The sequence below is a fragment of the Streptomyces sp. NPDC018947 genome, from assembly GCF_044390505.1.
Taxonomy (GTDB): Bacteria; Actinomycetota; Actinomycetes; order Streptomycetales; family Streptomycetaceae; genus Streptomyces.
Genome location: NZ_JBIRZD010000021.1, coordinates 1 through 57,671 on the forward strand (window position 1 = coordinate 1; position 57,671 = coordinate 57,671).

The 57,671-nt window shown below is 74.4% G+C and carries 31 protein-coding genes (1 of these 31 running past the window's edge); 13 read left to right on the plus strand and 18 right to left on the minus strand.

Annotated features, from left to right (window positions below):
• From ACH499_RS31055 to ACH499_RS31075, 5 genes are all read right to left on the minus strand, one after another.
• On the minus strand, positions 1–5,756 hold a 5,756-nt coding region (locus ACH499_RS31055), incomplete at its 3' end, for an SDR family NAD(P)-dependent oxidoreductase (protein WP_399020039.1).
• 11 nt (positions 5,757–5,767) lie between these two features.
• Positions 5,768–21,559: a type I polyketide synthase gene (locus ACH499_RS31060; protein WP_399020042.1), complete on the minus strand. Its 15,792-nt coding sequence runs from the start codon at positions 21,557–21,559 to the stop codon at positions 5,768–5,770.
• Positions 21,556–30,336, minus strand: coding sequence for an SDR family NAD(P)-dependent oxidoreductase (locus ACH499_RS31065; RefSeq protein WP_399020045.1), 8,781 nt, complete (start codon positions 30,334–30,336; stop codon positions 21,556–21,558). Before ACH499_RS31065 ends, ACH499_RS31060 begins: the two co-directional genes overlap by 4 nt.
• On the minus strand, positions 30,278–32,020 hold the full coding sequence (locus tag ACH499_RS31070; protein WP_399020046.1) for a pyruvate dehydrogenase: 1,743 nt from the start codon (positions 32,018–32,020) through the stop codon (positions 30,278–30,280). Before ACH499_RS31070 ends, ACH499_RS31065 begins: the two co-directional genes overlap by 59 nt.
• Before the next feature lie 27 nt (positions 32,021–32,047).
• Positions 32,048–33,100: a protein phosphatase 2C domain-containing protein gene (locus ACH499_RS31075; protein WP_399020049.1), complete on the minus strand. Its 1,053-nt coding sequence runs from the start codon at positions 33,098–33,100 to the stop codon at positions 32,048–32,050.
• Between the two features lie 970 nt (positions 33,101–34,070).
• Between ACH499_RS31075 and ACH499_RS31080 the strand changes: the two genes are divergently transcribed.
• Positions 34,071–35,054, plus strand: coding sequence for a helix-turn-helix domain-containing protein (locus tag ACH499_RS31080; RefSeq protein ID WP_356202299.1), 984 nt, complete (start codon positions 34,071–34,073; stop codon positions 35,052–35,054).
• A gap of 48 nt (positions 35,055–35,102) precedes the next feature.
• On the plus strand, positions 35,103–35,585 hold the full coding sequence (locus ACH499_RS31085) for a DUF456 domain-containing protein (RefSeq protein ID WP_356202300.1): 483 nt from the start codon (positions 35,103–35,105) through the stop codon (positions 35,583–35,585).
• Here ACH499_RS31085 and ACH499_RS31090 read toward each other — a convergent pair.
• The 4 genes from ACH499_RS31090 to ACH499_RS31105 form a co-directional block, all read right to left on the minus strand.
• Positions 35,574–36,074, minus strand: a complete 501-nt coding sequence (locus ACH499_RS31090) for a methylated-DNA--[protein]-cysteine S-methyltransferase (RefSeq protein ID WP_356202301.1) — start codon at positions 36,072–36,074, stop codon at positions 35,574–35,576. The two genes, ACH499_RS31085 and ACH499_RS31090, sit on opposite strands and share 12 nt — an antisense overlap.
• The gene (locus ACH499_RS31095) at positions 36,071–37,465 is read right to left on the minus strand and encodes an AlkA N-terminal domain-containing protein (RefSeq protein ID WP_356202447.1); all 1,395 of its coding nucleotides are present in this window, start codon (positions 37,463–37,465) and stop codon (positions 36,071–36,073) included. The genes ACH499_RS31090 and ACH499_RS31095 overlap by 4 nt, the downstream gene beginning before the upstream one ends.
• A 90-nt stretch (positions 37,466–37,555) precedes the next feature.
• A complete protein-coding gene (gene rsgA / locus ACH499_RS31100; protein WP_356202303.1) occupies positions 37,556–38,647 on the minus strand; it encodes a ribosome small subunit-dependent GTPase A in 1,092 nt (363 codons plus the stop codon).
• Positions 38,648–39,015: 368 nt separating this feature from the next.
• Entirely contained in the window at positions 39,016–40,335 is a 1,320-nt protein-coding gene (locus ACH499_RS31105) for a radical SAM protein (protein WP_356202305.1), read from the minus strand.
• Between the two features lie 153 nt (positions 40,336–40,488).
• Between ACH499_RS31105 and ACH499_RS31110 the strand changes: the two genes are divergently transcribed.
• Positions 40,489–41,061: a TetR-like C-terminal domain-containing protein gene (locus ACH499_RS31110; protein ID WP_356202307.1), complete on the plus strand. Its 573-nt coding sequence runs from the start codon at positions 40,489–40,491 to the stop codon at positions 41,059–41,061.
• A 43-nt stretch (positions 41,062–41,104) separates the two neighbouring features.
• Here ACH499_RS31110 and ACH499_RS31115 read toward each other — a convergent pair whose 3' ends face one another.
• The 3 genes from ACH499_RS31115 to ACH499_RS31125 are packed head-to-tail and all read right to left on the minus strand — an operon-like array spanning position 41,105 to position 42,872.
• Positions 41,105–41,902, minus strand: a complete 798-nt coding sequence (locus tag ACH499_RS31115; protein WP_399020056.1) for an SAM-dependent methyltransferase — start codon at positions 41,900–41,902, stop codon at positions 41,105–41,107.
• Positions 41,903–41,937: 35 nt separating this feature from the next.
• Positions 41,938–42,684 (minus strand): isocitrate lyase/phosphoenolpyruvate mutase family protein, encoded by a 747-nt coding sequence (locus ACH499_RS31120; RefSeq protein ID WP_399020058.1) that lies wholly within the window; start codon positions 42,682–42,684, stop codon positions 41,938–41,940.
• Positions 42,681–42,872: a hypothetical protein gene (locus ACH499_RS31125; protein ID WP_399020060.1), complete on the minus strand. Its 192-nt coding sequence runs from the start codon at positions 42,870–42,872 to the stop codon at positions 42,681–42,683. The genes ACH499_RS31120 and ACH499_RS31125 overlap by 4 nt, the downstream gene beginning before the upstream one ends.
• A 118-nt stretch (positions 42,873–42,990) precedes the next feature.
• On the opposite strand from ACH499_RS31125, the gene ACH499_RS31130 reads away from it, so the two are divergent.
• Together ACH499_RS31130 and mmuM are read left to right on the plus strand one after the other, a co-directional pair.
• On the plus strand, positions 42,991–43,527 hold the full coding sequence (locus ACH499_RS31130) for a hypothetical protein (RefSeq protein WP_399020063.1): 537 nt from the start codon (positions 42,991–42,993) through the stop codon (positions 43,525–43,527).
• 29 nt (positions 43,528–43,556) lie between these two features.
• Positions 43,557–44,462, plus strand: coding sequence for a homocysteine S-methyltransferase (gene mmuM, locus ACH499_RS31135; protein WP_399020065.1), 906 nt, complete (start codon positions 43,557–43,559; stop codon positions 44,460–44,462).
• A gap of 12 nt (positions 44,463–44,474) precedes the next feature.
• Here mmuM and ACH499_RS31140 read toward each other — a convergent pair whose 3' ends face one another.
• From ACH499_RS31140 to ACH499_RS31155, 4 genes are all read right to left on the minus strand, one after another.
• Complete coding sequence (locus ACH499_RS31140) at positions 44,475–45,989, minus strand: carboxylesterase/lipase family protein (protein WP_399020067.1); 1,515 nt, start codon at positions 45,987–45,989, stop codon at positions 44,475–44,477.
• 171 nt (positions 45,990–46,160) lie between these two features.
• Entirely contained in the window at positions 46,161–47,300 is a 1,140-nt protein-coding gene (locus ACH499_RS31145; protein ID WP_356202449.1) for a DUF6596 domain-containing protein, read from the minus strand.
• Between the two features lie 8 nt (positions 47,301–47,308).
• A complete protein-coding gene (locus ACH499_RS31150) occupies positions 47,309–47,716 on the minus strand; it encodes a YciI family protein (protein WP_356202318.1) in 408 nt (135 codons plus the stop codon).
• Between the two features lie 157 nt (positions 47,717–47,873).
• Positions 47,874–48,545: a hypothetical protein gene (locus tag ACH499_RS31155; protein WP_399020070.1), complete on the minus strand. Its 672-nt coding sequence runs from the start codon at positions 48,543–48,545 to the stop codon at positions 47,874–47,876.
• Positions 48,546–48,659: 114 nt separating this feature from the next.
• Here ACH499_RS31155 and ACH499_RS31160 point away from each other — a divergent pair, with 114 nt between their 5' ends.
• Entirely contained in the window at positions 48,660–49,058 is a 399-nt protein-coding gene (locus tag ACH499_RS31160) for a VOC family protein (RefSeq protein ID WP_356202321.1), read from the plus strand.
• On the opposite strand, the gene ACH499_RS31165 is transcribed toward ACH499_RS31160, so the two are convergent.
• Both ACH499_RS31165 and ACH499_RS31170 read right to left on the minus strand, forming a co-directional pair.
• Positions 49,047–49,727, minus strand: a complete 681-nt coding sequence (locus ACH499_RS31165) for a helix-turn-helix domain-containing protein (protein ID WP_399020073.1) — start codon at positions 49,725–49,727, stop codon at positions 49,047–49,049. The genes ACH499_RS31160 and ACH499_RS31165 overlap by 12 nt on opposite strands.
• A gap of 199 nt (positions 49,728–49,926) precedes the next feature.
• Complete coding sequence (locus ACH499_RS31170) at positions 49,927–51,063, minus strand: YihY/virulence factor BrkB family protein (protein ID WP_356202325.1); 1,137 nt, start codon at positions 51,061–51,063, stop codon at positions 49,927–49,929.
• 87 nt (positions 51,064–51,150) lie between these two features.
• Here ACH499_RS31170 and ACH499_RS31175 point away from each other — a divergent pair, with 87 nt between their 5' ends.
• From ACH499_RS31175 to ACH499_RS31205, 7 genes are all read left to right on the plus strand, one after another.
• Complete coding sequence (locus tag ACH499_RS31175) at positions 51,151–52,794, plus strand: acyl-CoA dehydrogenase family protein (protein ID WP_356202326.1); 1,644 nt, start codon at positions 51,151–51,153, stop codon at positions 52,792–52,794.
• 523 nt (positions 52,795–53,317) lie between these two features.
• Positions 53,318–54,622 (plus strand): hypothetical protein, encoded by a 1,305-nt coding sequence (locus ACH499_RS31180; protein ID WP_356202328.1) that lies wholly within the window; start codon positions 53,318–53,320, stop codon positions 54,620–54,622.
• Positions 54,623–54,673: 51 nt separating this feature from the next.
• Complete coding sequence (locus ACH499_RS31185; RefSeq protein ID WP_356202330.1) at positions 54,674–55,246, plus strand: GNAT family N-acetyltransferase; 573 nt, start codon at positions 54,674–54,676, stop codon at positions 55,244–55,246.
• Positions 55,247–55,373: 127 nt separating this feature from the next.
• Entirely contained in the window at positions 55,374–55,457 is an 84-nt protein-coding gene (locus tag ACH499_RS31190) for a putative leader peptide (RefSeq protein WP_310591794.1), read from the plus strand.
• Positions 55,458–55,583: 126 nt separating this feature from the next.
• Positions 55,584–57,281 (plus strand): sulfite reductase SirA, encoded by a 1,698-nt coding sequence (gene sirA, locus ACH499_RS31195; protein WP_356202332.1) that lies wholly within the window; start codon positions 55,584–55,586, stop codon positions 57,279–57,281.
• Positions 57,278–57,457 carry a hypothetical protein gene (locus tag ACH499_RS31200; RefSeq protein ID WP_356202333.1) on the plus strand — a complete coding sequence of 60 codons (180 nt, stop codon included), beginning with the start codon at positions 57,278–57,280 and terminating at the stop codon, positions 57,455–57,457. The genes sirA and ACH499_RS31200 overlap by 4 nt, the downstream gene beginning before the upstream one ends.
• Positions 57,454–57,671, plus strand: partial view of a phosphoadenylyl-sulfate reductase gene (locus tag ACH499_RS31205; RefSeq protein ID WP_356202335.1) — the 5' end (the start) only. Its footprint extends 493 nt past the window's final position; only the first 218 of its 711 coding nucleotides appear in the window; its start codon is at positions 57,454–57,456; its stop codon lies beyond the right edge, outside the window. Before ACH499_RS31200 ends, ACH499_RS31205 begins: the two co-directional genes overlap by 4 nt.

The following is a 57,671-nucleotide window of genomic DNA, read 5'->3' on the forward strand; positions in this document are numbered from 1 at the left end:
GCATCAACCCCCGCATCCTCCAACGCCTCCCACACCACCTCCAACAACAACCGCTGCTGCGGATCCATCGCCAACGCCTCACGCGGACTGATCCCGAAAAACCCCGCATCGAACAACGCCGCACCATGAACAAACCCACCCCCCACCGGCACAACATCCCCCACCCCCTCCAACACCGAGACATCCCAGCCACGATCCACCGGGAAACCACCCACCGCGTCCCCACCCGACACCACCAAATCCCACAAACCCTCACCCGAGACCACCCCACCCGGATAACGGCAACCCACCCCCACAATCACCACCGGATCACCCGCATCAGCAACCGAAACCCCGGCACCGACACCGACACCAACCCGGTCAACACCCCCACCCACATCCCCCTCAACACCCGCACCCAGCAAACCGCACACATACTCGGCCAGCACACCCACCGACGGATAATCGAAAACCACCGTCGCCGAAAGCCGCACCCCCAACAACACACCCAGCCGATTACGCAACTCCACCGCCGTCAGCGAATCAAAACCCATCTCCCGAAACGCCGACCCCACCGGCACATCCCCCACAGAACCAAAACCGAGAACAGACGCCACCTCGGCGCGTACTGCCTCCACCACGGCCTTGGTCCTCTGGGCTTCCGACAGGCCGGTCAGCCGTTCCACCAGGCCGCCGGCGGCCTGGGGACGGGTGCGGGTCTGTCCACGTCCGCCGCGTACCAGTCCGCGCAGCATCGGCGGCACGAACCGGGCATCGCGCCAGACCCTCATGTCCCAGCGCGCCGCCACGAGCAGGGAATCCGGCAGGTTCCACGCGGTCGCCAGGAGTCCGAGTCCCTCGTCGGCGGACAGTCCGGTGATCCCGCCGCGGGACATGCGGGCCACGTCGCGCTCGCTCAGTCCGCCGGCCAGCCCCTCGGTGACGTCCCACAGGCCCCACGCCACCGACTGGCCCACGAGTCCACGCGCCCGTCGCGCCTGCATCAGCGCGTCGACGAACCCGTTCGCCGCCGCGTAGTTCGCCTGGCCCGGGGAGCCCATGACACCGGCCACCGACGAGAACACCAGGAAGAACGACAACTCCGTGTGCCGCGTCAGAAGGTGCAGCCACCACGCGCCGCCCGCCTTGCCCTCCATCACCGTGCCGACCTGCTCCGGCGAGAGGGAGCCCACCACGCCGTCGTCCACCACTCCGGCCGCGTGCACCACACCCGTCAACGGGTGACCTGCCCCGACGGCGGCGAGCGCCTTCTCCGCACCGGCCCGGGACGACACATCCGCCGCCACCACCCGGACCTCGGCACCCAGCCCCCTCAACCGCTCCACACGCTCCACCGCCGGGCCGACGAGGCCCGCGAGACCACGACGGCCCACCAGAACCAGATGCCGCACACCACACACCGACACCAGCCACTCGGCCACCAACCCACCCAGCACACCCGTGCCACCGGTCACCAGCACCGTCCCGTCCGGATCGGTCGGGCGCTGTTCGGCGGGGGCGGCCGGGACGGGGACGAGGGCGGGGGTGTGCAGGGAGCCGCCGCGCACGGCGATTTGGTCGTCGCCGGTGGCGAGGGCCGCGCGCAGCAGGTCTGAGGCGAGGTCGGTGTCGTCGACGTCCAACAGGACGAACCGGCCGGGGTGTTCGGACTGGGCGGACCGCACCAGGCCCCACACCGCGGCGTGCGCCAGGTCGGTGACGCCCTCGCCCGGCAGCACCTCGACGGCGCCTCGGGTGACCAGGACCAGCCGGGATTCCGCGAGCCGCTCGTCGCCGATCCAGTCCTGGACCAGGCGCAGCGCGCGGACGACGGCCGCGCGGGCGGTCTCGGCGGCGTCGCCGTCCGGCTCCGTCGGCCCGGTGGCGCACAGCAGGACGACGTCCGTCGGCGCGGGGTCGGGCAGCATGTCCCACAGGGGTCGCTGTTCCTCGGGGCCGGGGAGCGGGGGCAGCCGGTCGGCGGTGGGCCAGCCGGGGAGGTCGTCGCCGAGTACGACCGTCCGGCCGGGGGTGGGCGCCGTCGGGCGGGGGCGTACGGGCCATTCGACGCGGCACAGCAGTCCGTCCCCGGTGCGGGACTCCCTGGCGGTGCGGATCAGTTCCGGCGAGACGGGGCGCAGCACGAGGGAGCCGGCCGTGAGGACCGGCGCGCCGGTCGTGTCGGTGGCGTGCAGGGAGACGGTGTCCGTCTCCTCGTCCTGGGAGATCCGCACGCGCAGCCGGTCGGTGCCCGGCCGGTGCAGTCGGACGTCGCCCCAGGAGAACGGCAGCCGTCCGCCGTCGTTGCCCTCCTCCGCGGAGGGGGCGAGTCCGAGGGCGTGCAGGGCGCTGTCGAGCAGCGCGGGGTGCAGGCCGAAGCGGGCGGCGTCCGTCTCGTGCCCGGCGGGCAGCCGCACCTCGGCGAAGAGGTCCTGGCCGTGCCGCCAGGCCGCGCGCAGCCCGCGGAAGGCGTCGCCGTAGTGGAGGTCGGCGTCGGCCAGGCGTGTGTAGAGGCCGTCGGTGGGGACGGGGGTCGCTCCGGGGGGCGGCCAGGCGTCGGACGGCGCTGGGGGCTCGGGCGCGTCGGTTCCGGTGGTGAGGAAGCCGCGGGCGTGGCGGTGCCAGGGCGCGTCGTCCGGGGCTTTCGCGGTGCGGGAGTGGATGGTCAGCGGGCGCCAGCCGCCGTCGTCCGGCTGTGCCACGAGGACCTGCACCTCGACCGCGCCCTCGTCGGGGACGATCAGCGGTGATTCCAGGGTGAGTTCGGCGACGCCGTCGGCGCCGGTGAGCCGGGCGGCGTGGGTCGCCACCTCCAGCAGGGCGGTTCCCGGCACCAGTACCGCGTCGAGGACGCGGTGGTCGGCGAGCCAGGGGTGCGAGTCCAGGGCGAGCCGTCCGGTCAGGAGCAGTCCGTCGGCGCCGGCGACGGTCACGGCCGCGCCGAGCAGCGGGTGTTCGGCGCTGTGCAGTCCCGCCGCGTCGAGCCCGTGGCCGCTGCCCGGTGTCGGGGTGAGCCAGTGGCGTCGGCGCTCGAAAGCGTAGGTCGGCAGTTCGATCCAGGCGCCGTCGGGTCCGGGCAGGGCGGACCAGTCCACCGGTACGCCGTGCGCGTGGGCCTCGGCCAGGCTGGTGAGGAAGCGGCTCCGGCCGCCGTCGTCGCGGCGCAGCGAGCCGACGGCCGCTGCGGGCACCTCGGCCGCGGCGGCCGTGTCGGCCAGGGCGGCGAGCAGGGCCGGGTGCGGGCTGCACTCGACGAACTGGCGGTGGTCGTGGTCGAGGAGCAGGCGGACGGCCTCCTCGAAGCGCACGGTCTGCCGCAGGTTGCGGTACCAGTAGGCGGCGTCCAGTCCGGCGGTGTCCATCACGTCCGCGGTGACCGTGGAGTAGAACGGGGTGTCGCCCGTGCGGGCGGTGACGTCGGCGAGGGTGTCGAGGAGGTCCTGCCGGATCTCCTCCATCTGCGCGGAGTGGGAGGCGTAGTCGACGGGCAGGCGGCGGGTCTGGAAGCCTTCCGCGGCGGCCTGGTGGAGGAAGCCGTCGACGGCGTCGGGGGCGCCGGCGACGACCGTGGAGGCGGGTCCGTTGACGGCCGCGACGGACAGGTCGCCGTCGGTGTTCCCGATACGCCGGGCGGCCTCGTCGGCGGGCATGGAGACGGCGGCCATCGCGCCCCGGCCGGACAGGCCGCGCAGCGCCCGGCTGCGCAGCGCGACGATGCGGGCGGCGTCGTCCAGGGAGAGGGCGCCGGCCACGTGGGCCGCGGCGATCTCACCCTGGCTGTGGCCGATGACGGCGGCCGGCCGTACGCCCAGGGAGCGCCACAGGTGTGCCAGCGACACCATCACCGCGAACAGGGCGGGCTGGACGACGTCGACGCGGTCCAGTGGGGGTGCGCCGGGTTCGCCGCGCAGCACCGGCAGCAGCGACCAGTCGACGTGCGGGGCCAGCGCCTCGGCGCACGCCCGCAGGTGCTCGGCGAAGGCCGGGTGGGTGTCGTACAGGTCGAGGCCCATGCCGATCCACTGGGAGCCCTGGCCGGGGAAGACGAAGACGGCGTCGCCGCGGACGGCCCGGCCGGTCACGGCGTGCGGGGAGCGCTCGTCGCGGGCGAGCGCGGCCAGCGCGCGGGCACGGGTTCCGCGGTCGTCGCCGGTGATCACGGCGCGGTGGTCGAACGGGGTGCGGCCGGTGCGCAGGGAGAGTTCGATGTCGGCGTCGCGCAGTTCGGGGCGGGCGGAGACGAGGTCGTGGAGCCGCTGGGCCTGTCCGCGCAGTGCGGCGGGGGTCCGGGCGGCCAGCAGCCACGGCCGGGGCGCGGCGGTCGACGCCGCGGCGGCGACGACGGATCCGGCGCCGTCGGCCGGCGGGGTCCCGTCGGGGGTGTCCGGCGCCTCGAGGATGACGTGGGCGTTGGTGCCGCTGACCCCGAACGAGGAGACGGCGGCGCGGGCCGGGCGGTCGCGTTCCGGCCAGGGCAGTCGCTCGGTGAGCAGGGCCATGGTGCCCGACGACCAGTCGATCGCTGTGGTGGCCGTCTGGGCGTGCAGGGTGGGCGGCAGGGTCCGGTGCCGCATCGCCGTGATCATCTTGATCATGCCGCCGACCCCGGCCGCGGCCTGGGTGTGTCCGATGTTCGACTTGAGCGAACCGATCCGTACGGGGTCGCCCGCCGGTCGGCCGGTGCCGTAGGTGGCCAGCAGCGACTGCGCCTCGATGAGGTCGCCGAGCCGGGTGCCGGTGCCGTGCGCCTCCACCGCGTCCACGTCGGCGGCGGTGAGCCCGGTCGACGTCAGCGCCTCGCGGATCACCGCCTCCTGGGCGGGGCCGCTGGGGGCGGTCAGTCCGTTGCTGGCGCCGTCCTGGTTGACCGCGCTGCCCCGGACGACCGCCAGGACGGGGTGCCCTTCGCGCCGGGCGTCCGACAGTTTCTCCAGCAGCAGGACGCCGACGCCCTCGCCCCAGCCGGTGCCGTCGGCGTCGGCGGAGAACGCCTTGCAGCGGCCGTCCGGGGCCAGGCCGCGCTGGCGGGAGAACTCCACGAAGGTGTCCGGGGTGGACATCACGGTGACCCCGCCGGCCAGCGCCATGGAGCACTCCCCGCGGCGCAGGGCGTGCGCGGCCAGGTGCACGGCCACCAGCGAGGAGGAGCAGGCGGTGTCGATGGTGATGGCGGGGCCTTCGAGGCCGAGCGCGTACGCGACCCGGCCGGAGGCGACGCTCGCGGTGTTGCCCGTGCCGATGTACCCCTCGACCTCCGGCGGGATGTCCGGCAGGCGCCAGGCGTACCCCTGGCCCATCAGCCCGGAGAAGACGCCGACCCTGCCGCCGCGCAGCGTCGCGGGGTCGATGCCCGCGCGTTCGACGGCCTCCCAGCTCGTCTCCAGCAGCAGCCGCTGCTGCGGGTCCATCGCCAGCGCCTCGCGCGGGCTGATCCCGAAGAACTCGGCGTCGAATTCGGCGGCGTCGTGCAGGAATCCGCCGCGCTGGACGTAGGAGGTGCCGGAATCGTCGGCGTCGGCGCCGTGCAGCTCGTCGAGGTTCCAGCCCCGGTCGCGCGGGAACGGGGTGATCGCGTCACCGCCCCGCGCGACGAGCTGCCACAGCTCCTCGGGTGACGTCACGCCTCCCGGGTAGCGGCAGGCCATGCCGACGACGGCGATCGGTTCCCGCGCGGCCCGGGCCAGTTCGCGGTGCTCTCGCCGGAGCCGGTCGTTGTCCTTCAGCGCCGCGCGCAGCGCCTGGACGAGCTGATCGGCCGAGGATTGCATGGTCGTCACTCCTGGAAGCGTCAGTCTTCGAACGTGTCGAGGGCGATGCGGACCAGATCGTCGGCATCCATGGCGTCGATCTCCGCCGGCCGCTGCCGCGGCCCGGACGGCGGACGGTCGTCGCCGCGGGCGAGCCGCAGCAGCGGGCCGGTGAGACCGGCCTCGCGGAGGGTCCGGAACGGGATGGCGGCCAGCATCCGGCGGAAGTCGGCCTCGGTGAGGTCGTCCTCGGACGCGTCCGCGCCACCGGTGGCGGGTGCCGCCCTCCCGGCGGTGACCTGCCGGTCGAGGTGCTCGGCGAGCAGCCGCGGTGTGGGGTGGTCGAAGACCAGGGTGGGCCGCAGCGACACCCCGGTGGCGGCGTTGAGCCGGTTGCGCAGCTCGATGCCGGTCAGCGAGTCGAACCCCAGGTCCTTGAAGGCGCGTTCGTCCTCCACCGTCTCCCCGGAGGCGTGCCCCAGGGCGGCGGCGGCGTGCTCGCGGACCAGGCCGAGGAGCACCCGGCGCCGCTCGTCGTCCGGCAGCGCGGCCAGCCGGCCGCGGGCCTCGGCGGGTCCGACGGCCGCCGCGCCGCGCGCCCTGGGGATGCGCTCGGGTGCGGCCGGTCCGGCCAGCAGCGGATGGGTGGGGCGGCGCCTCGGGTCCAGTCGGAGCAGCACCAGATGGGGCCGGTCCGCCCGTTCTCCGGCCCGGTCCCACAGGCGCAGGCCGGCCTCGGTGCTCAGCGGCACCATTCCGGAGGCGGTGATACGTGCCAGATCGCCCTCGGTGAGGTGCCCGCTGATCCCGCTGCGCCGGGCCCACAGGCCCCAGGAGTGCGACTGCGCGGGCAGGCCACGGGCGCGGCGGTGTTCGGCGAGCGCGTCGAGGAACGTGTTCGCGGCGGCGTAGTTGCCCTGGCCGGGTGCGCCGAGAACGCCCGCGGCCGAGGAGAACAGGGTGAACATCGCCAGGTCGGCGCCGCGGGTCAGCTCGTGCAGGTGCCAGGCCGAGTCCGCCTTGGCGGCGAGCACCGCGGCGAGCCGCTGCGGGGTGAGCGACCCGATGACCGCGTCGTCGGTCACCCCGGCGGCGTGCAGCACACCGGTCAGCGGGTGGTCCGGGTCGACGCCGTCGAGGAGGGCGGCGACCTCGGCCCGGCGCGACATGTCGCAGGCCACGACGCGTGCTTCGGCGCCCGACCGTCGCAGCTCGTCGACCAGTTCACGGGCCCCCGGCGCCGCCGGTCCCCGGCGGCCGGTCAGCAGCAGGTGCCGTACGCCGTACTCGGCGACCAGGTGCCGGGCCAGGAGCGCCCCGAGGGTGCCGGTGCCGCCGGTGACGAGCACGGTGCCCGCCGGGTCGAGCGGCGCGGGAACGGTCAGGACCAGTTTGCCGGTGTGCTTGGCCTGGCCGAGGTGGCGGAACGCGGCCGGGGCCTCGCGGACGTCCCAGGTCGTGATCGGCAGCAGGTCCAGCGCGCCCCGCCGGAGCAGGGCGAGGATCTCCGACAGCATGGCGCCGATGCGTTCCGGCTCCGGGTCGGCCAGGTCGAACGTCCGGTACGTCACCCCGGCCGGGACCTCGTCCCCGGTACGGACGTCGGTCTTGCCCATCTCGACGAACCGTCCGCCGCGCGGCAGCAGTGCGAGCGAGGCGTCCACGAACTCACCGGCCAGCGAGTTCAGTACGACATCGACGCCGCGCCCCTCGGTCCGCGCGGCGAACCGGGCGCGGAAGCCGAGGTCGCGGGAGGAGGCCATGTGGTCCTCGGCCACGCCGAGCGCCCGCAGGGTGCCCCACTTGGCGGGGTGGGCCGTGGCGAACACCTCGGCGCCGAGGTGCCGTGCGAGCTGGATCGCCGCCATGCCCACGCCGCCCGCGCCCGCGTGGATCAGCACCCGTTCGCCGGGGCGCAGATCCGCCAGGTCGCGCAGCGCGTACCAGGCGGTCAGGAACACGATCGGCACCGAGGCCGCCTCCGTGAACGACCACTCCTCCGGCACGGCGGCGAGCCTCCGGGCGTCCGTCACGGCGCTCGGCCCGAAGCACTCCGGCATGAGGCCGAACACCCGGTCGCCGACGGCCGGCCAGGTCACGTCCGGGCCCACCTCGGTCACCACGCCGGCGCCCTCCGCGCCCAGCGCGGCGCGTCCCGGGTACATCCCGAGAGCGACCATCACGTCGCGGAAGTTCAGACCGGCGGCGCGCACCGCCACCCGCACCTGCCCCGGCGCGAGCGCTTCCGGAGCGGCCCGGTCGGCGGCCAGGCGCAGCCCGTCGAACGTCTGCCCACCGGGAACCAGCCGCCAGTCCGCGCCCTCCGGGACGGGCAGCACGTCGTCCTCCAGCCGCACCAGCCGCGGGGCCAGCAACGTGCCCTTGCGGAGGGCCACTTGCTCACGTCCCGCTGCGTGGACCACGGACGGCAGAGCTCCGACAGATACGTCGGCGGTGTCGGTGTCGAGCAGGTGGATCCGGCCGGGGTTCTCCGCGACGGCCGACCTCGCCAGGCCCCAGACCGCCGCGACGGCCGGGTCCGCGTTCCGGTCGCCGGGGCCGGTGACGACCGCGCCCGTGGTCCTGATCAACATCCGGGCGTCCGCGAGCGCGGGCGCGGCAAGGAACCCCTGTACCTGGAGGAGCAGCCACTCCGCCGCGGCGTGAGCCCGCTCCGGCACCGACCCGGCGGCGCCGTCCGGCAGGTCCAGCACCACCCAGGCGGGAGGAGTCGCGCCGTCGTCCACGGCGCGCACCACGTCCGCCACGCCGGCGTGGTGGCCCGCCGACACCAGGGCGTAGTCCCCGGGAGCGGACGGCAGCCCGTCCGGGACGACGGCGACCTGGTCCCAGCGCATCCGCAGCGGGACGTCCCGCGCCGGACCGAGTGACGCTTCGCCGACCGGCCGGAAGGCGAGGGAATCGACGGTGACGACGGGGCGTCCGGTCGGGTCGACGGCCTCGACGGTGACGCCGTCGGCGCCGCGACGCAGCCGGGCGTGCAGCGTCCGCGCACCGGTGGCATGCACGGTGACGCCGGTGAACGCGAACGGAAGCCCGCCCTCACCCGTGCCGTCGGCGGCGGCGAGGGCGTGCAGCGCGGCGTCGAGCAGGGCCGGGTGCAGCGCGAAGCCGGAAGGGTCGTCCGGCAGCACGACCTCGGCGTAGACGTCCTCGCCGTCCACCCAGACCTGCTTCAGCCCCTGGAAGACCGGACCGTAGTCGAACCCGGCGTCCGCCAGCCCCGCGTAGACCTCCTCCGCCGGGACCGGCTCAGCCGCCGGCGGCCAGACCCAGGCCGCCTCGGGGACGTGCTCGGCCGCGGTGAGCGCGCCGGTCGCGTGCCGGGTCCAGTCACCGTCCCCGGTGTCCGGGCGGGAGTGGACGGTGACCGTCCGCTGCCCTTGCTCGTCGGGGTCGTCCACCGCCACCTGGACCGTCACACCCGGACCGTCCTCGGGCAGCACCAGCGGCGCGTGCAGAGTCAGCTCCCGCACCCGCGGGGTGTCCACCTGCTGACCGGCGTGCACCGCCAGGTCGACGAACGCCGTCCCCGGCAGCACGACCACACCGGACACGGCATGGTCGGCGATCCAGGGCTGCGTGGGGACCGACAGCCGGCCCGTGAGCACCACACCGCCGTCGGCGAGCGACACCTGCGCGCCCAGCAGCCGGTGACCCGCGACCGCCAGCCCCGCCCCGCTGAGCGACCCCGGGGAGGCTCCCGCGGAACCCGCCGCCCAGTAGCGGCGGCGCTGGAAGGCGTACGTCGGCACCTCCACCGGCTCTCGCGTGGGAGGAACCCAGCGGTCCCAGTCCACCTCGACACCGTGCACGTGAAGCCGGGCCAGACCGGTCAGCAGGCCGGTGACCTGGTCACGGTCACGCCGCATGAAGCTCGCCACCGCCTCGCCCTCACGCTCCGCCATGGCCGCGGAGAGGGCAGGCTGCGGGCCGACCTCCGCCCAGACTCGCGCGCCCAACTCCCTGACGGTGTCCACCGCGTCGGCGAAACGCACGGGCTTCCGTACGTGCTCCACCCAGTACTCGGCGCTACCGAAGTCTGTGTCGGCAAGGTCCCCACTCACCGTCGAGACGATCGGGATCTCCGCAGGACCGAAGGAGAGGTCGGCGAGGGCGGCGGAGAAGTCGTCCAGCATCGGATCCATGAGAGGGGTGTGGAAAGCATGGCTCACCGGCAGCCACCGCGTCCGCACCCCCTCGGCATCCAGCTTCCCGACCACCCCGCGCACCGCGTCCGCCTCACCGGCCAACACCACCGACTCCGGCGCGTTCACCGCGGCCACCCACACACCGGCGAGCCCAGCGATCCGCTCCTCGACCTGCTCCACGCGGGCGGCCACCGAGACCATCACCCCGTCACCCGCGAGCCCCTGCATCAACGTGCCGCGCACACAAACCAACCGCACCGCGTCACGCAAGCTCAGAACACCCGAGGCGACAGCAGCACTGATCTCACCGACCGAATGCCCCACCAGCACATCCGCCCGGACACCACTCTCAGCCAGGACCCGCCAGAGCCCCACCTCCAGCGCCACCAACCCCACCTGGGCAAACACCGTCCGATCGAGCAGATCACCCCGACCGCCCTCACCGAACAACACCGGACGCAGAGGCTCCGGCAACAACTCATCGGCGACTGCACAGACTTCGTCCACCACACCGGCGAACGAAGCGAACCGCTCGTAGAGCTGCGCGCCCATTCCCGCGAACTGGGACCCCTGCCCGGTGAACAACACCGCCGTCTTCCCCACCACCGGCGACCCCGTCACCAGCCCCTCAGACGAGACGCCCTCGGCCAGCGCATCAAGCCCCCGGACCAGCTCCGCGACATCCGCACCCACGACCACCGCACGGTCCTCCAACACCGCACGATTCAGCAAGGTCGCAGCCACACCCGCGACATCCACGTCCCCACGGCCACGCACGAACTCCGCAAGCCGCGCCGCCTGACCGCGCAGACCCGCCGCCCCCCGCGCCGACACCACCCACGGCACCGGACCCAACACCTGGACCGGTGAGAGGTCAACGGCCTCCACCGCAGGCGGCTCCTCCAGGATCACGTGCGCGTTCGTACCGCTCACCCCGAACGAGGACACGCCCGCCCGTCGCGGACGAGCACCACCCGACCAGACCACCGGCTCCGTCAGCAGTCGCACGTCACCGGCGGACCAGTCGACGTGCGGCGACGGCTCGTCCACGTGCAGGGTGCCGGGGAGCTGTCCGTGCCGCATCGCCATCACCATCTTGATCACACCAGCCACGCCCGCGGCGGCCTGCGTGTGCCCGATGTTCGACTTCACCGAGCCCAGCCAGAGCGGGCGATCCTCCGGCCGCTCCTGCCCGTACGTCGCCAGCAGCGCCTGCGCCTCGATCGGGTCGCCCAAAGTCGTACCCGTGCCATGCGCCTCGACGACATCCACCTCGCCTGCGCCCAGACCGGCGTTCGCCAACGCCTGACGGATCACCCGCTGCTGCGACGGACCGTTCGGCGCCGTCAGGCCATTCGAGGCACCGTCCTGATTGACCGCCGAACCCCGCACCACGGCCAGCACCCGATGGCCCTGGCGACGAGCGTCCGACAGGCGTTCCAGCAGCAGTACGCCGACGCCCTCGGCCCAGCCCGTGCCGTCCGCCGCGGCCGCGAACGGCTTGCAGCGGCCGTCGGGGGCCAGACCGCGCTGGCGGCTGAACTCCACGAACGCGGCGGGTGTCGACATCACCGTCACACCACCGGCCAGCGCCAGCGAGCACTCACCGGCCCGCAGCGCCTGCGCCGCCAGGTGCATCGCCACCAGCGACGACGAGCACGCCGTGTCCACGGTCACCGCCGGGCCCTCCAGCCCGAACACGTACGCCAGTCGGCCCGAGACCACGCTCGCCGCGTTCCCGGTGAGGAAGTAGCCCTCGCTGCTCGCGTCGCCCGGCAGGGACATGTAGTCCTGCCCGCTGGTGCCCATGAACACGCCGGTGGGGCTGGTGCGCAGCGAATCCGGGGCGATGTGCGCGCGTTCCAGCGCCTCCCAGGTGACCTCCAGGAGCAGCCGCTGCTGCGGGTCCATCGCCAGCGCCTCACGCGGACTGATCCCGAAGAAGCCGGCGTCGAACTCGCCCGCGTCGGCGAGGAAACCGCCCTCGCGGGCGTAGGACGTACCGCTGTGCTCGGGGTCCGGGTCGTACAGCGCGTCCAGGTCCCAGCCACGGTCCTCGGGGAAACCCGAGATCGCGTCGGCACCGGAGGCGACGAGGTCCCACAGCTCCTCCGGAGATTCCACCCGGCCGGGGAAGCGGCAGCTCATCCCGACGATGACGATCGGGTCGTCGCTGTCGGCGGATCGCACCGGACTGTCCTGCGGCTGCCGTGTCCGCAGCCCCAGCAGCGTGTCGCGCAGATGCCCGGCGAGGACGGCGGGATTGGGGTGGTCGAACACGAGGGTCGCGGGCAGCGCCGTACCGGTCGCTACGGCCAGCCGGTCGCGCAGTTGGATCGAGGTGAGCGAGTCGAAGCCGAGGCTGCGGAAGGCGCGGTCCGCGTCGACCTCCTCCGCGTCGGCGTGGCCGAGGACCGCGGCGGCTTCGGCGCGTACGAGGTCCAGCAGCAGTCGCGTGCCGTCGGCCTCCGGCAGGGAGGCCACCCGGCCGCCGAGTTCGCCCGTCACGGGCACGGGCTCGTCGTCGTCCGCCCGGGTGAACTGCCTTGTCGCTTCCGGTAGTTCGGCAAGGAGCGGGCTCGGACGGGCGCCGGTGAAGAGGGGGACGAACCGGTCCCAGTCCACGTCGGCGACGGTGACCTGCGGCTCGTCCCCGGCGACGGCCTGGAGCAGGGCGACGACGGCGCGGTCCGCGTCCATCACGGTGATCCCGCGCCGGCGCAGTTGCTCCGCGGCGTCGCCGACGGTGGCCATGCCGACGCCCGCCCAGGCACCCCACGCCACGGAGGTGGCCGGGAGTCCCTGGGCCCGGCGGTGTTCGGCGAGGGCGTCCAGGTGGGCGTTGGCCGCCGCGTACGCCGCCTGGCCGCCGCTGCCCCAGACGCCCGCGATGGACGAGAAGAGCACGAACGCGTCCAGTTCCGTTCCGGCGAACACCTCGTGCAGTACGGCGGCGCCGGTGGTCTTCGCGGCGAGGGTGTCCGCGATCTCGTCCGGTGTGGTGTCCGCGAGGGAGGCGTGGCGGCTGATCCCGGCGGCGTGCAGCACCGCGCGGATCGTGTGGCCGTCGGCGGACATGCGAGCGACGAGGTCGGTGACCGCGCGACGGTCGGTCACGTCGCACGCGGCGATCGTCACCTTCGATCCCAACTCGGCCACGAGAGAGGCGGCTTCGGGGCTCCCGGCGCCGGATCGGCTGACGAGCACCAGGTGGTCCGCCCCGTTGCGGGCCAGCCGGCGGGCCACGTGCGCGCCGATCCCGCCGGTGCCGCCGGTGATGAGGACCGTTCCACGGGGCTGCCAGCCACCGGTCGTGGAGGCGGCGGCCCGGGTCAGCCTCCGCCCGAGGACGCCGGCGGGCCGGATCGCCACCTGGTCCTCACCCGTGTCTCCGGTGACGACGGCGCAGAGCCGGTCGTACGCGGTGTCGTCGGGCTCGGGGGGCAGATCGGCGAGCCCGCCCCACTGCCGCGGGTGCTCCAGGGCGGCGACCCGGCCGAGGCCCCAGACCTGGGCCTGGGCGGGGTCGGTGACGGTCGCGGTCCGGTCGGCGACGGCCGCACCGCGCGTCACGCACCACAGCCTGGTGCCCGTCCCGGCCCCCGACTCGGCCTTGTGCCCGTGGTCGTGGTCGTGGTCGTGGTCGTGCCCGGTCCCGGTCTCGGTCCCGCTCTCGGTCTCGGTCTCGGCCTCGGTCTCGGTCTCGGTCTCGGTCTCGGCCTCGGTCTCGGTCTCGGTCTCGGTCTCGGTCTCGGTCTCGGTCTCGGTCTCGGCGAGCGTCTGGATCAGCCGTACGGTTCCGGCGAGGCCCGCGGTCAGTTCCGGGCGGTGCGGGTGCGGCCGCCGGTCGAGCGCGAGCAGGGACAGGACTCCGGCCGGCCGGGCGTCCGCCGCGCCCAGTGCGTCGCGCAATGCCGTACCGGCGTCGGTGCCGCCGTCCGGGTCGACGGTGAGCAGATGGGCCCGTGCGCCGCGGCGGGCCAGTGCGGCGAGCACGCCGGCCGTCTCCGCCGCGGCCTGCGGTGCGGGAGGCGCGACGACGATCCAGGCCCCGGCGCGGCGGGGCCGGGGCAGGTCGGTCAGCCGGCGCCAGCCGATCCGGTAGCGCCACTCCTGGACGGCGGATTCGGTGTGACGGCGCTCGCGCCACGCGGCCAGCGCGGGCAGCAGCTCGGGCAGCGCAGCCGTCTCGGCGACGCCCAGCTCACCGGTGAGCGACGCGATGTCCTGCCGGTCCACCGCCGTCCAGAAGCGGGTGTCCGCCGGGTCGGCCGCAGCCACCGGGGCGGGGGCGGCGTCGGGCCAGTATCGCCGCCGGCGGAACGGGTAGGTCGGCAGGGCCACGGGCCGTCCGCCCCAGCCCGACGCGATCTCCGGCCAGTCCAACCGGACGCCTCGTACGTGCAGTTCACCCAGTGCGGCGGTGACGGCGCGCTGCTCCGGCCGGGAGGGGCGCAGCGTCGGCACGAACGCCACCTCGTCCACGGCGTCGGGGAGGCACCCGGCGCCCATCGCGGACAGCACGCCGTCCGGGCCGAGTTCGACGAAGACGGTCACGCCACGGGAGTGCAGCCAGCGGATGCCGTCGTGGAAGCGGACGGTCTCCCGCACGTGCCGCACCCAGTACTCCGGCGCGGTGGCCTCGTCGGCGGTGAGGGCGGTGCCGGTCACGTTGGAGACGACGGGGATCCGTGCGGGGGCGAGGTCCAGCTCGCTCACGAGGTCGCCGAAGGGGGCGAGCATGCCGTCCATCCGGCTGGAGTGGAAGGCGTGGCTGACGTTCAGCCGCCGGTTCTTGATGCCGCGTTCGGCGCATCGCTCGGCGACGTTCCGGACCGCTTCCTCGTCGCCGGAGAGCACGGTGGCGGCGGGTCCGTTCACCGCCGCGACGTCGATGCGGTGCCGGTGGCCGTCGAGCAGCGGCGCCAGGTCGTCGGGTGCCGCGGCCACGGCGAGCATCGCGCCGCCGTCCGGCAGCGCCTGCATGAGGCGGCCCCGGGCGGCGACGAGCCGGGCCGCCTGGGGCAGGGTGAGCACCCCGGCGACGTGTGCGGCGGCCAGTTCGCCGATGGAGTGGCCGAGCAGGTAGTCGGGACGCAGGCCCCATCCCTCCAGCAGCCGGTAGAGCGCCACTTCCACCGCGAACAGGGCGGGTTGGGTGTAGTGGGTCCGGTCCAGCAGATTCGCCTCGGGGGTGCCGGGCTCCGCGTGGAGCACGTCCAGCAGGGGCCGTTCCAGTTCCGGGGCGAAGGCCGCGCAGACCTCGTCCAGGCACGCGGCGAAGGCGGGGTACCGGCCGTACAGCGCGCGGCCCATGCCGGCGCTCTGGCTGCCCTGTCCGGGGAAGAGCACGGCGACCCGGCCCTCGTCGGCCAGGCCGCGCAGGGCGGCAGGCGCGGGGGCGCCGTCGGCCAGCGCGGTGAGTGTGCCGAGCAGCTCGTCCCGGTCCTGGGCCAGGACCACGGCCCGGTGTTCCAGAGCGGCGCGGGAGGTGGCCAGCGCGTGGGCGACGTCGGGCAGCGTCAGGTCCGGGCGGGCCGTGAGGTGCTCGTGGAGCCGGGCGGCCTGGGCGGCCACCGTGGCGTCGTCGCGGGCGGACAGCAGGAACGGCAGCGCCTCCCCGGGCAGCGTGCCCGCAGGCTCTGCCTCCCCGGGGTGCGGCTCGGGCGCGGCGGGTTCGGGGGCTTCCTCGATGACGATGTGCGCGTTGGTGCCGCTCACACCGAACGAGGAGACACCGGCCCGGCGTGGGCGGTCCTCGCGGTCCCACGGCACCGCCTCGGTCAGCAGCGACACCTCGCCGGCCGACCAGTCGACGTGCGGGGACGCCTCCTCTGTGTGCAGGGTCCGCGGCAGCAGCCCGTGCCGCAGCGCGAGCACCATCTTGATCACACCGGCGGCACCCGCGGCGGCCTGGGTGTGGCCGATGTTCGACTTGATCGAGCCGATCCGCAGCGGACGGTCCGCCGGCCGGTCCCCGTACGCGGCGATCAGGGCCTGCGCCTCGATCGGATCGCCCAGCACGGTGCCCGTGCCGTGGGCCTCGACGGCGTCGACGTCCGCGGGCGTCAGCGCGCCGTCGGCCAGCGCCGACCGGATCACTCGCTGCTGCGACGGACCGTTCGGCGCGGTCAGCCCGTTCGACGCGCCGTCCTGGTTGACCGCCGAGCCGCGGACCACGGCGAGAACGGGGTGGCCGTTCCGTCGTGCGTCGGAGAGCCGTTCCAGCAGCAGGACGGCCACGCCCTCGCCCCACGCGGTGCCGTCGGCCCGTGCCGAGAACGGCTTGCAGCGGCCGTCCGGGGCCAGTCCGCGTTGACGGCTGAAGCTGACGAACGCGTCGGGGGTGCTCATGACGGTGACACCGCCGGCCAGGGCGAGCGAGCACTCCCCGCGACGCAGTGCCTGGCCGGCCAGGTGGATGCCGACCAGCGAGGAGGAGCAGGCGGTGTCCACGGTCACGGCGGGGCCTTCCAGCCCGAGCGTGTACGCCACCCGCCCGGACAGGACACTCGCCGCGTTTCCGGTGGCGGCGAAGTCCTCGCCGTCCGGGACCCCGGTGAGCAGGCCCGCGTACTCCTGGCCGTTCGTTCCGGCGAAGACCCCGGTGCGGCTGCCGCGCAGCGACGACGGGTCGATCCCCGCGCGTTCGAGCACCTCCCACGACGTTTCGAGGAGCAGCCGCTGCTGCGGGTCCATCGCCAGCGCCTCCCGCGGACTGATCCCGAAGAAGCCGGCGTCGAACTGGGCCACGTCCGACAGGAATCCGCCGTGCCGGACGTACGAGGTGCCCGGACGGTCCGTGTCGGGGGCGTACAGCCGGGGGAGGTCCCAGCCGCGGTCGGTGGGGAACTCGCTCATCGCGTCGACGCCGTCCACGAGCAGCGTCCACAGATCCTCGGGCGAGCGCACCCCGCCGGGCAGCCGGCAGGCGGCCGCGACGATCGCGATGGGCTCGTCGGCGTCCGGGGCGGTCGCCGCCCGCGCGGCCCCGTCCACCTGCGCCTGCGGTTCACCGGCGGCCCCGCCCACTCCGGCGTCGAGGTACGCGGTCAGCCGGCCGACGGTGGGATGGTCGAAGACCAGGGTGGCCGGCAGCGACAGGCCGGTGGCGACGGTGAGCCGGTTGCGCAGGTCGAGACCGGTCAGCGAGTCGAAGCCCAGCTCCCGGAAGGGGCGCTCGGATCCGACGGCGGTCGGATCGACGTGTCCAAGGACCGCCGCGACCTGGTCGCGGACGAGGTCGAGGAGGGCCGCGTGCCGTTCGGAGCCGGGCAGGGCGGCCAGCCGCCGCGCCGTCTCCGGCAGGACGGGACCCGTGCCGTCGGAGGGGGACGCGCCGTCCCGGGTGAGGGCGCCGCGTGCGTCGGGCAGGTCGGCGAGGAGCATGCTGGGCCGTGCGGCGGTGAACGCGGGCGTGAACCGGGACCAGTCGACGTCCGCCAGCAGCACGGTGGACTCGCCGGTGCCCAGCGCGCGTTCCAGCGCGGCGAGCGCGAGTTCGGGGGCCATCGGCCGGACACCGGTACGCCGTAGCCGCTGCACGGTGGCCGCGGAGCGCGCGGCCATGCCGTCACCGGCCCAGGCCCCCCAGGCGATCGCGGTGGCGGGAAGCCCGGCGGCCCGGCGCTGCTCGGCGAGCGCGTCCAGCACGGCGTTGGCTGCGGCGTAGTTGCCCTGCCCGGCGCTGCCGAGCACCCCGCCGAACGCGGAGAACAGCACCAAGGAGACCGGGGACAGGTCACGCGTCAGCTCGTCCAGGTACCGCGCGGAGGTCGCCTTGGCGTCCAGCACCGAGGACAGCCGCTCGGGGGTCAGCGCCGACAGCGGGGCGTCGTCCAGCACGGCGGCGGCGTGCACCACCGTGGTCAGGGGGTACGCGGCGGGCACGGCGGCGAGCGCCTCGGCCAGTTCGGCGCGGCGGCTGATGTCGCAGGCGCGGAGGGTGACCCGGGTGCCGTGCGCCTCCAGGTCCCGCCGGAGGCGGTCGGCGCCGGGGGCGTCCGGGCCCTGCCGGCTGAGCAGCACGATGTGCTCGGCGCCGCGCTCGGCCAGCCGGCGGGCCACGTGCCCGCCGAGGGCACCGGTGCCGCCGGTGATCAGGGTGCTGCCGCCCGGTGACCACGCCGCCTCGCCGTGCGCGGGGGTCGTGGCGCGGCGCAGACGGCAGGCGAGCATCCTGGTCGCGCGGACGGCGACCTGGTCCTCACCGGTGGCGCGGGCCAGCACCGCACCGAGGCGCTGGTACGCCGAGGCGCCCGGGTCGGCGGGCAGGTCGATCAGCCCGCCCCAGCGGTCGGGGTGTTCCAGGGCCGCGGCCCGGCCCAGACCCCAGATCGCGGCGGCCTCGGGAACGCGTACCGGATCGTCGCCGTCGGTGCCGACCGCGCCGCTGGTGAGGCACCACAGCGGCGCGTTCACCCCGACGTCGCCAAGCGCCTGCACCAGCGCCAGGGTGTCGGCCGTCACGGTCCAGTCCCCGGGTGCGGCTCCGTCGGTGAGGGCCAGGGCGGACAGCACACCGGAGAGGGACGAGGTGTTCGTGGAGACCTCACGCAACCGGTCGGCGAGCGCGTCCCGCCCGATGCCCGGCTCGACGGTCAGGACCTCCGCCCCGGCCCCGCAGCTCTGGACCATGGCGGCCAGCGGTTCCGGCGCACCGTCGTCATGACCGACGACCAGCCAGGTGCCGGTGAGGGTCGCGGGGGTCGAGGTATCCGGTAGGGGCTTCCAGGTGACGTGATAACGCCAGCCGGCGAGGGTCTGCCGCTCCTGATGACCACGCCGCCAGGCCGCCAGTGCCGGGAGGACGGCGTCGGAGGCCGTGTCGTCGTCCAGCCCCAGGGCTTGCAGGTCGTTGCGCTCCACCGCCTCCCAGAACTCCGCCGTAACGGGATCGGCGACCGGCCCTGTTACGGGTGACGCGGGCGCCTCCAGCCAGTAACGGCGCCGCTGGAAGGCGTACGTCGGCACCTCCACCGGCTCTCGCGTGGGAGGAACCCAACGGTCCCAGTCCACCTCGACACCGTGCACGTGGAGGCGGGCCAGTCCGGTCAGCAGGCCGGTGACCTGGTCACGGTCACGCCGCATGAAGCTCGCCACCGCCTCGCCCTCACGCTCGCCCATCGCGGCGGAGAGGGCAGGCTGTGGGCCGACCTCCGCCCAGATCCGCGCACCCAACTCCCGCGCCTTGTCCACCGCGTCGGCGAAACGCACGGGCTTCCGTACGTGCTCCACCCAGTACTCGGCACTACCGAAGTCTGTGTCGGCAAGGTCCCCACTCACCGTCGAGACGATCGGGATACGGGGCTCAGCAACCTCCACACCCGCGATCGCAGCAGCGAAGTCCTCCAACATCGGATCCATGAGAGGGGTGTGGAAAGCGTGACTCACCGGCAGCCACCGCGTCCGCACCCCCTCGGCGTCCAGCTTCCCGACCAGGCCGCGCACCGCGTCCGCCTCACCGGCCAGCACCACCGACTCCGGCGCGTTCACCGCAGCCACCCACACACCCGCAAGGCCCTCGATCCGCTCCCGGATCTCCTCCCCAGGGGCGGCCACCGAGACCATCACCCCGTCACCCGCGAGCCCCTGCATCAACGTGCCGCGCACACACGCCAACCGAACGGCATCGCTCAAGCTCAGAACACCCGAGGCGACAGCAGCACTGATCTCACCGACCGAATGCCCCACCAGCACATCCGCCCGGACACCACTCTCAGCCAGGACCCGCCAGAGCCCCACCTCCAGCGCCACCAACCCCACCTGAGCAAACACCGTCCGGTCGAGCAGACCGCCCCGACCGCCCTCACCGAACAACACCGGACGCAGCGGTTCGGGTAACAACTCATCGGCGACTGCACAGACTTCGTCCACCACACCGGCGAACGACACGAACCGCTCGTAGAGCTGCGCGCCCATCCCCGCGAACTGGGAACCCTGCCCGGTGAACAACACCGCCGTCTTCCCCACCACCGGCGACCCCGTCACCAGCCCCTCAGCCGAGACGCCCTCGGCCAGCGCATCAAGCCCCGCAGTCAGCCCCTCCGCACCGGAGCCCACCATCACGGCGCGTGCGTCCAGCCGAGCCCGGCGCACCAGCCCCGCAGCCGCTCCGGCAAGCCAGTCACCGTCAACGGCACCGGCCGCCTGCCGCTCGCGTACAAAGCCCGCCAGTCGCGCAGCCTGCCCCCGCAGACCGGCATCACCCCGGCCCGACACCAACCACGGCACCGGACCCGGCACCTCCACCGGTGAGAGGTCAACGACCTCCACCGCAGGCGGCTCCTCCAGGATCACGTGCGCGTTCGTACCGCTCACGCCGAACGAGGAGACCCCCGCCCGACGCACCCGCCCCTCACCCGGCCACGCCACCGGCTCCGTCAGCAGACGCACCTCACCCACGGACCAGTCCACGTGCGGCGACGGCTCATCGACATGCAGGGTCACGGGTAGCTGCCCGTGCCGCATGGCCATCACCATCTTGATGACCCCGGCCACGCCCGCGGCGGCCTGGGTGTGCCCGATGTTCGACTTCACCGAGCCCAGCCACAGCGGACGGTCCTCCGGCCGGTCCTGCCCGTACGTCGCCAGCAGCGCCTGCGCCTCGATCGGGTCACCCAAAGTCGTACCCGTGCCATGCGCCTCGACGACATCCACCTCACCGGCGCCCAGACCGGCGTTCGCCAACGCCTGACGGATCACCCGCTGCTGCGACGGACCGTTCGGCGCCGTCAGACCGTTCGACGCACCGTCCTGATTGACCGCCGAACCCCGCACCACGGCCAGCACCCGATGACCATTGGCCACCGCATCGGACAACTTCTCCAGCAGCACCAGACCGACGCCCTCACCCCAGCCCGTGCCGTCCGCCGCAGCCGCGAACGCCTTGCACCGCCCGTCGGGAGCCAAACCCCGCTGTCGGCTGAACTCCACGAACGTCCGGGGCGTCGACATCACGGACACCCCGCCGGCCAGCGCCATGGAGCACTCACCCGAGCGCAGCGCCTGCGCGGCCATGTGCAGCGCCACCAGCGACGACGAGCACGCCGTGTCCACCGTCACCGCCGGGCCCTCCAGCCCGAACGCGTAGGCCACCCGGCCCGACGCCACGCTCGCCGCGTTCCCGGTCAGGGCGTAGCCCTCGATCTCCTCCGGGACGACGGGGAACCGTTGGGCGTAGTCCTGTCCATTGGTGCCGACGAACACGCCGACCCGGCTGCCGGCCAGACCGTGCGGGTCGAGGCCGGCGCGTTCGAAGAGCTGCCACGACGTCTCCAGCAGCAGCCGCTGTTGCGGGTCCATCGCCAGCGCCTCGCGCGGGCTGATGCCGAACAACTCGGCGTCGAAGTCGCCCGCGTCGGGGAGGAAACCGCCCTCACGGACGTACGACGTGCCGCTCCGCTCGGGGTCGGGGTCGTACAGCGCATCGAGGTCCCAGCCACGGTCCGTCGGGAAGTCCGCGACGGCGTCGCCGCCGGCGGCGATCAGGTCCCACAGGTCCTCGGGCGACTCCACGCCACCGGGGAACCGGCAGCTCATGGCCACGATCGCCAGGGGTTCGCGGCCGCGCGCCTCGGCCTCGCGCAACTGCCGTCGTGTCTGGCGCAGTTCCGATGTGGCGCGCTTGAGGTAGTCAAGGAGCTTCGCGTCCTCGGTCACCGTGCAGTGCCTCCCTGCGGCCCGGAGGGTGCCTCCGAGTCGTCGAATTCCTGATCGAGAATCGCGAACACCTCGTCCGCGGTGGCGGCCTCGATGTCGCTGTCGTCGTCGGTTTCCGGTTCCTGTGGCCGGTCCCGTTGCTCCGCGGTGCCGGTCAGTACGGCCACGAGCCCCTGGAGCCGGGCGACCAGCCTGTCGCGGACCACCTCGTCGGCCTCCAGGGACGACAGGGTGGTGTGCAGTTCGGCGAGGTGTGCGAACACCGGGTCGGTGGCGGCGGAGCCGAGCACCTCGGTGCGCAGGTGGGTGGCGAGGGCCCGCGGGGTGGGGTAGTCGAAGACCAGCGACGGCGACAGCCTGTGCCCGATGGCGGTGGCCAGCCGGTTGCGCAGTTCCACGGCGGTCAGCGAGTCGAAGCCGAGTTCCTTGAACGCGCGGTCCGGGTCGACGTGTTCGGCGTCGGCGTGGGTGAGTACGTCGGCGACCGTGCGCCGGACCAGGGTGAGTACGGCTTCCTCGCGTTCTGGCTCCGGCAGACCGGCCAGTCGCCGTGCGAACGGCTCGGTTTCCGGGCCGTCTCCGGCGGCAGGTCGCGGGGCGGCGCCGTTCGTCTCCCACAGCACGGCGGGCGGATCCGCGGCGGCCCGGCGGGTCGTGTCGACGCCTGCGACGGTGAGCGGCAGGTCGGCCGACAGGGCGGCGTCGAACAGTGCGAGCCCCTCGGCGCTGGACATCTCGGCGGTCCCCTCGCGGAGGATGCGGCGCACGTCCTTCTCGCCCAAGTGCTCCGTCATCGAGCTGCGTTCCGCCCACAGCCCCCAGGCGACCGAGGTGGCGGGCAGGCCCTCTGCCCGGCGTCGGTGGGCCAGTCCGTCGAGGAACGCGTTCGCCGCGGCGTAGTTGCCCTGTCCGGCGGAGCCGAGCGTGGACGCCGCCGAGGAGAACAGCACGAAGGTCCGCAGGGCGGTCTGGTCGCGGGTCAGCTCGTGCAGATGCCACGCGGCGTCGGCCTTGGGGCGGAACACGGTGGTGATCCGGTCGCGGGTCAGCGAGGTGACCGTCCCGTCGTCGAGCACCCCGGCCGCGTGGATCACCGCGGTGAGCGGATGTTCCTCGGGCACCGTCCCGAGCACCGCGGCCAGCGCGTCGCGGTCGCCGACGTCGCAGCTCTCCACGGTCACGTCCGCCCCGGCATCGGTCAGTTCGGCGACCAGCTCGGGCATGCCCGGCGCGGTGGCGCCCCGGCGGCCGAGGAGCAGCAGCCGACGGACCCGGTGCTCGCGGACCAGGTGCCGCGCCACCAGACCGCCGAGGGTGCCGGTGGCCCCGGTGACGAGCACGGTTCCGGAGTTGTCGAGCAGCGGTGCCTCGTCGGCCTTCCGGCGTGGGACGGGGCGCAGCCGGGGGACGGACAGCGCACCGGACCTCAGCGCCGCCTGGGGCTGTCCGGCGGCCAGCACGGCGGGCAGCGCGCGCACCGACTCCTCGCGCTCGTCGATGTCCACCACGACCAGTCGGCCCGGGTGTTCGGCCTGCACCGACCGGGCGAGGCCCCAGACGGCGGCACCGGTCAGGTCCGCCACGTCACCGCCGTCGGTGGCCACCGCGGACCGGGTCAGCAGCACCAGGCGGCCGGCGGCGAACCGTTCGTCCGCCAGCCATGCCTGGAGGGTCTTCAGGAGGCGGGTCACCGCCGTGTGCGTCTCGCCCGGCGTGGGCGCACCGGCAGGCCCGACCGGGACGAGGACGGTCTCCGTTCCGGTCGCCTCGGCCGGCTCCGCGTACCGGCGGACGTCGGCGCCCTGGCGACGCAGTGTCTCGAACAGGTGGTCCTCTCCCCCGCCCACCACGGCGTAACGGCCGGGTGCGGAGGGCTGGGAGGGCACTGCGCGTGCTTCCCAGACCAGGCGGTGCAGGGGCCGGAGCGTTCCCTGCCGCCAGGCGCGCGCCTGCGCGGCGGTCGGCGGCCGCAGGGTCAGCTCGCCCACGCCGGCCACCGGCGCGCCGTCGGTGCCCGCCAGGCGCAGGGCCAGCGTGTCGGGGCCGGTCGGGGTCACCCGGACGCGGATGTCTCCGGTGAAGCCGGGATGCTCTTCCACGAGGTCGCGCCAGCGGGTGGCCAGCCGTGGCTCGGAGGTGGCGTCCATCGTCGTCGCGCCGACGGCTTGCAGCAGGGCGTGTGTGAACCGGGCGGTGGCAAGCTCCTCCCCCGCCGGTATCCGCCCTTCCGCCAGCACGTCGTCGCCGGTCCGCCAGAGCCGCCCCAGCCGGGCGAGAACATCCTCGGTGTCGTATCCACCCTCGGTGAGGGCCCGGCGTACGGCGTCCTCGGCCATCGGTTCCGCGTCGGCCGGGGGCCAGGGCGTGCGTGCGGGTGCCGGCCGGTCGCCCGGGTGCGGGGCGAGGAGACCGGTGGCGTGGCCGCGCCAGTCGGCGTCCGTGTCGTCGGCCGGCCGGGAGTAGAGGTCCACCTGCCGGCTTCCCTCGTCGTCCGGTCCGCCGACGACCATCTGGACCTGGACCGCCTCGTCCGCCGGGAACGCCAGCGGTGCGGTGATCGTGAGGTCGGCCAGCCGGGGACAGCCCACACTCCGGCCGGCGTGCAGGGCCGTCTCCACGACGACGGCGGGCGGTACGACCACGGACCCGGACGTCATGTACTCCCGCAGCCACCCGTGGGTGTGCGGAGCGAGCCGGCCGAGGAACAGCCGGGCGTCGTCGCCGGGCAGGACGGCCACCGCGTTCAGCAGCGGGTGGTCCGTCGGCGTCAGACCGGCCGGGGTGGCATCCGTCTGCGCCGAGGGGGGCGCGTCCAGCCAGTAGCGCCGCCGCTGGAAGGCGTACGTGGGCAGCGTCACCGGCCGCGCCGCGGGCAGCAGCTCCCGCCACGCCACCGGCACACCGGCCGTCCAGGCAGCGCCCAGGCTGGCGAGGAGCTGTGCCGCCTCCGGCCGGTCCCGGCGCAGCGTGTGCAGCACCCGGCCGTCACTGACCGTCTGCTCCATCGCCAGCGACAGCACCGGGTGCGGGCCGACCTCGACGAAGGCCCGGCACCCCGATTCCTCCAGCCGCCGCACCACGTCGGCGAACAGCACCGGCTCACGGAGGTTCCGGTACCAGTACGCGGCGTCCAGTTCCGCGGCGCCCACGGTCCTGCCGGTGACAGTGGACCACATCGGCACGTCGCCGCCGTGCGAGGACAACCCCTCCAGTCCGGCCCGCAGTTCCTCCGCGATCCGCTCCACCTGGGCGTGGTGCGAGGCGTAGTCCACCTCGATGCGCCGGGCCCGCACTCCCTGCTCGTCCAACTGCGCGCAGAGGGCGGCCACGTCGTCCGGCGGACCGCTCACCACGACCTGTCCGGGCGAGTTCACCGACGCCACCGTGACGCCCGAAGGCAGGTACGCCTCCGCCTTCTCGGGGTCCAGGGCGATCGAGGCCATCGCGCCCCGGCCGGACAGCTCCCGCAGCGCACGCGAACGCAGCGCGACGACCCGGGCACCGTCCTCGACACTCAACCGGCCCGCCACCACCGCGGCCGCGATCTCACCCTGCGAATGACCCACCACCGCGTCCGGCACCACACCCACCGCACGCCAGACCTCCGCCAGCGACACCATCACCGCCCACAACACCGGCTGGACCACATCCACCCGGCCCACCCACGCCTCATCCGAACCGGTCAAAACCTCGACCAACGACCAGTCCACGAACGGCGCCAACGCCCCCTCGCACACAGCCATCCGCTCGGCGAACACCGGCCACGAACCCAACAGTTCACGGCCCATCCCCACCCACTGACCACCCTGACCCGGGAAGACGAAGACGATTCCGGGGTCCGCCGTGGCCGGCGGCGACTGCTCGGCCGCGGCCAGCTCGTCGAGGCCCGCCAGGAGTTCCTCCACGTCCGCGCCGACCACCACGGCCCGCTGCTCCAGAGCGGCCCGTCCGGCCAGCCCCACCGCGACACCCGCGATCCACTCACGGCCGGTCGGGCCCGCGGCCCGCTGTCCCCGCGCGAACTCCGCGAGCCGTGCCGCCTGGCCCCGTACGCCCGCCGCGTCGCGTCCCGACACGACCCACGGCACGGGACCGGGCAGGTCCATCGCGGGCGCTGGGACGGGCGCGACCGCGGGCGCCTCCTCCAGGATCACGTGGGCGTTGGTGCCGCTGACCCCGAACGAGGACACGCCTGCCCGCCGTACCCGCCCCTCACCCGGCCAGGCCACCGGCTCCGTCAGCAGGCGCACGTCCCCCGCGGACCAGTCCACGTGCGGCGACGGCTCGTCCACGTGCAGGGTCACCGGCAGTTGGCCGTGCCGCATGGCCATCACCATCTTGATCACCCCGGCCACGCCCGCAGCCGCCTGCGTGTGCCCGATGTTCGACTTCACCGAGCCCAGCCACAGCGGACGGTCCTCCGGCCGGTCCTGCCCGTACGTGGCCAGCAGCGCCTGCGCCTCGATCGGGTCGCCCAGCGTCGTACCCGTGCCATGCGCCTCGACGGCGTCCACGTCAGCAGCCGACAGACCGGCGTTCGCCAGCGCCTGCCGGATCACCCGCTGCTGCGACGGACCGTTCGGCGCCGTCAGACCGTTCGACGCACCGTCCTGATTGACCGCCGAACCCCGCACCACGGCCAGCACCCGGTGACCGTTGGCCACCGCGTCGGACAACTTCTCCAGCAGCACCAGACCGACGCCCTCGGCGGGACCGAACCCGTCCGCCGCCGCCGAGAACGCCTTGCACCGCCCGTCGGCCGACAGGCCCCGCTGCCGGCTGAACTCCACGAAGGTCTGCGGCGTCGACATCACGGACACGCCGCCGGCCAGCGCCATGGAGCACTCACCGGAGCGCAGCGCCTGCGCGGCCATGTGCAGCGCCACCAGCGACGACGAGCAGGCGGTGTCCACCGTCACCGCCGGGCCCTCGAAGCCGAAGGTGTAGGCCACCCGGCCCGACGCCACGCTGCCCGCGCTGCCGTTGCCGAGATAGCCCTCCAGCTCCGACGGCACCGTGCTCAACCGCGACCCGTAGTCGTGGTACATGAGTCCGGCGAACACACCCGTGCGGCTGCCCCGGAGCCCCGCCGGATCGACGCCGGCGTGCTCCAGCGTCTCCCAGGCCACCTCCAGCAGCAGCCGCTGCTGCGGGTCCGTCGCCAGCGCCTCGCGCGGGCTGATGCCGAAGAACTCGGCGTCGAACTCGGCGGCGTCGTGCAGGAATCCGCCCTGGCGGACGTAGCTGTGGCCGGGGCGTTCCGCGTCGGCGTCGTAGAGCTGCCCGAAGTCCCATCCCCGGTCGGCGGGGAACGGTCCCACGCCGTCCACGCCGTCGGCCACCATGCGCCACAGGTCGTCGGGGGAACCCACGCCGCCGGGGAAACGGCAGCCGATCCCCACGACGGCGATCGGTTCGGCGGTCGCGGCCACCGTGTCGGCCGGGGGCGTCGTGCCGGTGCCGTGCTGTCCGTCGGCCGGGAACAGCAGCTCGTGCAGCAGGCCGGCGACGGCGGCCGGGCTGGGGTGGTCGAACAGCAACGTCACCGGGAGCCTCAGTCCGGTCGCCGTGCCCAGGCGGTTGCGCAGTTCGACCGAGGTGAGGGAGTCGAACCCGGCGTCCTTGAACGACTGGTCCGTGTCGACGTCCGCCGGGGAGGTGTGGCCGAGGACGACCGCGGTGTGGCTGCGGACCAGTTCGAGCAGGACGGTGGCGCGCTCGGTGCCCGGCAGCGCCTCAAGCCGCGCCCGGAGGTCGCCGTCCGGCGCTTCCGTCGTGCCCGGCGAGGCGGCCGCGGCGGTGCGCCGGGAAGGCGCGGCGGCGAGGGCGCGCAGCATCCCGGTCGCGGGCAGCCGGGCCGGGTCGATCTTCACCGGCACGACGTGGGCGTCGTCACCGGCCAGTGCGGCGTCCAGCAGGAGAAGTGCTTCCGCTGTGGGCAGCGAGCGCAGACCGGCCCGCTCCAGCCGGGCCAGGTCGGCGCGGCCGAGGTGGCCGGTCATGCCGCTGGCCTGCGCCCATGGTCCCCAGCCGAGGGAGAGCGCGGGCAGGCCGTCGGCGCGGCGGTGCTGCGCGAGGGCGTCCAGGTAGGCGTTGGCCGCCGCGTAGTTGGCCTGTCCCGGGCCGCCGATCGTGGCCATCACCGAGGAGAACAGGACGAAGGCGTTGAGATCGAGGTGCCGGGTCAGGTCGTGCAGGTGCCAGGCGGCGTCCACCTTCGGGCGCAGGACCGCCCGGGCGTGGTTCTCGTCGAGCGAGGGGAGTGTGGCGTCGGCGAGCAGCCCGGCGGCGTGGAACACCGCGGTCAGCGGGTGCTCGGCCGGGATGCCGGCGAGCAGCGCGGCGAGGGCGTCGCGGTCGGCGGTGTCGCACGCGGCGAGGGTGACGTGGGCGCCCAGGCCGGTGAGTTCGGCGCGCAGGCTCCCGGCTCCGGGCGCGTCGGCCCCCTGCCGGCTGGTCAGCAGCAGCCGGTCCACACCGTGCCGGGTGACCAGGTGCCGGGCGAGCAGCCGGCCGAGGGTGCCGGTGCCGCCGGTGATCAGTACGGTGCCGCCCGGTGCCGGGACGGTGGGCGTACCGCCACCGTCGGCGGGCCGGCGGACGAGTCGAGGCGTACGGATCTCACCGGCGCGCAGCGCCAGTTGGGTCTCCCCGGTGGCGAGCGCGGCGGCCAGCGCCTCGTCGGCCGGGGCCGCGTCGGTGTCGGTGTCGAGCAGCAGGAACCGGCCGGGGTATTCCGCCTGTGCCGACCGGAGCAGGCCCCAGACCGCCGCCGCGGCGAGGTCGTGGGGGCCGTCGGCGGGGCCGGTGCGGACCGCCGAGCGGGTGATCACGGCCAGCGGGACGTCCGTGAACCGCTCGTCGGCCAGCCACGCCTGGAGGAAACCGAGCGTCTCGGTCACCAGGTCGTGCGTCGCGGCCGGTCGCGCCGGTCCCTGTGCCGGTCCGGCGCCGGTCCGCCCGGGGTGGTAGGAGACCAGCGCCGGAACCGGCGTGCCGCCGTCCACCGCGCGGGCCAGCTCGGCGAGCCCGGGGTAGGTGTCGGCGCCCCGGGGGTGGGCGCCGTGCGGCGAGGGGTCGACGACCGCCCGGTCGCGGGCCGGCCGGGGGAGGTCCGGCGCCGCGAGGGTGGTCCAGTCGACCAGGTACAGGTCGTGCCGCGCGGCCGGGGCGGCGAGCTGATCGCCGTCGACGGGGCGCAGCGTCAGCGCGTCCACGTCGGCCACCGGCCCGCCGGCGGGGTCGGTCGCGGTCAGGCGGGTGCCGCCGTCGGGTCGCCGCCGCAGGTGCACGCGCAGCGCCGTCGCGGCGCTCGCCCGCAGCCGCACCCCGGTCCACGAGAAGGGCAGCGCGAGGTGGTCGTCGGCCCACACGAGCGGGTGCAGGGCGGCGTCCAGCAGGGCGGGGTGCAGCCCGTAGGCGGCGGCGTCCGGGGCGAGCGTGCCGTCCAGTTCGACGTCGCAGAACAGGTCGTCGTCGAGCCGCCAGAGCCGGCGCAGGCCGCGGAACGCGGGCCCGTAACCGAAGCCGAGTTCGGCGAGGCGGGCGTAGGCCTCGTCCACCGGGACCGCTTGTGCCCCGGCCGGCGGCCATGAACTCGACGGCTGCGGAAGGGGTTCGCCGGTGGCGGGTGCGAGGGTTCCTCGGGCGTGGCAGACCCACTCGGGCTGATCGCCGCCGGTCGCGGTGTGGATGCTGACCGGCCGTCGGCCGTCGGCGTCCGGGGCTCCGGCGACCACCTGGGTGCGGACGGCGCCGGCGGTGGGCAGCACGAGGGGGGCCTGGAGCACCAGTTCCTCGATGTCCGGGCAGCCGGTCCGGTCGCCGGCCTGGACGGCCAGCTCGACGAAGGCCGTGGCGGGCAGCAGGACGGTGTCCTGGACGGCGTGGTCGGCCAGCCAGGGCTGGGTCTGGAGCGAGAGCGTGCCGGTCAGCGCGACCCCGCCGCTGCCGGCCAGCGGTACGGCCGCGGGCAGCAGCGGGTGCGCGGTCGTGTCCAGGCCGGCCGCGGACACGTCGGGCCCGGTGTCCGGGGGTGTCAGCCAGTGGCGCTGCCGGCGGAAGGGGTAGGTGGGCAGCTCGACGGGGGGTGTGGGGGCCGTCCCGTCGGGTGCGGCGGCCCAGCGGACGGGCGTTCCGGTCACGTGCAGGCGTGCCAGGGAGCGCAGGAAGTCGGCCAGGCCGCCGTCGTCGCGGTGCAGGGTGCCGGTGACGGTCGCGGCCGTGGTTCCGTCGCCGTGGTGTGCGACGGTGTCCTGGAGGCCGGGGGTGAGGACCGGGTGGGGGCTGATCTCGACGAAGTTCCGGTGACCGGCGGCGAGCAGTTCGCCGGTGGCGTCGGCGAAGCGGACGGTATGCCGGAGGTTGCGGAACCAGTAGTCGGCGTCCAGTGTCCGGGTGTCGGTGATCTCGGTGCCGGTGACGGTGGAGTGGAAGGGGATGGCGCTCCGCCGCGGTGTGATCCCGGCGAGCGCGGTGGCGAGCTGTTCCCGGACGGGTTCGACCTGTGCGGAGTGCGAGGCGTAGTCGACGGCGATGCGGCGCGCGGACACCTGCCGTTCGGCGCATGCGGCGAGCAGTTCGGACAGGGCTTCCGGGTCTCCGGCGACGACGACGGCCCTGGGGCCGTTGACGGCTGCCGTCGTCATTTCGCCATGTCCGGCCACGCCGGGGGCGCCTCCGACCGGATCCCGCCGTACGGGCGCCGCCGCACCCCGCTTACGGGCGCGGCACGTTGCGCAGGTTCGAGCGCGCCATCTGCAGCATCCGGCCCACACCGCCGTCCAGGACGATCTTCGAGGCGGACAGGGCGAAGCCGGTGACCATGTCGGCCCTGATCTTCGGCGGGATGGACAGGGCGTTGGGGTCGGTGACCACGTCGACCAGGGCGGGCCCCTTGTGCTTGAAGGCGGCCTTCAGCGCTCCGGCCAGTTCCTTCGGCTTCTCCACCCGGATCCCGAAGGCACCGCACGCCTCGGCGACGGCGGCGAAGTCGGGGTTGCGGTTGGCCACGCCGTACGAGGGCAGGCCCGCCACCAGCATCTCCAACTCCACCATGCCGAGTGAGGAGTTGTTGAACAGGACGACCTTCACCGGGAGGTCCTGCTGGACGAGGGTGAGGAAGTCGCCCATGAGCATGGTGAACCCGCCGTCGCCGGACATGGAGACGACCTGCCGGTGCCGGTCGGTGAACTGGGCGCCGATCGCCATGGGCAGCGCGTTGGCCATCGAGCCGTGCGAGAAGGAACCGATGATGCGGCGGCGGCCGTTGGGCGTGATGTAGCGGGCGGCCCAGACGTTGCACATGCCGGTGTCGACGGTGAACACGGCGTCTTCGTCGGCCACTTCGTCGAGCACCGCGGCCACGTACTCGGGGTGGATCGGGACGTGCTTGTCGACCTTGCGCGTGTAGGCCTTGACGACGCCCTCCAGCGCGTCGGCGTGCTTCTTCAGCATCCGGTCGAGGAAGCGCCGGTTCGTCTTCTCCCGCACCCGGGGGATCAGACAGCGCAGGGTCTCCTTCGCGTCGCCCCACACCGCCAGGTCCAGCTTGGAGCGCCGGCCGAGGTTCTCGGGCCGGACGTCGATCTGGGCGATCCGCACGTCGTCGGGGAGGAAGGCGTTGTACGGGAAGTCGGTGCCGATCAGGAGCAGCAGGTCGCACTCGTGGGTGGCCTCGTAGGCGGCGCCGTAGCCGAGCAGACCGCTCATGCCGACGTCGTACGGGTTGTCGTACTGGATCCACTCCTTGCCGCGCAGCGCGTGCCCCACCGGGGACTTGATCTTCCCGGCGAACTCCATGACCTCGGCGTGCGCGCCGGCCGTGCCGCTGCCGCAGAACAGGGTGACCTTGTCGGCGTCGTCGACCAGCCGCACCAGGCGGTCGATCTCCTCGTCGCCGGGGCGGACGGTGGGCCGGGAGGTGACCAGGGCCGTCTCGGGCGCCTTCTCGGGAGCGGGCTCGCCGGCGATGTCGCCGGGCAGCGCGACGACGCTGACGCCGGAGCGGCCGATCGCGTGCTGGACGGCGGTGTCGAGCAGCCGGGGCATCTGCTTGGCGCTGGAGATCAGTTCGCAGTAGTGGCTGCACTCACGGAACAGTTGTTCGGGGTGGGTCTCCTGGAAGTAGCCGAGGCCGATCTCGCTGGAGGGGATCTGCGAGGCGAGGGCGAGCACGGGGGCCATGGAGCGGTGGGCGTCGTACAGCCCGTTGATGAGGTGGAGGTTGCCGGGGCCGCAGGAGCCGGCGCAGGCCGCCAGCTTCCCGGTGATCTGCGCCTCCGCGCCGGCGGCGAAGGCGGCGGTCTCCTCGTGCCGCACGTGCACCCAGTCGATGCCGGGGTGCCGGCGCACGGCGTCCACGACCGGGTTGAGGCTGTCACCGACGACTCCGTAGAGGCGTTTGACTCCGGCACGGGTGAGGATGTCGACGAACTGTTCCGCGACGTTCTGTTTGGCCATGGGTCCATGGAGGCACAGCGCGCGGCGTCACGCCTCCCAAACGGCCGCGGCCGTACGGTCGTCGGCGTAACCCTTGACCCTGACCCGGCTGTCGGCGAGGAACTCGGCCAGGCCGGGCGGGTCACCGTCGGACCATCGCCGTGCGAGGAGTTCGCCCAGCGCGGGCTCGCCGAGCAGTGGTTCGGCCAGGCCCGCGCTGCACATCAGGAGCACATCACCCGGGCGGGCTACGGAGGCGCGGAAGCGGAACGGCTCGCGGGGCGGACCGGCGGGCGCTCCGGGCGGTGCCGGGATGCCGGTCTCCACGGTGGGACGGTCGTCGCCGGGCGGCGAGCCGAAGCCGACGACGGGCTCGCCGGTGACGTCGCCCGGGCGGGGCTCCATGTTCTGCCAGACGCCGCCGCGCAGCCGGAACAGCCCGCCGGCGCCGACGCCGAAGAACACGCGGGTGCGGCACTCGGGGGCGGCGGGCAGCAGCAGGCAGCGCAGCGTGGCCGCGTACTCGTGCGGGGCGAGGCCCTGGTCGGCGGCGTCGGCACGGAGCCGGCCGAGGCCGCGGTCGGTGAGGCGGTGCAGGCCGGACTTGAGGTCGCCGCGACGGGCGGCGCGCAGGTCGTGGGCGAGCCGGGCGTGGCTGCGGCCCACGGCACCGGCGATCCACCGGCAGACGTCGGCGGCGGCCCGGTGCGTCCCGGCCGTCCCGCGGGCGCCGGTCGCCGTCGCCACCAGGACCAGCGCCTGCTCCCCCGCGCCGAACCGGGCGACGAGCAGGGCGTCGCGGCGCGGGTCGCCCCGGTAGCGCGCGGAGTCGCCCCGCACGGAGACGGCCCGCACGGTGCAGGTCCCGTACCGGGCCCCCTCCAGCACGGTGTCCGCCACCAGCCCGTCCAGTCCGTCGGGATCGGCGGCCGGCAGGGCGGTGGGCTCGGCGTCGTAGGTGGGCGGGCCGGATCCGACGTAGTCCGGGACGGGGGTCCGGGCGGGGTGGGCGCCCTCGGCGGGCGGGCCCCCGGTGGGGCGGGGGCCGTCGGCCCCTGACCGCGGCCCCGCCACCGGGTCGTCGGGGAGCGGTGGAGGCACCGGCTGCGGCGGGTGCGCGGGGAGGAACGGGGGCGAAGGCGACGGCAGCACCGGGGAGGAGGCCGGGGGCGACGGGGCCGCAGGAGGCGCGGGTGCTTCGGGTGTCCGCGCGGACGGGGGCGGGGAGACGGGCGGCACGGGGGGCCGCGGCTGCCCGGCTGCGGGGGTCCCCGGGCCGTCGCGGGGCGGGAAGGTCACCGGGCCGGCGGGGCCGGCGGAGGGCGGCTCCCAGGGAGCGGGCCACGGGGTCGTGGGACCGGCGCGGTCCGTGACCTCGGGTGGCGAAGGGGCCGGGGCGTCCCGCGGCGGCCGCCGGTCCTCCGGAGCCTCCGGCGCCCGAGGTGTCCGCGGAGTCCCCGGTGTGCCCCCGCCGCCGCCCGTGCGCCATCCGGGCCCGTCGCTCCGGCCGGACGGGGCGGGGCGGTCGCGCTGCTCCGGGACGTGCCGTGGGCCCGGTGCCGTCCACCAGGGTGCCCCGGCGTCCGGCGGGTGGGGCTCCCGCGTGCCGGAGGCGCTGTCCCGCCGGGCGTCGGACAGGCCGGCCACCGTGTCCGAGACCGACGCGAACCTGTCGTCCAGGGAATCCGGCGCCGCCGCGGGCCCGGTGTCGTCGGTGGAGTCGTCGTACAGCTCCCTCCACCAGTCGTCCTCGTGACCGGTGGGCCTTCCCCCCTGCTGGCTCATGTTCCTGATTGTCCACGGCGGAAGCCGGATGAAAACGGGGCATCCGGAAAATCCCCCGGCGCTCCGTGCCCCGGACGGCGTGTCGGGTGACGGGGTCGAACGGGTGTTGCGAGAGGGGTGGCCGGGCGGTTCCACCCCCCACGGGAGAACCGCCCGGCGACGCCACCTTGGCAGAGCGGCAGACGGTACCGCGATGATGTCCCGAGGCGGATTTGCGCCGTGGCCGTTTTCCGCCACGCGCGGGCACCGCCGGGGTTCAGTGATCTTAGGGGAGGGACGACGCCCGATGCTGGGAGTGCTGGGGCTTCAGGACACGCACGAGTCCGCCTACCGCGCGCTGGTGTCCTTGGGCGCGGCCGACGTACCGGATCTGGCACGGCGGCTGACGCTCGGCGAGCAGGAGACGGAACGGGCGCTGCGGCGGCTGGAACAGCACGGACTGGCGGCCCAGTCCTCGGCCCGTCCCGGCCGCTGGGTCGCCGCGCCGCCGGGCGTGGCGCTGGGCGCGCTGCTCACCCAGCAGCGGCACGAGCTGGAGAGGGCGGAACTGGCGGCGGCGCTGCTGGCCGAGGAGTACCGGGTGGCGGCCGGCGAACCGGCGGTGCACGACCTGGTGGAGGTGGTGACCGGCGCGGCGGCCGTCGCCCGTCGTTTCCTCCAGCTCCAGCTCGGCGCGAGCGAGGAGGTGTGCGCACTGGTCACCGGCAATCCGGTGGCCGTCACCGGGATGGAGAACGACGCGGAGGCCCAGGCCACCGAACGCGGCGTGCGCTACCGCGTGGTGGTCGAGCGGGCGGTGCTGAACGGGCCGGCCGGCATCACCGAGGTGAGCGCCGCGCTCGGCCGCGACGAGCAGGTGCGGGTGGTGGACCGGGTGCCGACCAAGCTCGTCGTGGCCGACCGCTCGCTCGCCCTGGTGCCGCTGACCACGCACTCCGCGGAACCGGCCGCCCTGGTCGTGCACGCGAGCGGGCTGCTGGAGCTGCTGTCGGGACTGTTCGACTCGGTGTGGCGCGAGGCGCTGCCACTCAGGCTCGGCGCGTCCGGTGTGACCGAGCAGGGTCCCGACGGGCCCGACGGCACCGATCTGGAGATCCTCTCCCTGCTGCTGGCCGGACTGACCGACGCGAGCGTCGCCAAGCAGCTCGACCTGGGGCTGCGGACCGTCCAGCGCCGGGTCAAGCGGCTGATGGAGCTGACCGGGGTGACGACCCGGCTCCAGCTCGGCTGGCACGCCTACGAGCGGGGCTGGGTGGCCCGCACCCGCTGACGCGCCCGGCGGACTGCGGACCGCGCCGCTCTCCTGCACCCTGGACAGATGGGAGCGTGGGACCTCCTGCTGACCGGCCTGGTCATCCTGCTCGGGCTGTTCGGTGTGCTGCTGCCGGGCATGCCCGGATCGTGGCTGGTCTGGGCCGGGGTCCTGTGGTGGTCGCTGAAGGATCCGCAGCCGCTGTCGTGGTTCGTGCTGGTCGGCTCGACGGCCGTGCTGCTGCTGTCGCGGGCGGTGCGCTGGGCGCTGCCGCCCCGCCGGCCCCGTTCGGACGCCCTCACCCACCGGCTGACGGCGTACGCGGGTGCCGGGGCCGTGCTCGGCTTCGTGCTGGTCCCGGTGATCGGCGCGGTGCCGGGTTTCCTGGGCGGCATCTACCTCGCCGAGCGGCTGCGGCTGGGCCGGCACGGCGAGGCGATGACGGCCCTGCGCACCGCGATGCGCTCGGGCGGCTCCAGCCTGCTGACGGAACTGTTCGCGTGCCTGCTGGTCACCGGGGCGTGGCTGGGGGCGGTGCTAGCCGGCTAGCCGGACGCCCTCCAGGGCGAGCAGCCGGGTCTTGCGCGCGAGGCCGCCCGCGTACCCGGTCAGGGAGCCGTCCGCGCCGATCACCCGGTGGCAGGGGCGCAGGATGAGCAGCGGGTTGGCGCCGATGGCGCCGCCGACGGCACGTACGGCGGGCCGGGAGGCGCCGATGCGCGCCGCGATCGCGCCGTACGTCGTGGTCGCCCCGTAGGGCACGGCGTCCAGGGCGGCCCACACGCGTTCCCGGAAGGCGGTGCCCTCGGCGCGCAGCGGCAGCCGGAACTCCTCCAGCTCCCCGGCGAAGTAGGCGGCGAGCTGGGCCTCGGCCTCCCGGAACGGCCCGGTGTCGCGCCGCCAGCCCTCCTGGACGACACGGCCGCCCTTCTGCCCGGGCACGGACAGGGAGGTGATCGCGCCGTCCGGGCCCGCGGTGAGGAGGAGCCGGCCGACGGGGCTGTCGGTCTCGGTCCAGTAGGTCGCGGTCGTGGTCATGAGTGCTGCTCCAGCTCTCCTGCTGCGCGCAGGTGGTTCAGGGCGTACGAGCGCCAGGGGCGCCAGGTGTCGGGCACGGTGAGGCCGGGCGGTGCGACGTCCGGGTCGCCGAGCGCGCGGGTGCGTACGACGGCGGCCGTACGGGCGTCCAGTCCGGGCACGGCGAGGAGCGCCCGCGCGGCGTCCTCCCGGTCGGCTCCCGGGTCCAGGCGTACGACGCCGTCGGCGAGGGCGGCGGTGAGGGCGCCCGCGGTGCCGTGCGGCTCGGCCTCGGCGAGCACGGCCGGTTCGGGGAAGAGGTGGGTGAGGCTGCCGCAGGGCGCGTCGAGCCTCTTGCCGTACCGCTGGACCAGCCGCTCGGCCTCTCGCCGCCCGACCAGGGCCCGTACGGCGAGTTCGTCGGGGTCGGCGGTGCCCGGGGAGCGCAGTCCGGGGCGGGCGGCGACCAGCGGGGCGAGCCGGGGATCGGCGCCGAGCCGCTCGTCGACGGCGTACGGGTCGGCGTCGAGGTCGAGGAGTCTGCGCAGCCGCTGCACGGACGTGGTCAGGTCGCGCAGGTCGGTGAGGTGGAGGCGGGCGTCGAGCCAGCCGCCCGCGCCGGGGCGGGGTGTGCCGGGCCGCTCGTCGACGGCGACGATGCCGGTGCCGTGGGGCAGCCGCAGGGTGCGCCGGTACACGCGGCGGCCCGGTGTGCCGCTCACCTCCTCGACGCCGGCGACGGCCTCGCGCTGGAGGAGGTCGAAGACGGGTCCGGCCAGGTAGGGGCCGCGGTGGGCGAGCCGCAGGGGGATCCCGGCGGACGGGGTGGCCGCTCGCCGGGAGGCCGGGGCGGCGGCGCGCAGCGTGCTGGGGGTGGCCGCGTACACGGCCTTGATCGTGTCGTTGAACTGGCGGACGCTGGCGAAGCCGGACGCGAAGGCGATCTCGGTGACCGGCAGCGCGGTGGTCTGGAGCAGGACGCGTGCGGTGTGCGCCCGCTGGGCGCGGGCGAGGGCCACGGGGCCGGCGCCCAGTTCGGCGGTGAGCTGGCGCTGCACCTGCCGGGGGCTGTAGCCGAGCCGGCCGGCGAGTCCGGCGACGCCCTCGCGGTCGACGACGCCGTCGCCGATCAGCCGCATGGCCCGGCCGACGACGTCGGCGCGCACGTTCCAGTCCGCCGATCCCGGCACGGCGTCGGGACGGCACCGCCGGCAGGCCCGGAAACCCGAGCGCTGCGCGGCGGCGGCCGTGGCGAAGAACCGTACGTTGTGCCGTCTGGGCGTGACCGCCGGGCAGCTCGGCCGGCAGTAGATGCCGGTGGTCCGCACGGCGAAGAAGAACGCGCCGTCGAACCGGGCGTCCCGGCTGCGAACGGCCTCGTACCTGCTGTCCTCGTGCTCCGCGGTCTCCATCACGCCGTCCAGTCTCCGCCAGTCCGGCACGCCGGGCTGGCGGAAATCGGACATCGCGCCCCGGGCCGCGGCCGCGGCCGTGCGGGACCGCTACCGCAGGCCGCCCCGCTTGGCCTCCATCGCCGCCTTCCCGATGGCGCCCCGGCGCTTCCACTCCTTGCGGATCTCGGCCCGCATCCGGGCGTCGGTCTTGGCGACGATGCGCTGGTTCTCCCGCAGCAGCTTGCGGTAGCTCTCCAGCCGCCGCGCGGGCAGTTCGCCGCCGTCGATGGCGGCGAGGACCGCGCAGCCCGGCTCGCTCTCGTGGGCGCAGTCGTGGAAACGGCAGTCGCGGGCCAGTTCCTCGATCTCGGCGAAGACCTGCCCGACCCCGTCTCCGGCGTCCCACAGTCCGACGCCCCGCAGCCCCGGGGTGTCGATCAGCACTCCCCCGCCGGGCAGGGCGAGGAGGTTGCGGGTGGTGGTGGTGTGCCGGCCCTTGCCGTCCACGTCCCGCGTGGCCTGGACGTCCATGACGTCCTCGCCGAGCAGCGCGTTGGCGAGGGTGGACTTGCCGGCGCCGGACTGGCCGAGCAGCACCGCCGTACCGCCGGAGACGACGGCGGCGAGGACGTCCAGACCCTCGCCGTGGGCGGCGCTGACGGACAGCACCGGCACGCCGGGCGCGGTCGTCTCCACGTCCTGGACGAGGTGCGACAGCGTCACCGGGTCGGGCACCAGGTCGGCCTTGGTGAGCACGACCACGGGCTGCGCCCCGGACTCCCAGGCGAGCGCGAGGAAGCGCTCGATCCGGGCGAGTTCGAGGTCGGCGGCCAGGGACACGGCGACCACGGCGTGGTCGACGTTGGCCGCGAGGATCTGCCCCTCGGACCGCTTGGAGGAGGTGGAACGCACGAAGGCGGTACGGCGCGGCAGGCACGTCCGTACGTAGCGCGGGGTGCCGTCCGGTTCGACGGCGACCCAGTCGCCGGTGCAGACGACGCGCAGCGGGTCGTGCGGGGTGACGAACGCGGTGTCGGCGCGCAGGACGCCGTCGGCGGTGACGACGTCGCACTGGCCGCGGTCGACGCGGACCACACGGCCGGGGAGCAGTCCCTCGGCGGCGTACGGGGCGAACGCGTCTGCCCAGTCCTCGTCCCAGCCGTAGGGAGCGAGGGCGGAGAAGGCGGAGGTGGAAGTCAAGGGTGACCCTTCACAAGGGCGGCCCCGGCGGCGCGCGTTCAGCGACGCGCGGAAGGAAGAGGTGTCAGCCGGCGGCCACGGAGGTGGACGTGATGGATTCCGGGATGCGGGCAGCGCCCAGCGCGACGACAGCCATCGGTCGACACCTCCTCAGCATGTGCTTCCGTCGTCCCACGGCGGTCTCCGTGTGACGTGTGGTCCACATTAGCCCGCCGTCGCGGTGGAGCGTCAACCGCTTTTTCGCGGCACGCCGACGGGCCGTCGGGGGCCGCGGGTCGCGGCGCCCGGGACGAACACCGCGGCCCGGTCCCCGCACGATTCGTGCGGGGACCGGGCCGGAACCTCTCACCTCGCGGTGTGCGGCGGGCTCACACCTCGACGGGCGCGTCCGCGGGCAGGCTGTCCATGAAGGAGCTGACGGAGAAGACCGCGTTGCCGGCGCCGGGCGGGCCGTAGCCGGGGGGCGAGGACAGGCCGAACTCCTCCATCGTCTGCCGGTACGCCTGGAGCAGCCGGATGTGGTACTCCAGCGGCGCGCCCTGGGGGTTGGCCTTGCCGAGCGGCGTGGTGGGCTCGGGGCACCAGGTGGTGAAGCGGGGCGTGATGCCGTGCGACATGAAGAAGCGCAGGCCCTCGGTGGTGGAGGCGATGGCCTCGTCGACCGTCTTGAATCCGAAGGGCTCGGCCATCTCGACACCGGCGACGAAGTTCGGGATCACGTTGCGCGCGCCGAAGACCTCGGCGGAGTCCAGGATGCGCCGGTGCCACTCGTCGCGGCCGACGTACCGCTCCTTGCCGGGGCAGTACATCTTGAACAGGTACTCGTCCCACACCTCGAAGTTGGGGTGGTAGATCTGCACGCCGTAGTCCTTGAAGCGCTGCACGTCGTCCTTGGGCAGCGCCTGGGCGACGACCTTGCCGATCCAGCGGCCGGGGAAGCGCTCCTCGATGGCCTTGGCGTAGTGGCCGTAGAAGTCGGCCTCGTCCCGTCCGGAGACGGTCTTGGTGATGGCGCCGCCGGTGAGGGTGTAGGCGGTGGAGGCCTTCTGGGTGTCGTAGCGGTCGATGATCTCCAGGGCCTCCAGCACCTCCTCGACGTCCTTGACGCCCGTGTAGGGGCGGCCGGCGGCCTTGTGCTGGCGCCAGTTGTGGTTGATGTCGCAGTACTGGCACTCCTCCTTGGCGCCGAAGTACTGGCAGACCCGGAAGACGGTGAGGTAGATCAGGTATCCCCACTGGATGGTCGGGGCGACCTCCATGACCGACTTCCCGTTGGAGAGGGTGTGCCGGTAGTACTCGGGCATCGGGGGGACACCGACGTCGGCGATGCGCCTGCCGTCGAGGTAGAGGCCGAGCACGCCGTCCTCGTTCGCGGCGACGCGGTAGGGCGAGGACGGGTTCACCCGGACGGAGACGACCGTGCGGCGCAGGTCGTAGGGGCCGCCGGTGAGGATGATCTCCTCGGGCGGGCGGCGCAGCGCGGCCTCGCCCAGCTCGGGCAGGGTGCCGTGGTCGAAGGAGAAGATGAAGTAGGACTTCGGCTTGACCTCGCCGTCCTCGTTGTCGCTCAGCGCTGAGGGGTCGAAGGCCACGCCGCCCCGCAGGAGGTCCTCCTTGAAGACGGCCTCGCGCGGCACGTGCGGGAACCGCTCCATCAGATCCTCGACCAGCGCGGTGCGGCTGTCCATCGAAGTGTCTCCTCCCGGTTCGTGCGTACGACTCCTCACGGTATGCCCCTGCCCGGGCATCCGGGGTGCCGGGTCCCCTCATCCGGCCCCGGGACCCGTCCGGCAGGCCCTAGCATGAAACCTAGGAACTCTAGGAAGTCAGGAAGGTGGCCCATGCCCCGAGCCGGTCTCACGACCGACCGCGTCGTCGCGGCCGCCGCGCAGCTCGCCGACGAGGCCGGGTTCGAGAACGTGACGGTCTCCGCGCTGGCCCGGCGCTTCGGGGTGAAGGACGCGAGCCTCTACACGCACGTCAGGAGCCTCCAGGACCTGCGCGTGCGGCTCGCGCTGCTGGCCGGCGGCGAGCTGATCGACGCGATCGAGGCGGCCGTGGCGGGCCGGGCCGGGAAGGAGGCCCTGGCCGCCTTCGCCGGCGCCTACCGGACGTACGCGCTGCGTCACCCCGGCCGGTACGCGGCCACGCAGATCCGCGTCGACCAGGCGCTGCTCGCCGAGTCACCCGCCCTGCGCCGCACGGCCGAGATCACCCACGGCATGCTCCGCGCCTACGGCCTCGCCGAGCCGGACCTCACCGACGCCGTGCGCCTGCTGCGGAGCACCTTCCACGGCTTCTGCCTGCTGGAGGCCGGCGGCGGCTTCGGCGCGCCGCGGGACGTGGAGGCGTCGTGGGACAGGGCCGTCGACGCGCTGCACGTCGCCCTGGAGCACTGGCCCGCCGGCCACTGACCCGCGGCGGGCCGGGTCCCTCGCGCGACGGGCGGTCCGGCGGTCAGTTCTTGCGTGCCACGCCGCAGACCGCGACGTCGACGGTGTCCCGCGCCTCGGTGTCCGGGCGCCAGTCGGCGGTGGCCACGACGCCGGGCTCCACCAGCTCCAGCCCCTCGAAGAACGTGGCGATCTCCTGCGGCGAGCGCAGGTGGTAGGTGTTGGCGGACTGCCCGTTGTACGTCCGCACCGCCGTGTTGAGCGCCTCGTTGGAATCGATGCCGTCGCTCAGCGCCAGGTAGCTGCCGGCGGGCAGCGCCGACAGCAGTTCGGCCACCAGATCGCCGGGACGCTCGTCGTCGGAGATCTGCCCCATGATCCCCAGCATGGTCAGTGCGACCGGCCGGCCGAAGTCCAGCGTCTTCCCGGCCTCGGCCAGGATCCGGGCCGGGTCGCGCACATCGGCGTCGACGTAGGCGCAGGCCCCCTCCTCGCTGCTGGTCAGCAGGGCCTGGGCGTGCGTGAGGACGAGGGGGTCGTTGTCGACGTACACGATCCTGCTCTCCGGCGCGATGCGCTGGGCCAGTTCGTGTGTGTTGTCGGCGGTGGGCAGGCCGGTGCCGATGTCGAGGAACTGGCGGATGCCGGCGTCCTCGACCAGGTGGCGCACGGCGCGTGCGAGGAACTGCCGCTGCAGGCGCGCGACGGCCGCGAACTCCGGGAACGTGGACAGGATGACGTCGCCGACCTCGCTGTCGACGGGGTAGTTGTCCTTGCCGCCCAGGAGGTAGTTCCAGACACGGGCGGAGTGCGGGCGGTCGGTCTGCAGCCTGACCCTGACTTCATCACGCGGGTGATCCATGGGGACAGCTTCACACAGAGCTATGCCGCAGATGGTCAACTCCCCCCTCTCCGCACCTCGTCGTAGGTCGGAACGGCACCGCGCGGAGTACCGCCGGAACCGATCTCGGCCACCGCCTCCAAGGCCGCGCCCAGTGCCCTCCGGTACAGCAGCGAGCCGAGGCTGACCCGGGCCACCCCGAGCCCGGCGAGCTGGGGCAGGGTCGGGCCGGCGGGTGTGTAGAGGACGTTGAGGGGCACGTCGAGGCGCCGGACCAGGGCGGTGATCGCGGGGGCGTCGCTCAGCCCCGGCACGAAGACGCCGTGGGCGCCCGCCTCCCGGTAGGCGTCGACACGCCGTTCGGTGTCCGTGCCGTCGCCGAGCCAGTACGTGTCGGTGCGGGCGTTGACGAAGAGGCCGGGGGCCGCCGCCCTGACCGCGGCGATCTTCGCGGCGTGCCGGCCGACGGGACCGAGGCCGTCCTCCAGATTGATGCCGACGGCTCCGACGGCCGCCAACCGCCGTGCGTACTCGGCGACTTCATCGGGGTCCTCACTGAAGCCGCTCTCCGCGTCGACGGAGAGGAGGAACGGCTCGGAGCCCAGCGCGCGGGCCAGCCGGAGCGTTTCCTCACGGGTCGCGGACGCCCCGTCGGGCAGCCCGTTCGCCGCCGCCACACCGAGACTGGTCGTACCGATCGCCGCGAAGCCGCGCCCGGCGAGGGCGAGCGCGGAGGCGTGGTCCCAGGCGCAGGGCAGCAGCAGCGGCCGCCCGGCGACGTGCAGATCGGCGAAGGCGGTCACGACAGGCCGCCCACGGCGTAGGCGTGGTACGCGAATCCGGCGAGGTGCGGGGCGGGTTCGCGCAAGCCCCGTCCCTCGCCGGCCCCGTCCCGGCGGGTCCGGGTGGCGGCCGGGGCGAGGACGTGGCCTGCCATGCCGCTGACGGCGTCGGCGGGGGCGACGGTCGCGGTGGTGTTGGTGTCGCTCATGTCCCGCACGCTAGGGGCCGGTTGCTTCGGTCCCGGCCGAAGTGTCCCGGCTCTCGCGGCGGGTACCCGGAAGGTCACTCCACGTCAACATCTCCCTCGATGCGACCGGAAGGTGGACATGGCAAGCAGCGAGCGACGCGACGGCCGCCCCCAGCGGCGGTGGCGGGACACCTTATGGGCCATCGGCCTGTTCGCACTGGTCGGCGGGTTCCTGATCCGTCTGGCCTTCAACGGGACCTCGGCCTGGCTGCCCGCTCTCGTGGGCGCCGCCTCGATGAGCGTCTTCGTCGTGTGGCTGGTGCGCCGCCGCCGACGCCACGACGCGCGGACCACCGGTGCCGAGCCGGACGACGTGCCGGTCATGGAACGGCAGATCCTCCAGGGGGCGCCGCCGCCCGAGGAGCCCGGCCGACGGCGGGCGATGGCCGCGCTGGTCGACTCCCGTCAGCGACGGCTCCGGCGCCACCGCTGGTGGGCGTTCCCCCTCCTCGGTGCCCTGTTCTTCGGCATCGCCGCCCTGTGGTTCGCCTCCGGCGCGGTGGCGGCGGGCGGCTGGATGCTGGCGGCCGCGGTCATCACCATGGGGTGGATGGTCTGGTACCACCTCCACTACGACCGCCGTCTGACGCGGATGCGCCGCCGCCTCCAGGGCTGAGCGGCGCCCGGTTGGGTTAGCGTCGTCGTATGACCAGCGCTTTCGCCGACGCCCTCGCCACGGGCCCGCTCGTGCTCGACGGCGGCCTGTCCAACCAGTTGGAGGCGGCCGGGCACGATCTGGGCGACGGGCTGTGGTCGGCCCGGCTGCTCGCCGAGGAGCCGGAGGCGATCACCGCGGCGCACCTCGCCTACTTCGAGGCGGGCGCCGACGTGGCGATCACCTCCACGTACCAGGCCACCTTCGAGGGCTTCGCTTGGCGCGGCATCGGCCCGAAGCGGGCGGCCGGACTGCTCGCCCTCGGCGTGGAACTGGCCCGCGAGGCGGCCCGCCGGGCCGGTCGCGACCGCCCGCTGTGGGTGGCCGCCTCGGCGGGACCCTACGGCGCGATGCTCGCGGACGGCTCCGAGTACCGCGGCCGGTACGGGCTCACCGTCGCCGAACTGGAACGCTTCCACCGGCCCCGGCTGGAGGCGCTGGCCGCCGCCCGGCCCGACGTGCTCGCGCTGGAGACCGTCCCCGACGCGGACGAGGCGGCGGCGCTGCTGCGGGCGGTACGCGGGCTCGGTGTGCCGGCCTGGCTCTCGTACACCGTCGCCGGCGGCAGAACCCGCGCCGGGCAGCCGCTGGAGGAGGCCTTCGCACCGGCCGCCGACGCGGACGAGGTGATCGCGGTCGGCGTGAACTGCTGCGACCCGCGCGACGCGGCCGCCGCGGTGGGGACGGCGGCCCGGGTCACCGGCAAGCCCGTGGTCGTGTACCCCAACAGCGGCGAGACCTGGGACGCGGCCGCCCGCGGCTGGACCGGCGCCGCCACCTTCACCCCCGAGGCGGTACGGGGCTGGCACGACGCCGGGGCCCGGCTGATCGGCGGATGCTGCCGGGTGGGCCCGGAGACGATCCGCTCGGTCGCGGCGGCGCTGGCCGGGGCCTGATCCGCCCCGCGGTCACCGGCCGACGCGCCTGCCCACGCGTACCGTCCGGGCTTCCCGTCGGCCGGTGTCCGCCTCCCACAGGGCCAGTTCGGCGTCGCGGGGGCCGCGTGCCGTGCGGGGCGCGCCGTCGCCGAAGACGTGGACGGGGTGCGTGGCGTCCCAGGACGGCCAGCCCGGGTCCCCCGACTCCGCGAACCGGACCCACGCCCCGTGCATCGCGTCCGCCAGTTCCTGCGGAGCGCCCTCGCCGGCGAGCCTGCGCGCGTCCGGCACGTCGCCGCTGTCGAAGACGAAGCCCAGCTCCAGGGCGTGGCAGGCACCGAGGTCGGGCAGGTTGGACGGCCAGGCGAACTCGTAGACGTACGACGTGCCCGGCCGGGCGCCGGCCAGGCGGTGCACGGGGACGCGGAGCAGGTGGTCGGTGACGAGCTGGCCGACGGTCTCCGCGGTGCCGGCGCCGGGGCGCAGGGCGCGGTAGCCGCGGACCACCTCGTTGCCGCAGTGGCAGCGGGCGCGCGCGCCGGCCAGGGCGACGGCGCCGAGCCGGTCGACGCGTTCCAGCAGGCCGCCGGGGACCAGCCACAGCCGGTACTCGTCCCGCGTCCAGCCCGTCATCAGGTCGACACCGGGCGCCGCGTCCCCCTCCACGAGCGCCTCCAGCGGGTCGCCCGGCACCACGTCGCCGTCGACGACGATGCCGAAGGCGGGCCCGCCGAGCACCGGGCTGCTGAGCCGGCCCACCTCGGCCTGGGCCCGCAGCAACTGCTCGCGGTCGGCGGTGGCGAAGGCCTCGGCGGTGGCCGGGATCCTCAGGCGGGAGGCCATGCGGCGGACCATACGGCGGACCTTGTCCCGGTCGGACGCCTCCGGTGCCCCGCTCTGCAGCACCGCCCGCCGCACCAGGCCGCGCGCCTGCGGGGCCGCGAGGAGGGCGCCCGCGCTGATGGCGCCGGCGGACTGTCCGGCGACGGTGACACGGCCGGGGTCGCCGCCGAAGGCCGCGATCGAGCGGTGCACCCACTCCAGCGCGGCGATCTGGTCGCGCAGACCGGCGTTGGCGGGGGCGTCCGGGAACAGTCCGTATCCCTCGACGCCCAGCCGGTAGTTGACCGACACGCAGACCACGCCGTCGCGGGCGAAGGTGCTGCCGTCGTAGACGGGCACCGCGGACGATCCCCTGGTCAGCGCGCCGCCGTGCAGCCACACGAGGACGGGCAGGCGGGCGCCGGGGCCCGGTTCGGGCGTCCAGACGTTGAGGTTGAGGCAGTCGTCGCCGGGGATCGCCGGGTCGGACAGATAGCGGGCGAAGGCCTCGGAGTACGGGGGTTTCGGCGCCGTCGGGCCGAACGCGCCCGCGTCGCGCACCCCGTCCCAGGGCTCGGGCGGCACGGGGGGCCGGAACCGGCGGGGGCCGAACGGGGGAGCCGCGTACGGGATGCCGCGGAACACGGCGATCCCGTGTTCCCGTCTGCCGCGTACGGCCCCGTGGGGCGTGACGACCACGGGGTCCGTCGGGTCCGCTCTCATGCGCTCACCAGCCCTTCGCCGCGTCACCGCACCGTTGTACCGCCGAAGCGCACCGCCCACATCACAGCGCCTCCCCTCGCCCGGGTATTCCGGCACGGCCGCCCGGCGGCGGGCCGCACGGCTCGGACGGGCCCGGCGCCGGTCCGGGCGCGGGGCCGCGCCGCGACGGCCTCAGCGGCCGGCGTTGAGCCGGGCGGCCCTGCGGGTGAGGTGGTCGCGTTCGGCGAGGTTGGGTGCCTTGCGGGCCGCCTCGGCGTACAGCCGGGCCGCGGTCTCCCGGTCGCCGGCGCGCTCGTGGAGGTACGCCTCGACGGCGGTGTGGCGGGGCAGCGAGTCGTCCAGTGCCGCGAGGGCCGCCAGTCCGGCGTGCGGTCCGTCCGCCTCGCCGACGGCCACGGCGCGGTTGAGGCGGACGACGGGGCTGTCGGTCAGGCGTACGAGTTCGTCGTACCACTCGACGATCTGCACCCAGTCGGTCTCCTCGGCGGTGGGCGCGTCGGCGTGGAGGGCGGCGACCGCGGCCTGGGCCTGGAACTCGCCGAGCCGGTCGCGGGCGAGGGCGCTCTGCAGGATGCGGACGCCCTCGGCGATGGAGGCGGTGTCCCACCGGGCGCGGTCCTGCTCGGCGAGCGGCACCAGTCCGCCGTCGGGCGCGGTGCGGGTGGCGCGGCGGGCGTGGTGGAGCAGCATGAGGGCGAGCAGCCCCGCCACCTCCGGGTGGTCGACCTGCGACGCGAGCTGCCGGGTGAGGCGGATCGCCTCGGCGGCGAGGTCGACGTCACCGGAGTAGCCCTCGTTGAAGACCAGGTAGAGGACGCGCAGCACGGTGGCGACGTCGCCGGGCCGGTCCAGGCGCACGGCGGAGACCGTGCGCTTGGCCCGGCTGATGCGCTGGGCCATGGTCGCCTCGGGCACCAGGTAGGCCTCGGCGATCTGCCGGGTGGTGAGCCCGCCGACGGCGCGCAGGGTGAGCGCGACGGCGGACGCCGGGGTCAGCGACGGGTGGGCGCACAGGAAATAGAGCTGGAGTGTGTCGTCCACCGCAGGGGCGGGCCCGGGCCCGGGTTCGTCCTCGACGAGGTCCTCGCGCCGGCGGCGGGCCGCGTCGGCCCGCCGCGCGTCGAGGAACCGGCGCCAGGCCACGGTGACCAGCCAGCCCTTGGGGTCCCTCGGCGGGTCGTTTGGCCAGACGCGGACCGCCTCGACCAGGGCGTCCTGCACGGCGTCCTCGGCCGCCGCGAAGTCGGCTCCGCGGCGGACGAGGACGGCGAGGACGCTCGGCGTGAGGCTGCGGAGCAGGGCCTCGTCCATGACCGGTCTCACTCCGTGATGGTGGGGGGCGCGCTCAGGAACGGGCGCAGTTCGAGCCACTCGTGGATGGGCCTGCCGCCCGCCCCCGGCGCGGCGGACAGTTCCCCGGCCAGTTCGACGGCGCGGTCGTAGCTGTCGACGTCGATGACCATCCACCCGGCGATGAGGTCCTTGGTCTCGGCGAACGGGCCGTCGGTGACCGGCGGGCGCCCCTCGCCGTCGTAGCGGACGAACGTCCCCTCGGGGGCGAGGGCCTGGCCGTCGACGAACTCGCCGGTCTTCTCCAGCCGGTCCGCGAAGTCCTGCATGTACTGCATGTGCGCCGAGATCTCCTCGGGCGTCCACTGGTCCATGGGGACGTCGTTGACCGCGGCCGGGGCGCCCCGGTAGTGCTTGAGCAGCAGGTACTTGGCCATGGTGTTCTCCTCGGTGCTGTGCGGCCCGTCGTGGTCGCGTTCACCCCTGGGTCGGAGCCGGTCACGGGTTCTCGACATCGCCGCCGAAGTTTTTTTTCCGGCACTTTCGCACGGCTTCCCGACGGGCCGCTTCCCGTGTGCCCGAAGGGACGACGGGTCAGCCGCCGGCGTCCAGGTGGTTGTCGGGGGCGCCGTCGCCCGCCGGGGGCAGGTCGCCGCGTTCCACGGGGACGGTGGCTCCCGGGCGGGGCGAGGGCAGGGTGGCCGCGGCCTCGGCGGCGTCGGGACGGTGGACGGAGACGGCCGCCCGGCGCAGCACGTCGCGGGGCACGGCGTCCGCGCCGGCGGTCAGCCGGACGACGTGCCCGTCCTTCGGCAGGGCGTACTCGTGCTGTCCGTCGCCCGTGCGGTACAGGGTCTCCGCGTCGCGCTCGCACGTGACCGGCCCGCCGCCCGCGTCGCCGACGGGACGGGCGCGGCAGGTGTCCTCGGTCATCGAGCCGCGATCGGCCGAGAGGGTGATCACGGCTCCCGAGCCGGACGTGTAGGCGGCGGAGAAGCCGTCGTCGCCGAGCACGCCGACGGACTGCCGGGCCAGGGTGAAGCCGGGGACCCTGGTGACGTAGACCAGTTCGGGGGCGATGCCCAGCGCCGTCGCCCGGTTCTCGAGCTCGTCGGAGGCCGGGAAGACCTCCTCGGCCGCGGCGGAGGCGGCGGCCGAGGAGGCGGCGGCCGCGACCGGGTCGTCCGCCGGGCCGTCCGAACCGCAGGCGGTGAGCAGCAGGGGGGACAGCAACAGCAGCGGCAGCACGCGCACGCGACGATTCATGCGGTCATCCTGCCGCACGGGTGCGGGCCGGTTCTCCCGAACGGTCCGGCCCGGCGGCCGGGGGTGTCCGTTTCCTTCAAGACGGTCATCGCACGTCCTGCCTACGGTGGCGTCATGACCGCACGATTCGACGCCATCGGCCTGGTCGTCTCCGACATGGCCGCCTCCGTGACCTTCTACCGCCGGCTCGGTTTCGCCTTCCCCGAGGACGCCGGGGAACAGCCGCACGCCGAGGCCGGGCTGCCCGGCGGGACCCGGCTGCTGCTCGACACCGAGGACTCCGTCCGTTCCTTCCACCCCGGGTGGCGTCCGCCCGGCGGCAGCGGGCGCGCTTCGCTCGCCCTGCTGTGCGACGCGCCCGGCGAGGTGGACGCCCTGTACGGGGAGCTGACCGCCGCCGGGTACCACGGTGAGCTGAAGCCGTGGGACGCCTTCTGGGGGCAGCGGTACGCCGTCGTCCACGACCCGGACGGCAACGGCGTCGACCTGTTCGCCCCGCTGTCACCCCAGTAGCCGGGCCGGGGACATACCGGTCAACTCCCGTACGTCCCGCGTCATGTGGGCCTGGTCCGCGTAACCGGCCCGGGCGGCCGTCTCCGCGAGGGACGTGCCGCCCCGCGCGAGGGCCAGCGCGCGCCGCAGGCGCAGTACGCGGGCCAGCGTCTTGGGCCCGTACCCGAAGGCGGCCAGCGAGCGGCGGTGCAGCCGGCGTGAGCCGATGCCGAGTTCGTCGGCGGTGGCGGCGACCGGGCGGCCCGCGTCGAGGGCGGCCACGATCCGGCTCAGCAGCGGGTCGGGGGGGCCGGCCTCGGCCGCCCGGGTCAGCGCCGCCTCCTCCAGGCCGCTCACCGGGTCGGGGGCCGCGTTCACGCGCGCGGTCAGGCGCCGCGCCTCGGCGGCCGGCCACAGGTCGGACAGGTCGACGCGCCGGTCGCGCAGTTCGTGCGCGGGGACGCCGAGGAGCGCGGGCGCGGTGCCGGGGGAGAAGCGGACGCCCGCCCAGCGGCCCGGGGAGCCGTCGGTGAGGTACGCGCGGGTGTCGGGGCCCGCGACCAGCAGGCGGCCCTCGTGCCACAGCAGGTCCATGCAGCCGTCGGGCAGCACGCGCCCGGGACCGGGGCCGGCCGGGGTGCTGGTCCACATCACCGCGCCGGTCAGCCGGGACGCCCGTTCCGCGTACACGCGGGCCAGGTTACGCCGCCGGGCTCCGGTGCTCCCGGGGGCTGACGCCGTGGACGCGCTCGACTCGTCCCGGAGCCCGCGGGGCCCGGCCCACGACGGGGTCGCCGAGGGCCCGGTACCGGGCGGGCGGCGCGGCGTCGGCGCGGGCGGACCGGGCCCGCGGCGCGGCGGTGACCAGCAGGTCGGCGCGCACAGGCGGTCAGGAGGACTCGGGTTTGTCCCCGTGGTGGTCGTGGTGGGTGTTCTTCACGTGGGCGCGCAGGCGGGCCGTGACGTCGTCGGGGGGCAGGAACCGGGACCAGCGCTCCGGGAACTCGGACGGCATGTCGGGGTCCGCCTCGCCGCTGGCGGCGGCGCGGGCCACGTACTCGGCGACCTGGGCCTGGCGCAGCCGCTCGTTGGCCTCGCGGGCGGCCGCGGTGGCGGCGGCCGGCCAGACCCGGTCGATGGCCGCGTTGACCGCGGCCCCGACGAGCACCGCGAAGGCGGACACACCGATCCACAGCAGTACGGCCACGGGCGCGGCGAGCGACCCGTAGATGGTGGGGCCCTCCACGGTGCTGGTGAGGTAGATGCGCAGCAGGAAGCTGCCCAGCACCCACATGGCGAGGGCGACCAGCGCGCCGGGCACGTCCTCGATCCACGGGGAGCGCACCGGCACGGAGACGTGGTAGAGCGTGGTCAGGAACGCCACGGACAGGATGATGACGACCGGCCAGTACAGCACCTGGACGACGGTCGTGGACCACGGCACGACCCGCACCACGGCGTCCGGTCCGGCCACCATCAGCGGCAGCGCCACCGAGCCGATCAGCAGGGCCACGATGAACAGCAGGAAGGCCATCAGGCGGGTCTTGACGATGCCCCGGACGCCGTCGAGGCCGTACATCACGGTGATGGTGTCGATGAAGACGTTCACCGCGCGGGAGCCCGACCACAGGGCGAACAGGAAGCCGATGGAGATGACGTCGGGTCTGCCGCCCTTCATCACGTCGTCGAGGATCGGCTCGGTGATCTGCTTGACGCCCCGCTCGGAGAGCACCGCGCGGGAGGCGTCCAGGATGTTGGCGCGCAGGCTCGCGGTGGTGTCGGCGCCGATCCACATGTCGACGTAGCCGAGCAGTCCGATGACGCTCAGCAGCAGCGGAGGCACCGAGAGCAGGGTGAAGAACGCGGCCTCGGCGGCCAGGCCGAGGATGCGGTACTCCATGCACGAGTTGACGGTGTCCTTGAGCAGCAGCCAGGCGGTCCTGCGTTTGGAGACGTTCCGGTAGAGGACCCGGGCACGGTGGAGCCGGCCCGAGGGCCGTTCGGGGGATTCACTTGCTGGCTGCACGCCCTAAAGGTATCCGCCGCCGGCACCCCCACTCATCCGCGGAGGTCCGGGTCGGCGCCGGTCAGGGGGCGCGGTAGGTTCGCCGTCATGGCAGGCAGCACCCACACCGTGACGAACCAGGCCCCGCCGCTGGCCGGGTACGACGTCTTCTCCACCGACCGGGTCCTCGTGTCGGCGGTCGAACGGCATCTGGCACCCGAGGTGCGCGAGGAGGCGCTGGCCGAGCTGACCGGCCTCGGGCGAAGCTGCGGGTCGGCGCAGGTGCAGGAGTGGGCCGCGCAGGCCAACGACAACCCGCCGGTCCTGCGCACGCACGACCGGTACGGCCGGCGCGTCGACGAGGTCGACTTCCACCCCGCCTGGCACCGGTTGCTGGGCAAGGGCGTCTCGGCGGGCCTGACCGCGGCCTGGACCCGGCCCGGCGGGCATGTGCGGCGGGCCGCCGGGTTCCTCCTGTGGACGCAGGCCGAGGCGGGCAACGGCTGCCCGCTGTCGATGACGCACGCGGCGGTGCCGGCCCTGCGCACCGACCCGGCCCTCGCCGCCGAGTGGGAGCCCCGGCTGACGTCCCGGGTGTACGACCAGGGGCTGCGGCCGGCTCATCTGAAGGCCGGCGTGCTGTTCGGCATGGGCATGACCGAGAAGCAGGGCGGCAGCGACGTACGGGCCAACACGACGGCCGCCCGGCCGCTCGCCGAGGACGGCGCGTACGAGCTGACCGGGCACAAGTGGTTCTGCTCGGCGCCCATGTCGGACGGTTTCCTGGTGCTGGCGCAGGCGCCGGGCGGGCTGACGTGCTTCCTGGTGCCGCGTGTGCTGGCGGACGGCACCCGCAACGTGTTCCTGATCCAGCGGCTCAAGGACAAGCTGGGCAACCGGTCCAACGCCTCCGCCGAGGTCGAGTTCGCCGGGACCTGGGCGCGCCGGGTCGGCGAGGAGGGACGGGGGGTGCGCACCATCATCGGAATGGTGGCGGCGACCCGGCTGGACTGCGTGCTGGGCTCGGCGGGGATCATGCGGCAGGCCGTCGCGCAGGCGGTCCACCACTGCGAGCACCGCGAGGCCTTCGGCGGCAAGCTGGTCGACCGGCCGCTGATGCGCAACGTGCTCGCGGACCTCGCCGTCGAGTCGGAGGCGGCCACCACGCTGGCGATGCGGCTGGCGGCGGCCCAGGACGCCGCGGACGGCGGCAGCGAGCGGGAGCGGGCGCTGCTGCGGCTGGCGGTGCCGGCGGCGAAGTACTGGGTGACCAAGCGGTGCGCGCCGCTGGCGGTGGAGGCCGCCGAGTGCCTGGGCGGCAACGGGTACGTCGAGGAGTCGGGGATGCCCCGGCTGGTGCGCGAGTCGCCGCTGAACTCGATCTGGGAGGGCGCCGGGAACGTGCAGGCGCTGGACGTGCTGCGGGCGCTGGGACGGGAGCCGCTGGCGCTGGACGCGTATCTGGCGGAGGTGGGCCGGGCGCGCGGCGCCGATCACCGGCTGGACGCGGCGATCCGGGGGCTGCTGACGGAACTGGCCGATCTGGAGGCCGCCGAGGGACGGGCGCGGCGGCTGGTGGAGCGGCTCGCGCTGGTGCTCCAGGGCTCGCTGCTGGTGCGGTACGCGCCGCCGGAGGTGGCCGACGCCTTCTGCGCCTCGCGGCTGGGCGGCGACGGGGGCGCGGCCTTCGGCACGCTGCCGCCCACGCTGGATCTGGCGTCCGTGGTGGAGCGGGCCCGGCCGGCGGCCTGAGCCGCGCCCCGCGGTCCCGCCCGGCGCGGGGGCGGTGCCGTTCCGGCGCGGCGCCACACCCCGTCACGCGGACCCGGCCGGCCGGGTCCGCCGTCCGCACGGCGTGGGCACACGTCGGGACACCGGGAGACGTCCACCACGGCCGCGGGGGTCGCGGCTCGCTCGCGGGCTGGGTGCCGAGAATGTCCGTCCTCCGCCGTTCATCACCGGGCCCCGTCCACCACGTGTCCCGGGCCGCCATCCGCCCTGCGTGTCCCGGACCGCCGCCGCCTCGCGCCCCCGGCCGCCATCCGCCGGACACCCCGGGCGCCATCCGCCGGACTTCTCCCCCGCGCAGGGCGCCCGACGTCCCGTCAGGCCGGGACGGCGCTGCCGAAGGCGGCGGGTTTTCCGTGTACTTGGACCGTCCGCCTCCGCGGGCACCCCCCTCTGCCGTAGCATCCTGTGCGGACCGCCCCATCTGTTCCACGGTCACCGCGGGGAACGACGGGCGCAGTGGGAGCCGGGGCCCGTGGAGGTTCGTATGAAGCAGCGCGGCAGACACCGCCGGCGCAGCCGGGGCAGGGCGCTGCGCGCGGCCCTGACCGGGGCGGCGCTCGCGCTGACCGGCGCGGCCACGCTGATCAGCGCCTCGCAGGCCGACGTCGCCGACGCCCCGGGCGCCCTCAAGCCGCTCACCGGGGCCGGCGCGGCAAAGGCCCTGCGGCTGACCGAGCACCGGGTGCCCGAACCCTGGCTCGACCGTCTCTCCGCCGCGATGGGCGAACCGGTGGGCGTCGACACCGTCCTCGGGTCCGCCGACCGCACCCTGCGCGACGCCGCCGACTGCACGGCCGACGACCGCGAGGCGCTGCCCGTCTCCCCCACGGCCACGCGGGCCTACTGCTGGGACGCCGAGGACACGCGGGGCTGGCGGCCCGGCGCGGTCACCACCTCCGGCGACGCCGACGACGACGGGCTGTGGGGCTCCCACCGCGTCGTCCTGTCCGCCTGGAGCCGCGACGACGGCACCCCCGAGGGCTCACTCGCCCGGGTCTCCTTCATCGACGCCGACGATCCCGGCCGCCTCGCCTACGCCTCGGCCCTGCTCACCGTCCCGGTCGACGGCGGACGCGACTACCGCGCACTGGCCTCCCCGGTCTCCGGCATGGTCTGGTACCAGGACAAGCTGCTGGTCACCACCGGCGCCGGAGGCCGCGACGCGCTGTACGTGTACGACGTGGACCGCGTCCAGCGCGCCACCGCCGACGCCCGGGCGGTCGGCCGGGTGCCCGGCGGCTGGGCGGCGCACGGCCACCGGTACGTCCTGCCCGCCGTCGCCTCCTACCGGCTGTCCGGCACACCGGACGCCGCACGCCCCTCAGCCCTCTCCCTCGACCGCGGCACGGCCCCCGCCTCCCTGGTGGCCGGCGAGCACGTGGCCGCCGACTCGGGCCGGCCCACCCGTCTGTGGCGCTACGCACTGGGCACGGACCCGGCGCACGCCGGACTCGCCACCGACTCCGCCGGGCACGCGGACGCGACGGAGGCGTACGAGAGCGGGGCGGACGAGGTCGCGGGCGTGCTGTCGTACCGCCCGGCCGGGGCCGGCCGCTCCGACTGGTACCTGGGGCGCCCGGCCGGTGAACTGGGCGGGCGCGGTGCGCTGTGGCGGCAGGACACCGAGGGCGCGGCGGCCGTGGAGTGCGGCGCCGACCGGTCCCGGCTGTGCTGGAGCGGGCCGCCGGGCTCCCTGTCCTACTGGGCGGGGACCGGCGAGGTGTGGTCCCAGTCGGGCCGGATGCTGTTCGCGGTGCCGCTGGCCTCGCTGGACGAGGCGCTCGGCTGAGCACCTGACCGGGATCGACAGATCTCGTGGGTGGATGATTCCCTGGCCGGCATGACCAACATCGCCGTGACCACCTGGTCCCTGGAGCAGACCGCGCCCACGGATCTGCTGCCGGCCGCCGCACCGGAGGGGGACGTCCGGATCGTCCGCTCCGAGGTGCCCTCGCCCGAGTTCAGCCGCTTCCTCTACGCCTCCGTCGGCGGCGACATCCGCTGGACCGACCGGCTCGGCTGGACGTACGCCCGGTGGCGCGAGCACCTGGACCGGCCCGGCGTGGAGACCTGGGTGGCCTACGAGCGGGGCACGCCCGCCGGGTACGTGGAACTGACACCCGGGGACGACGGCGTGGTGGAGATCGAGTACTTCGGCCTGATCCCCGCCTTCCGCGGCCGGGGCATCGGCGGCCACCTGCTGTCGTACGGCACGGCACGCGCCTGGGACCTCGCGGACCGCTGGCCGGGTCTGGCCACGACCAAGCGGGTGTGGCTGCACACGTGCAGCAAGGACGGCGAGTTCGCCATGGACAACTACCAGCGGCGCGGATTCCGCCTGTTCGACACCAAGGTCGAGGAGGAACCGGAGGTGGCGACTCCGGGGCCGTGGCCCGGGGCGTTCCCTTCCTGACCTGAACCCAAGCGTCCGTTTTCGGCCCCTGTGACCGACGACACCCTTGTCTCGCCGTATGGGACAAGGGTGTCCGCATTTTGGATGAAGCTGGACTGTGTCCAGATCGCCGTGCCACGCTTCCGCCATGTCCGGAACTGGAATTGCCTTGGTGAGTCGGCGGCACGTCGACCTCGGCCGCATGTCCAGCGCCATCTGTCCGGCGCGCTGAGAGACCCCTCCAGCACCACCGGATTTCTGCATTCGCCTCCTCCTGCGCAATGAAGCGCACGCATGCCCATGCGCAGTATGCGCAGGTCAGAGCCGCATTCCGCCTGTATTGAAGGACGTGTCCACCATGGCCGCCACCCCGCCGAAGCCTGCCGCCACGACTCCCCGCCGCAAGGCGGGCCGTCACCGTGGCGAGGGTCAGTGGGCTATGGGTCACTTCACCCCGCTCAACGGAAACGAGCAGACCAAGAAGGACGACGACGGTCTCAACGTACGGACACGTATTGAGACGATCTACTCCAAGCGCGGGTTCGATTCGATCGACCCCGGTGACCTGCGCGGGCGGATGCGCTGGTGGGGGCTCTACACCCAGCGCCGGCAGGGCATCGACGGCGGCAAGACCGCGATCCTCGAGCCGGAGGAGCTGGACGACAGCTACTTCATGCTGCGCGTGCGCATCGACGGCGGCGCCCTGACCACCGCCCAGCTCCGCGTCATCGGGGAGATCTCGCAGGAGTTCGCGCGCGGCACGGCCGACATCACCGACCGTCAGAACATCCAGTACCACTGGATCCGCATCGAGGACGTGCCCGAGATCTGGAACCGCCTGGAGGGTGTCGGCCTGTCCACCGTCACCGCCTGCGGCGACACGCCCCGCGTGATGATCGGCTCCCCCGTCGCGGGCATCGCCGAGGACGAGATCATCGACGGCACGCCGGCGCTGGAGGAGATGAAGCGCCGGGTGCTGAACAACCCGGCGTACTCGAACCTGCCGCGCAAGTTCAAGACCGCGATCTCCGGCTCGCCGGTCCAGGACGTCGTCCACGAGATCAACGACGTCGCGTTCGTCGGGGTGCGCCACCCCGAGCACGGGCCGGGCTTCGACCTGTGGGTCGGCGGCGGCCTGTCCACCAACCCCAAGCTCGGTGTGCGCCTGGGCGCCTGGGTGCCGCTGGACGAGGTGGCGGACGTCTACGAGGGCGTCGTCTCGATCTTCCGCGACTACGGCTACCGGCGGCTGCGCAACCGCGCCCGTCTGAAGTTCCTGGTCGCCGACTGGGGCGCGGAGAAGTTCCGCCAGGTGCTGGAGGACGAGTACCTGAAGCGCAAGCTGACCGACGGCCCGGCGCCCGACGAGCCGGCGAGCCGCTGGCGCGACCACATCGGCGTGCACCGGCAGAAGGACGGACGCTTCTACGTCGGCTTCGCCCCGCGCGTCGGCCGTGTCGACGGCACCACCCTCACGAAGATCGCCGACCTGGCGGAGGCGCACGGCTCGGGCCGCGTGCGCACCACGGTCGAACAGAAGATGATCGTCCTCGACGTCGAGGAGGGGCAGGTCGACTCCCTCGTGGAGTCCCTGGAGGCGCTGGACCTCAGCGCCCGGCCGTCCACGTTCCGCCGCGGCACCATGGCCTGCACCGGCATCGAGTTCTGCAAGCTCGCCATCGTCGAGACCAAGGCGCGCGGAGCCTCGCTCATCGACGAACTGGAGCGCCGCCTCCCGGACTTCGACGAGCCCCTCACCATCAACCTCAACGGCTGCCCGAACGCCTGCGCCCGCATCCAGACCGCGGACATCGGTCTCAAGGGCCAGTTGGTCCTGGACGACCGGGGTGAGCAGGTGGAGGGCTACCAGGTGCACCTGGGCGGGGCACTCGGCCTCCAGCCGGGCTTCGGGCGCAAGGTGCGCGGACTGAAGGTGACCGCCGCCGAACTGCCCGACTACGTCGAGCGGGTGCTCAGGCGCTACCAGGCCGAGCGCGAGGACGGCGAGCGCTTCGCCACCTGGGCCGCCCGTGCCTCGGAGGAGGCGCTGTCATGAGCGAGCGCGCCGTGCCCTTCCACTGCCCCTACTGCGGCGACGAGGACCTGCGCCCCAACGAGCAGGGCCACGGGGCGTGGGAGTGCGCCGCGTGCAACCGCGCGTTCCAGTTGAAGTTCCTCGGGCTGATGGCCCGGGGTCTGCGGCCCGACTCCACCGGAGGGGAAGCGATATGACGGCCACTCGGGAAGAACGCACCGCCGAAGAGCTGAAGGAGCTGGCCGAGCGGGCGGGCCGCGAGCTGGAGGACGCCTCGGCACCGGAGATCCTCCGGTGGGCCGCGGACACCTTCGGCGAGCGCTTCTGCGTGACCTCCTCCATGGAGGACGCGGTCGTCGCCCACCTCGCCTCCCGCGCCCTGCCCGGCGTGGACGTGGTGTTCCTCGACAC

Bases quoted from the DNA above. Each gene is read 5' to 3' on its own strand.
- ACH499_RS31070 (WP_399020046.1), bottom strand. From the start codon at position 32,020: ATGGCCAAACAGAACGTCGCGGAACAGTTCGTCGACATCCTCACCCGT.
- ACH499_RS31080 (WP_356202299.1), top strand. From the start codon at position 34,071: ATGCTGGGAGTGCTGGGGCTTCAGGACACGCACGAGTCCGCCTACCGC.
- ACH499_RS31085 (WP_356202300.1), top strand. From the start codon at position 35,103: ATGGGAGCGTGGGACCTCCTGCTGACCGGCCTGGTCATCCTGCTCGGG.
- ACH499_RS31090 (WP_356202301.1), bottom strand. From the start codon at position 36,074: ATGACCACGACCGCGACCTACTGGACCGAGACCGACAGCCCCGTCGGC.
- ACH499_RS31095 (WP_356202447.1), bottom strand. From the start codon at position 37,465: ATGGAGACCGCGGAGCACGAGGACAGCAGGTACGAGGCCGTTCGCAGC.
- ACH499_RS31105 (WP_356202305.1), bottom strand. From the start codon at position 40,335: ATGGACAGCCGCACCGCGCTGGTCGAGGATCTGATGGAGCGGTTCCCG.
- ACH499_RS31110 (WP_356202307.1), top strand. From the start codon at position 40,489: ATGCCCCGAGCCGGTCTCACGACCGACCGCGTCGTCGCGGCCGCCGCG.
- ACH499_RS31115 (WP_399020056.1), bottom strand. From the start codon at position 41,902: ATGGATCACCCGCGTGATGAAGTCAGGGTCAGGCTGCAGACCGACCGC.
- ACH499_RS31125 (WP_399020060.1), bottom strand. From the start codon at position 42,872: ATGAGCGACACCAACACCACCGCGACCGTCGCCCCCGCCGACGCCGTC.
- ACH499_RS31130 (WP_399020063.1), top strand. From the start codon at position 42,991: ATGGCAAGCAGCGAGCGACGCGACGGCCGCCCCCAGCGGCGGTGGCGG.
- mmuM (WP_399020065.1), top strand. From the start codon at position 43,557: ATGACCAGCGCTTTCGCCGACGCCCTCGCCACGGGCCCGCTCGTGCTC.
- ACH499_RS31140 (WP_399020067.1), bottom strand. From the start codon at position 45,989: ATGAGAGCGGACCCGACGGACCCCGTGGTCGTCACGCCCCACGGGGCC.
- ACH499_RS31145 (WP_356202449.1), bottom strand. From the start codon at position 47,300: ATGGACGAGGCCCTGCTCCGCAGCCTCACGCCGAGCGTCCTCGCCGTC.
- ACH499_RS31150 (WP_356202318.1), bottom strand. From the start codon at position 47,716: ATGGCCAAGTACCTGCTGCTCAAGCACTACCGGGGCGCCCCGGCCGCG.
- ACH499_RS31155 (WP_399020070.1), bottom strand. From the start codon at position 48,545: ATGAATCGTCGCGTGCGCGTGCTGCCGCTGCTGTTGCTGTCCCCCCTG.
- ACH499_RS31160 (WP_356202321.1), top strand. From the start codon at position 48,660: ATGACCGCACGATTCGACGCCATCGGCCTGGTCGTCTCCGACATGGCC.
- ACH499_RS31175 (WP_356202326.1), top strand. From the start codon at position 51,151: ATGGCAGGCAGCACCCACACCGTGACGAACCAGGCCCCGCCGCTGGCC.
- ACH499_RS31180 (WP_356202328.1), top strand. From the start codon at position 53,318: ATGAAGCAGCGCGGCAGACACCGCCGGCGCAGCCGGGGCAGGGCGCTG.
- ACH499_RS31185 (WP_356202330.1), top strand. From the start codon at position 54,674: ATGACCAACATCGCCGTGACCACCTGGTCCCTGGAGCAGACCGCGCCC.
- ACH499_RS31190 (WP_310591794.1), top strand. From the start codon at position 55,374: ATGTCCGGAACTGGAATTGCCTTGGTGAGTCGGCGGCACGTCGACCTC.
- sirA (WP_356202332.1), top strand. From the start codon at position 55,584: ATGGCCGCCACCCCGCCGAAGCCTGCCGCCACGACTCCCCGCCGCAAG.
- ACH499_RS31200 (WP_356202333.1), top strand. From the start codon at position 57,278: ATGAGCGAGCGCGCCGTGCCCTTCCACTGCCCCTACTGCGGCGACGAG.